Raw genomic sequence first — 57,671 nt, 5'->3', positions numbered from 1 at the left:
ATGTTTTTCATTGCCTGCGCACCTCTCTGTTTATGGGGTGTTAATAGCGCCCAATGCGTGCTGGAGATACCGTGAACCCAATGGCGGGATGCATTAATATTGACGCCCGTCTCATCAGCACACGCCACATCCGCTAAAGCAATTTGCTCAATTGCTAATGGCTTAAAAACACGATGTAATCGCTGAGCAAGCTGCTTATTAAAGTTAACCAACGTGCCCATGCTGAGGTCAGCGCATCGTGGCTGTGGTTTATCCTATGAATTTTTCGTTGAGCGCTTCAGTCGTGCTGTTGACGCCGCGCTTGTTACATTCTCAAAAAAAGACCAGCAAAAAGCGATCTCAATTGCATGCGATTGGGATTATGCCCCGAAAGATCAAAGGGCAAGACAGCAGGTATGGTTGCTGGAAAACGACTGTTGTTGCCATGGCATTGAGTTGGGGTGTTGCCCAGCCGGATGTGGCTCTTGAGTCTTTGGAGGACACGATGAACACATTAACAAGCAAGTTGGAGCAAATGGCTTATGGCCATGCGACTTCCCAGTTCATTAGTAGTGATAATGATTTTGAAGGCACCTGGTACGAACGCTATCAGTTTTTGGCTGATTGCGTTGAAAACAGCATTGACCCAGATGGGTGGTTTGCCTGGGCACCTTTTGAAACATGGGAGTGGCGCGACATCGTCACCAGTATTGATGATGAAGCTTCTTCACTGGTAGTCACAATGAAACAAGCACTGGAATATGCCAAAGGCGGTATGGTGGTTTCAGCAATTAACGGTTCTCTTGATAGCGATATGAATCAGTTGGATATGATCCAACTGCTCGAGCTAGGCGCAAAAGAGCAGCAGTAAAACCACAGGTGATTTAATTCACCAAAATACGATGATTTTAGTCCCGGAGGGTGTTGCCCTCCTGGGGCGCACCTATCCGGACGTTGGGTTCGTTCAACGAAAGGAAGGTTAATTATGGATAATCGTACCATGTATAAGGAAATCAGCAGGCTGAGTACGTCTGACCTTTTGGTTTTCAAAATGGACTACACCCGAAGTATTTTTCTTTTTAAGTCATTAAAGTTAGGTCTGGTTGGCTTATCAGGAATTTTTGTCGGGCACATTATTAAACCGCTTATTTCTGGGCAAGCTTTAGCCTGGGTTGAATATATCTCTGCAGTATTGGCACTCTATTGTGTCAGTGGACATTTAATCCTAGACGCTTGGGAATCCAGTGCTACGGCACTCAAAGAACTGATTGTTGATCTACTTGCGATCCGAATGAGTAGAGCCGGAAAGAAGTCTTGACAAAAAACTTCAACGGGATTATCTATTTAGGAGGAATTAAGTTATGTGGATTACAGTCATGAATCTTTTAATGGTGCTAGCAATTTTGCTGCTCTTTGTGTTCACCGGGTTAGCGGCTCGTGCGCATTTGCATGAACGCCATGCTTGGAAGGATATTGAGTTAAGAGCAAGTCAATCTGGCATTAAAAGATTTGACGATTAAGACAAAAGGCCTCTTCGGAGGCCTTTTTTATGACAACCTAAAAAAACCATTAGAAAAGCTTTTAGCTGATATCGGTTTTATGTATTTTGACACTTTTGACTACCTTCGATCCATTTTTGTGGCGGACAGGGCTCCACAACGATGTAAGCAGAAAATAGACTAGACAACTGATTTTCGTTCCCATATTGAAGGCCCGCTTTTTCTGATATTTCTTGGGCGAGACTATTTTCATCTGACATCCAATTTATGTATCCAATATTACCTTCGTGGTCTTTTATCAAATATTCAGGGACACAAGAAAATTGAGTAACATCGATTACAACAACGTTTCCCGAAACCCTACCAGCCAAATTGTGAGCTTTTGTGAGAGCGGTTCCCATAACAGGAATTGAAGTTATTAACCCCATGCCTAAACCCAAAGTATTGTTTTTTGCACTTTTCATTGCATCTGGGTAGCAACCACTAATATCGTTCATATCTCCAGTAGAAATAGCTGCTTTAGTAGCATAACCTTGAAGTAGCATATATCTTGATAAAGAAGTGGCAATTGCTATGCAGCGACTTGGATCTGGTTCTTTGAAATTAGAAACAAGAATAAAGCCATCACCAAATTGGTGAGCGAAAATTCTATCCCAGTAGTTCTTATTTGGATCGCCAGGATAAACCTTTTGCCCTATCTTTATGACAGCATCCATAAGCTGGTGTAAACCCCGAATCGCTTTAGTCTGGGTTGCATCGTTATACTCATAAAGATTAGAAAAACCCTCTATATCAATACTTATGCCCCAACGTTTATCCACGATACTGCTCACCTCTAGATCACACCTCATCATGTTCAACGCGATTGTTGGAGAATCTACTCGACGATTTCAAAGTGTAGAATCCTCACCTCAACTTGAGAGCTTGGTGTCAGCTCGTACATGAATTGGTTGTTTCGAGATATCCGGGTTGTCATGGGTTTGATACTCGGGTCAACCGTTCCTGACACCCGCCGTGCGAGGCGAGCAGGGAGAATTCCGGAATAAACTGACGCGAAATACTCGACCGGTTTGCCATCATGGTCGTTGAATATGACCATGAAGATGATATTCCGAACTGGCTCTCGTAGCTTGTTCCGAAGGCCAAATGTAAAGTCACCATATGAGGCCAACGAACCACTGATGTCGCCTTTCCATCTCACGGCCTCACCAACAACGCCATCAATCGCGTTGCCTGATTGGAGTGAATCGAATATTGACTTCGCCTTCTTGTCTTCCTTCAGCTTGCCTAACGGCAATATTGGCTGCTCGCGATCAAGGAGAGACTTAAAGTACTTCGCAGGGATCGCGAAGTTGAGATTCTGACCTCCTCGAAGGGTCGCCACAGCGACCCCTACGACTTCTGCGTCCACATTCAAGACTGGACCTCCGCTGCTACCGGGAGAGATGGGTGCAGTGATCTGGAGCAGACTATCGTTGTCAAGCTTTCGGATGCTGCTGATGATACCAGCAGAGAAAGTTGCTTCTAGTCCTTGGGGGTTGCCCAGACTATAGATTGTATCGCCAACCTGTGGGGTTACTGCGGACACTGAAAGGGGTGATGCTACGAGATCTTTAACAGAGAGCAATGCTAGGTCTCGAGATCTGTCGAACGCAAGAATACCGGCGATTTCCAGCTTCTTCTTATTGCCTGCTATACGGACGTAACCTGAGGATGCACCCTCGATCACGTGGTAGTTTGTGATGAGTTTGTTTGTAGAGACCACAAATCCGCTACCGAGAGCAAGGGGTTGACCGTTCGCATCTTCAGTCACAATCAACACGGTCGACGAGGAGGCTTGCTTGGCCACTTCCTGAGGAGTCGCTGCCCAAGCTCCAAAAGAACAGCCGAGGGCTAGGACTGCTGTGAGTAACGCAGGTAATCTCTTCATGTTTCATTCTCCAACATTATATTAGGTAGGAGGAAAACCCTGCTTCCTTGGCCCGTATATCTGGTCGAAAAACAGCAAGGTCAATCAACCCCATTAATAAGACGCCTCTGTTGTCACTCGGTATTAGCATCCTGCGTCTTATCCATTTAGTCGTCGTTTTACCTGATATTACCCGGTTATCTGAGCAGCTCAGCTTGCTTTAGCTCGATGCTGTAATTTTTTTATTGATATTTAAGAGTCGATTAGAAAAGGCCAAACTGCTGCTGCGACTGGTCTTCAAGCCCTACAGTTTTCAACATTACAACAGAAGGTTAGCAGTACTAAGATGCCGCAAGCATTCTATTTTCGTCAAACTATTTACGTGCCGATTAGTCACCTTAAAATCATCTCAACATTTCTTGATGAATTAAGTTGAAAAAAACACCGATCACCCAAAATTTCAAGCTTATCCAATATTAGTTATTTTTATGGCGTTAACACCACATCTGCTCTGCTGTACAGTAAATAGTGAGTTAATATTTTTATTTATAAATATATCAACAGATTAAAGCGGTGGTTGGCCATTTTTCGTGAAAATATATCTGAAACATGAATGAGAGTTACTTGGGAAAGTTGCTGTCTTTAAGTACCTGATCATATATTTATTCTGCTTAAAGGGAGTGTCTTTAAGCTACTGATAAAAGTATTGAACAGAGTTGGGTGGGGACACTTGGGTATCATTCAGAATTTAATGATGACCTGTCGGCCACATGATATGAATCCTTCAATTTATTCAGGTAACCCTAAAAATTTCGTTACCATTTTTGAAGGGAAAAATATCTTTTAAATACCGCATAGATCACTTTCTGCTCGGCATAATAACCTTCTGTTTAGACAAAGAAAACGTGGTGGTTAGAGAAAATTCAAAGCATTAGAGTTGATTCCTGAAAACAAATACCGATTTTTGTGCTCAGACATAAAAGTTCATATTTTGGTTAGAAGATGCGTTCACTATAGCCAGGATTATGCATACCATCACAGCCACAGCTTTTGGAAATTACCGGAATCAAAGCTAACCCACCGTTTTCACTGAAGCTGCCTGCTCTAAGTGTTATCACCAACTAAAAAGGATCACACTTGCAAGATCCTTTAGCCATTCTTTTACATCATTGTTTGCATATTATGACAGTTTTAAGTTCGGCCATGCTCGTTATGTGGCTGAGTTGAGCGGCATAGCACCACTAAGAATCTTATGGGGTTCATGGTACATAGGAATGCGACAACCAAACAGCACCCCCTCAGGATGAGATGGATAGTGAGCAGTACTACCAGGTTGCTTACGACGATGAAACGATTATTTGGCAAGGTGGGCCATCCCAGTGGGTTAACCTCGGAACGTTTCGTTGGTGGGGTGGCTGTTTGGTTGGTGCCATTATGTTTTTGGCCATGTGGACTGATCATTTAAGTGTCGGTTATGGACCAATGATAAGAGATGCTATTTCATGGGCTTGCTATGTGCTGATTTTCTTTTCAATCATCAGTGTCTTGCATGCGTATCTTTTTGTTCGCTACGAACGCATTGTAATTACCAAAAATAAAATCAAAGAAGCCAAAGGAATAACCAGGATTTTTCGTCGTGAATTATTTTGTGAAATTAGTGGCATAAAAGATATCAGTAGTCCACCGGCAGGACTTTTAGGCCTTGTTGGATTGTCGACTCTCGTGATTGAAACCAATGATAATGATCAGGCCGAAATTAAAATCCGAGCAATCAGAGATCGTGACGCACTGATTCAAAAGCTGCTTCCAGTCTGGCGCACTTTGAAAATGGAGCGAAAGGGTTATTTTGGCGGCTAATTAAGCACTTGAAACCCTGTGGGATCAAATCATATGCTAAGGCCTAAAAGATTATAGTTTTCAATTTATTAAAAATTTATTTCTAGGGGTGCTTCCTTGATAAGGAAGGCAAAAGGATCACGCTACCCCATGGGTTTTTGCCATCTCAGGACTGTTTAGCGCAATATAGGGAACAGCTATAAAATTTATGTTTTCTTTATTCGTGAAAATCAAACAAATGGGCTTTAGGATACTTAGTTGTTGACTTAAAGAGTTTTCGATGTGTAGAATTATTGTCAGGCACTGGGTAGCCTCCGGTTGGTGTTAGTATCTTTACCAAAGAAAGCCCGCAAAGCGTAACGTCCTATATATCTCCAATCACGCTTATTCTGTTTTTCCTTGCCCATAACGGCTTTAAGATACACCAGAGAACTTCTGGGAGTCATGTATTTAGGAAAGACAAATGTCTGTACCAAATCGCTTTATAGCTACCAAGAAGTTCCATGTTGTCCCTGTTCTGGGATTGCATCCTGACGACATAAAAAAAGCAACAAAAAAACTGTTTCGTGATAGAGAAAAGATTGGTCATGTCACTCTTCTCAACCTGATTGCTTCATCTCTCGGTTTTACTGGTGGTTTTTCTGGGTATGGGGATGACTATCAAGAAAAGTTAGAGCCTTTTATGAAGAAGCATGGGCTGCATCAGTGGGATGATCTTGTGACACCCCAGTATCGGCCAGATGCAAATGCATCCTTGGCACTCGATGTTGAAAAATTGTCTGACAGACTATTTTTTTCAAATGAAACAGCACCTTCAAAAATATTTACTGGGTACAATTTTGACTATGCCCGTCGTTATGATGATGGTGAGTGGTGCTTTAATCAATGGGTACAAGCTCAACCAGACCCCATGGGATTTTCGTATAAGCCTAATATAGAACACCTCAAATTAGCGATTGAGAGCCCTAATAAGATAATTGATATATCGAAATTCCCTAAGTTTGGAAGAGACGATAACAATATTTCTTATGCCCATCTTGTCCTAGGTGGGCATATGTTCCATTGCATTGAACCATGTTTTAATTTACGGGGCGACCTCTTGGTAAGCCCTATATCACAAGGCATCACGGCAAGTGGCAGGTATTTCACAACCAGTTCAACGCAAAAAGAAAAAGCTTTATTAGCTGAAGGTGAGGAGCTTTCCTGTGCGATTTTCAGACGAGAAATTGAAAGCCAGGATAAAGGCTGGGTTGAGGTTGTTCCGTATAATGAGAAATTAATTTTTCTTAAAGGGAGTGATGGTTGCTATGATTTTGTCATTAAAGGAATGAAAAAAAAGAATTTTAATCATCAAATTTATGCGCCGTTCTTAAAACCATCTGATATCCCTCGTCAAATGAATGCTCTTTATGATTTTCAGCGCTGGTATTACTTCGAGTATGCAGGCTGCCATGCCCTTGATGAACATAAGGCTGAGCAACACTATTATCAGAATGGTGGTGAAATTCGTAACTATCCTGGTGAGTGGGAAGTGTGGAAAACTTATTTTTCTGATATCGATTTGTATGCGTATAAAACAGTTAAGGCTTCTGACAATTTTGCCCGACCTATGGACTTTTGTCGTGTTGATGCTGCAGGTAAACAACTCAATGTTTCTCAATTAATCACCATTGATGAAATTATTAAATTTTCAAACCAAAACTCAGAGTATTTTGAGCATAGAGAGGCAATAAAAAAAGGTAAGCCGGATCGTTTGGATACAATGAACGCTGACAAAGCAGAGTTGCCTGCTGCCGTTACCTGGTTTGACGCTTGTATGTATCTTTCCTTTCTTGAAAAAAAACATGGTTTGCCATTACGTCTACTCAAGCTGGACGAGTATCGAGCGATTAGAGAAGAATGCTCTGTGAGTGGCGGTACCGAGGATTCCAGCTTATTAGAATATTGTGATAATAAGAGTAATAAATATGGTGCTAGACCTCCTCATATGGATGAGTCTGATTTTCAGGCTTTAACTTGTAAATACACTGAAGAACCAAAATTTCTTGGGCATACGTCAGGTTTAAAATTTGTTGATTCAGACAGATTCTGTGAATGGCTGAATGAGAACCCCTATGGAATGGAAGCAGTTGCGATTCGATCAAGATCGCTGTTGTCTGCAAGAGGTGCGGCCAATATTGAAAGTGATCTTTTTCCAGCATGGAGTACGGGTAAATACCATTACTGCAAGATAGGGTTCCGTGTTTGCTATGAGCTAGCTTAACAGTCAAGATTCGATGAGCACTGGGTGACGACTCAGTGCTCTGTGTCGTGGTCTAATGATACGTTCAGTCTTAAAATTTACAGATTTTCAATCAATAAAAACAAATAATTAATGGATATCCAGCTATCCACTATATATTCGTGACATTGAATTATCTTTCTTGTCCCCCATTTTATGCTGACCATATCAAAAACAAGGAAAGGAATGGTGAGCAAAGTTCGTGGATATAGCCGCTACCAAAAGCAAATTATCAAGCGCTTACAACAAACTTTGGGTGCTGATACTCCTTTCAGGCATGAACGAACCAATAACAACCATCTTAAAGTATTGATTCAAGGTGCAGACAAACCCTGCTTTACCAGTTCAACACCATCGGATAACAAATCAGCTGATAATTTCATTGCCGACGTAAAACGAATTATACGTGAGATAAATACCCTTACTTCAAATGATACCGACTGCAGCTCTGCTAATCCGGTAGAACAAGCGGGCGAGTGTAAAGCGGCGCAAGTGGATCAAATTACGCTTTCTTGTATTAAGCTGATCAGGCGAAAAATCGATCAGATTCAACTAGAAGAATCTGAGTCGATCAAAACAAAATCGTATTTATCAGAATTAAAAAAGCTTCGATTACAGGTTGCTGATGAAACAATCAAAGCCAATGCTGGTAGCAGTAAAATTTACCTTACGGGCAAACAAATTAATCATATAAAAAACAAATTACTGCAGCACCTTAATTTTATGTTGCCGACAACTGCTGATTATGCAGAGAAGTTGCAAGTTAATGAGGCAGATAGACCGCTTTTTAATAATAAAACCACAAAACAACACGCAGTGAATCATGCTATGAATAACCCAAATGTGCTTTCAGAACTCAAACCTCTAGCAGGCATCGTTAAAAAAACAGTGTCCCCCTCAAGTGCTAGGCCTCAGCCTGTAATACTGCCAATTTCGGAGTCTACTGATGCGACAGGGCCGAACGTTATTGGCAGCCCCAGCAATCACTTCAAAGCTGAAGTAAGCGATGCGGTGCTTTGCGATGATTCAGCATCAGAATGGCTAAACCAGAACGGAGCTGCACGCATAAATGCACTTAGGCAACTCAATAAGCTGCAATTGGAGCAGTTGGCACAAGACGTTCAAACTGCGATTATCGCAAACCGTGATCAAGCAATTGATGAGGTAGTGTCTTTGATTCAGTCACAAGATTTGCCGTTTGATTTAATTAAGAAAAAGCTTGAAGAGGGTTGTGCGAGAAAACCATGAACCTTATTATCGATTAGTCATCGGCTCCTGATTATGATCATGGAGTGATATTGCTCATGTTATAAATGATGTATTTCATTTAGTCTTCCATAAAGAAATGGAAATACTTGGTAAGCATGAACAGCCCTCTAGGTAAAAAATCTACAGAAAAAGAGCAGCTTATTGTTATTGGTAAGTATGATCCGCAAACCATACCTATGCCTTATCAAAAAACTAGTTTGAGAAGAGTTATTGGCATAAGCCCAAAAAAAATCAAACAAAAGCCATACATCCCAATAGCAACTGATGGGGAAAAAATCCTCACAGAAGGGTGCTTGATTGATGCTGTTAGCTTCTTCCAAACTGAAAGCAAGAAAAGATTCATGGTTCTTACCAATAAAGAAAAGTGCTTTCTTTTACAGCTTTCAATAACTTACAAGAAAAGCATAGAGGTTTTTGAAAGCAAATATCCTGGCGTATTCAAAGTAAAGTACTCCAAAAACCTGTATCGAAACTTATCGACACTAAAGAAAAATATTGCTTTTTTTCAGAGAGAAGGTGTTCATTTTGGATTGCACCGATATCTCTCTACAAAAAATCATTTCAAAATTTCCAAGAAAATAAGACTCAAGAATAGCTTGGATGATTTGTTTTTCTTTTTACCTTGCGCCCCGTATCAGGAAGTTTTTTGTATTGAAGAAAAGGACCCAGGAAGAAGCGTGATCTCACTGGATTTCAACTCGATGTACATGAGTTGCATGGATGAGCCTATGATGCATCCGGGTTTTCTTGAGTTTCGCCAGTATGATACGTCACGGGTTTCAATAGATGACCTTCCTAGAGGTATGTTCTATGTTGAGTTTCGGAAGGTAAAAAGTAATTTCTTTGCTCGTTATCATCCTTTCAAATATCAGGTAAGAGGTGAAAGCTTCCCTTTTAAGCTAGATAAAGAAAACCGTATCAGAATTCTTTTATTATCTGATGAAATCGTTTATTACTCAAAATACTTTGAAAGTACGCATATATTTTGGGGCGTTGTATCTACCAAGTTGATTCAACATCCGTTGCTCGCTGAGTCAAAAAAAATATATCAAAAAAGGACGTTATATCAGTCCCACGGAGACGATGTATCTAGCAGCTGGTGTAAGATTCAGTTGGCTGCAATGCACAGCGCTACAAAGAGCAAAAGCACTAGGCGTCTCATATTTAGTACGCCTAGCGACCTGATTGATTATGTTACAAGCAAATATTATGTCCAGTCTCAATCAGATTGGAGTTGTGTTAAATCTATCAAGCATATTGACTCTATCCCTGGCTTTAGAGTTCGAAAGCTCAAACAGGAGTGGCAGTTAGAGTGTCCTGTACTCTCAGACAACATCAACATATTCAGCTTGCATGCAGAAGTCATAGCCCGCGCCAGGTTGAAAATGTTTAAAACACTTGAGCAGATGGCAAGTTTTCCAACGGTTCGAGTTTGCTACTGCAATACCGACTCAATTCATCTTTCTGTAGAAAAAGAACGTATGGATGCGTTCTTTAGTTCTATAGCTCCCATGTTGAGTAACGAGGCGGGAAACCTCAAAGTTGAGTGCATATCTGACCAAGGATTATGGCTTGATATCGGGAGGTATTGGTTAAAGAAAAACTCAGAAGTTCTTAAATTTAAGAATATTATTTTTAATAATGGCTGGAGTAACAATCCTTACAATGATGTTAGAAAATCACTAAAAATAAATAAAATTGATGATTACCGATATATTTCAGAAAAATATATACATTTAAAAAATTCATTTTCGTATAAGAAAAAATTACGCTTCCTTACCTTTATTGACAGTTATATTTTTGAAAGGTACTCTTGCGAAGAGGTCATTGACCCGATTGTGGCAGGTAGAACCGTAGCAAATGAAATATTTAATAGTCAATTTATTAAATTACATTATTTCAAACGGTTGGCCACCAGTTAGTGTTGCAAGCAACTCTGCCTCCTTCGTCGGGTAATCATAAGCTATTGCTCTGTTGATGGTGCAGTCATTTACTTCTACCGTGTATGGCTGCACCCCCTAACCCATTCCTTTCAACCTTTTTTATTCAGGTTTTCTGTTTATGAGCTGTAGCTACGATCTCGATCAATTTACTGAAGATGAAATCGAGGCAGGTGTTCCTTATCTATTTTATGGTGGAGATGGGTGGGGCTGCGATGAAGGAGAGATCTCCCAAGAAGGCTATGACTATAAAAGCGACCATTATTTCCAACAATATAGAGATGATAGGTTGGAAGAGAAAGGCTTGGCACTCAGGAAGTATCTTAGCAAGAAGATTTCAGGAGTATCAGATTTTGATGTATTAAAAGAACAGATGGTTAAAGGACTGCTTATGCATGACTTTGACTCAATGTGCATTAACTACTCTGAATCAGAACGTTTGCCACGCTCCTATGTTCAAGTCGTCAAGTATTCAAACTCACCTTTCCCGATAGTCGGAATGGCGATTGATAGGCTAACTAAATCAGGTGCTTATCAGCATAAAGATATTGAAGAAAATGTAAGAGAGGTGCTTTCACTTTCTTGCTATGACGGTGTATACGGTCAGGTTTCAGAAATCCAGAAGTACATTCATCAGACTGTTGATCTGGCTGATGGAAAAGGTGCTCATAAGCATATCTCTCCCAAAATTATGAGAGAATTTCTGTCCGCGATACGCCTTTCTATCTGGAAATATCGCCTGACTCATATCAATGTTTTTCAGATTGGTGTAACAATCAAGAATTATAAAAATATTTACAAAGAAGAAATGTCTAAAAATGAAGAGAATAAAACCTTAATAGGTGATAAAAGATATATAAAACACTGGAAAGCTAGACATACTCTACCTATTTTTTTCTTTTCGCATTTGGACTGGGAAGAGATCAATGACTTCTTGTTAAAAGATTTTTCTTCAAAACAGTCTTTTTTTGATGGCATATCATTCAAGTCATTCGAGCTAACAGATCATGCTTCAAAAATGATGGAAGTTGTTTCCAAAATTTACGAAGATTCCGTTAGAAAACAGCTAGAGTCCGATACAAACTTTTTCTTGCAAGAGCGATTCAGAACAAATATTTTCAAAGCGATAACTAACACATAGAATGTTGATTTTGAGTCGATAAGGTGATTAATTTTCATTTACTTAAAATTATTTCTAAGCATTCGCAAAACAGTGGTAGTAACTATTAAAATATACCTGATCTGTAATTTACAAAGACAATTAATCTTTCAGAAAATATTTTAAGTCTATATCTATTATTCCAATCCTTTTTAAGGAGTTATATGATGAAGCTAGGAGATTATTCTCTAGATATTTTAGGTGGAAAACTTCAAAAAGACGGTTATATCCTGATGAAAGACAACACTCAATATAAGCTTTTAATGATCAATTTTTCGGATAAGAAATGTGATGCAAAAGTAAAAATTGATGGGAAATTAATTGGTATTTGGAGGGTCGAGCCTAAACAACATATTATTATTGATAGGCCTTCTGCTGATACTGGTTTACTTACTTATTACGAATTAGGTGGCGAACATAGCGAGAAGGCCCAGCTTTTTTTAAATGAAAGTTTGGGTTTAATATCAGTTACTTATCTCCCTGAAAAAATAAAAGACACGCCCCAGTCAACAAAAACCCCAGCATTACTCGGTCGACAGCAGGCCAGCAGCATATGTCTGGCCCAGAAAGCACCACCATATTACTGCCAGCCAAAAGCTCAAGAGGGTTGCTACCAGCAGGCCGGTGGTACAGGCCTTTCAGGTGAAAGCTCTCAATTTTTTTCTAGAGCAGAACAAATCAATTATCAGGAAGAAAGTGCACGCACTATTAATGTTCGTTTGTACAGCTCAAACTCTGATGAAGCGAGGCCACTTTATTAACTTGGCAGTTTAATTTATTAACTGACTTTTCTGCAGTATAACCCACTGCATGAAGGTAACAAGCTTCCGTAGCCAATGACCTGAAATATAAAAAATCTAGGTTTCAGTGGTTGGCTTGTAGTAATTCAGGTTTGATCTGACTGTTGCCAATTATTTCTCTGATACTGTTAGGTTAATCCTGAACAAAGTTTTTTTCTTCCCAGTTCGGTTATCGTTTTTGCATGTCTGTGGAGTGCTGGTAATATCCCTACGCTTGATTTCCTCAATTCATCAAAAAATCAACGATTTACCCTCCCCAAGTTATTCGCTGAATTGCTTGTAATAATTGTTCCGATGTTTTGTACCCTCCCAATAAGTACGTTTTGGCATTTGTATTGTCGATAATGCGGACTGCCGGTGTCGCTGAAATGCCAAGACGTTGTCCGTCTTGATAATCCTGGTTGATCTTGTCTTGATGATCATCTGAGGCAAGGCAGTTACCAATCAAAGAACCATTGAGGCCAAATGATCTGACATACTCTGGTACATCGTTAATTCCTTGGCCATTTCCTCTAGTGTCCATCATGAACTTGTCTAATGCGATCCAGGCTATGCGATTGTTATAGGATGCTTTAATGCATTCAATGGCCTGGCCTTCAACTGCGGCTACAGGGTTATGAATCCCTAAAGGAAAATGTTTGAACTCCCAGTTGATGACGCCTTGGGAATGATGGACCACTTGCTTGATGACACCATGCATTTTTCTGCAGTATGGACATTCAATATCGCCATATTCCTGCAAGGTTATTTTTGCATTTGGATTTCCGTAAATCAGGCGATTATCTGGGGTGGTTTCATTCGCTAGCTGAAACTGCTCTTCCAAGCGGGACAGTACAGCTTTAGCATTACGTTTTTTCAAAGAAGCAAGGCGATCATCTACCGCTTGGATAATATCGTGATGAGACAGGTGTGTTTTGCTTGACGATTCATGAGCTGCTTGCAGGCTAGACAGTTCTGAATAGAAGTAAATATTAAATACAATCAATCCGATAGATATGATTGAAAGCATGCTAATCAGTAGTTGATTCCCTTTCATGAAGTGTTTCATTTTGTTTGAAATGAAACACTCTAATCAAGTAAGTCATGCTATTCAGCATTAATGGGTCAAGCCACAAATACTATTTTTGTTGAGAAAACTTGCTTAACTACTAAGCAAGTTCACATGAAAAAATAAAGCTGCCATACCCCGCAGGCTGAATTGCAAGGTTCATAGATGAGCTGGCAGCGGCTGCATTATATCGATTTTAAAGGCGAATGCAGCGTTTATATTTGAACAGTAATTAGCCAATACCGACCTAAGCAAAGGTATTTTTATGCGTCCCTAAAAATTTTAAATTTAATTTAAAAAAGCGATTAAAATACTGAATTATTTTTAATTCAGTAAAAATTATATTAAGTGGTGTTTAGCGCTAAATTGTAAAATCTATTTTTGCATTTGCATTTTTGAAATTTGCAGATGCAAAAAAAAACACTTTTACTAAGGCGCTTCAAGTACTGAAGCACCTATCGCTATTTTATATCCAGCGGATCAGTCTGTTGGTTAAACCATTCCATCTTCGGGCCAGTCAAAGATGACAGGGTGGTCGGGAAGAGATGATTCAGGTATTTCATCCAGTTTTCTTTTCCAAAATTCAGCGACATGGATGTCATACACAAGAGAGTTCTTATCACCAAGAAGGCTGATCAAAGCTTCTATTGCATCTGAATGACCATTTAGAGCATCTTGCGTATACCAATGGCAGGCTTCTTTGAGGCTGTCATAATCACCTCGCGGTACAAGTGCTGCAGCCAGCTTGCTGAAGGCATCGCTATCGCTCGCTTCTGCAGCCTGGCGGTAATATTGAATGGCTTTGTTGGCATCTTGGTCAATAAGGTTGCCATGACAGTATTCACTCGCCAGTGATATTGCAGCCCACGAGTCATGGTTATCAGCCAAAATCTGGTAAATATCGATAATCAAAGATTTGAAGGGAAAGTCGTCTTGCAAAAGCTTGTTGGATAACTGCTTTTGCCCTTGCTTTGACGGGTTTACACCATAACTTGCCAGCTGTTTTACCCAAGGCCAATCTTCAGCATCAATGGCTGAGTCAATCAATGCCCCTGGTTGAAGACAATACGTATTTCCAGGCTTATCCAGCAGGTAACAGATCAGTTCTCGGTTATCACAGCCTTTCAAGGCATATGTTAACGGATGAATTTCATCCATATCCAGTTCATAATCCAGCTCGAAATCAGCCTCCAGTGCCATTAATTTTGGATACCAATCATCGAGTTTTTTATCAATTGCATAAGTAAAAATCTTATTTAAATATTTTTTATCGGTTTTCAGTAATTCAATATAATTTCGTAGCGAGTCAGATTTTTCATCAATTAACAGCTCATCAACAATAGCCTGGAAGACCCTGATGTCATTCCCGGACAGCTGATATAACGCTGCGATAAAACCTTGATCTGGAAAGTTTAAATCGAGCGTGTAACCATCAAGTACATCCGGCATAATATCAACGATTGAGATATTGCAATGCTTGATCAACTCGGGGCATAGAGAGCGGCAGTTGTTATGCCATGCATCATATAAAGCATAACATCCATTGTCATTATCGCCTTTAAAATCAACACCTGCAGCTATAGCGTGTTGGGCAAGCTCCTGGTTGTCACTTTCTAAAGCTTGTACCAATACTTCTAGCCAAATGTTATCTGGAGTCGCTGCTAGTATGATCTCCGTCAGACGGGGATTGCGATTCTTAATAGACGCGACTGCTGCATCTTCCCAATTAATGAAATAACAATTTCTTAATCCAAAATTGAAAATTTCTTCCAGATCAGCAGAAGATTTTTTCTTTTCTTCAAGAAGCTGAAGAAGCAAGCCATCACGATCATTAATATCAGCGCCCTCTGAAAGCAATAAAGCCAGCAAGGGTGCATTTTCATTTTCAAGGGCAATTTTTAGAGCAAGATTCTGTTGGTACTCGACATCAAATGTCGACTTGTCAATGAGTGCTTTAACTACGGCTATCTTGTTGTTCTGGCAAGCATAGATCAGCGCTTCATTTGTCAGTTGATCAGGCATATTAACTATGCCTTCGATATCTTCGTTTATAACCAGTTGGGAGAGGTTATTTTCCTGGCAATCAACCGTATCCATTTCAAATTTCGCCCTGTATTAAAGTTATTGGTTAAATTTCAGATTAGGTCTGAATGACTACCGATAAATCAATGCTCTAAATTGAACGCATCTTTTAGCATACAAGTTTTAGGCAGCCTCAGGTCAGTCGCTTTGAACCTAGGGTTAATCACGATTGGCACCACCCACAAGCTAAGTTTATGATCAGCATCACCCATCTCAAAACTGAGAGAAATAGGTCGGTCAAACTTTTCATGAGCTGGGTAGATCAAGTAAATTTCCCCCTGACCTTTGAGAAATTTTTGTCCATAGGCATACATTTGATAGAAATCAGCCTGTGACAAACCATACTTGTCAGAGGCATTATTCAAGCTGCTATCCAACAGTTTCCACTTGGTGTCCAAGACTATGGCCTCATCCCCATGATACTTGATCAGCAAATCAGGTTTAAGCCAGAACATATTTTGCCCACCATGCGTCACCAGTGACTTGCTTTGTGCCTGTAATTGAAGCTGATAGGGAATATCGATTAATGAACCAAGCTTCTTGGCAACATAGGCTTCAAACACTTTTTCCATAGGAAATAGCAATGATATTGCATGGGTCTCGCCATGCATTGCCACAGGTGAAAACCCCTTGAGAACCAATTCACTCCATCGCAGCGCATCTTGGTAGTAGCTCATCCCTCGATCCAGTCTGATGGCTTTTAGATCTTGTTGCACAGAGCGAGTTTCAGGCACATCAGCCAAGGCAAAGGCTAATTCCCTGCTCAGTTTTTGATTCGCAGAAAGCCTGGTAAAACCCATCACCTTATTCAAAGCACTTTTAATTAAGCGATTTTCTGGGCGGTCTTGTATGTACTCATCATATTCAACCTGAAACTTGTGTGGAGTAAACAGATTGCGCTTGATTTGCAAAGCAGTCTGCAAGCGACCTTTTTGGAACTTTAAATTATCTTGTTGGGACTGATAATCTGATCTGAGTCCGCGCTTTACTACCTGGTTAACACTTTGCAAAAATTGACTGATAAAAATTTCAAATAGCGGTCGCTTGGCTAGAGAAATATTTGCATCGGACATACGCAAAAACTTCATCTCGCTCAAGCAGCTAATCATGGTCAGAGATTGCTTTCTTGCCTTGTCCAACGCGTCATCTGAGCTGCAGTGCTTACCGGTTTTCGGCAATATTTCAATTTGTGCGCCTAGTGGGGTGCAAAGCACCCCAACATAGTTCTTCACTTTCAGTGCACGTACACCACGAAAGTAACAAAGTTGCAGTAAAGCAGGCTGATCATTTTTGCTAGGTGCATCAACGAGTAAGTTTTTTTCGAGATAGGAAAATAACTTATCTGGAATGACCGTACAGCTGGCATCATCAATCTCTTGTGTGACTAAATGCCCATATTCAAATACACAATAATGTTTCATATAATCAAGCCGCAAACTCAGAAACTGCTTTACTATCCGCGACTTCTGAAACGTGTTTGCTGTAGATGCCCTGATAGGCTGCAGGGTTAGCAAAGGTTAGAGAGTTAACCTGATATTGGTATTGCTCTTGCGCATAATTATCTTGTTCGTATGAACTGCCAAATAGTGCACGGTAATCATTGATTTTTTTGGCAGAGATAAACTGTTGAGATGGATCTCGCTTTTGATTATCACCCAATACCAGGCGAATTTTTTGCCAGTCTTCGAAGAAGTACTCCTCCAGTAAAGGAATTACTTTGTTTTGAAAAACCGAGCATAGGATTTCAAATGCGGCTTGCTCAGTACCACTTTGAAGTTTTTCTTTTACCGGCATAAAAAAAGCGTGACCCAACGTATGCTCTCGATCATATAACACTTCAATACGCTGGTTCAGGGTGGACAGCAGTTGATCCAGCTGAATATTTTTAACGACAACACCTTTCAATAGCGCAGGTTCAGGCATCATTTCCTTGAAATCAAAACGGCGGCGCAACGCAGTATCCATCATGGCCAACGACCGGTCTGCAGTATTCATAGTACCGATCAGATATAAATTATCCGGGACTGTAAATAGCTCATCTGAGTCAGAGTAGGGCAGCTGCAACGCAAGCGCTTCTAAGTTTGGCTGTGCATCAGTACCGGTGCGCTTAGACGTTTCAATCAGCGTAATCAGTTCACCAAATATTTTTGAAATATTGCCACGATTAATTTCATCGATAATCAGCACATATCTCTGGTCAGCATCTGCTCGCGCTGCATCACAGATTTGCTTGAACACACCATCTTTAACTTGATAGCTGATTTGGCCTGCATCATCGGTAGTCGCACGCAATCCTTGAACAAACTCTTCATAGCCAAAGCTCTGGTGGAAAGTCACAAAGCGAATTTGCTGCGAATCGGTTAATTCGTCATAGCGAGCCTTAAGTGCATCACGAGGCATCTGTAATGGCTGCTTTTGGTCGATTGCTGTCACCGCCGCCTGAACTGTGTGATACGTTTTTCCTGTACCAGGAGGGCCATAGAGGATTTGATTCAGGGGTACGTTTACTTGATTCATTGGCAGCGTCTCTTCACTTTCGTCCAGGTTTATCGTTGGTTTCTCACCGACCAGCTTGGTCACAGAGCACTTGGGATGTGATCGTGAAATATTGAGAAAGGCATTCCAGTCTTCTAATTCAAATTTTCCATCGACCCATTGGCCCACAACTTTTTCACTTTTCCCTTTGGGTTTTTGAAAAATTTTACCGCTATAGGGATAGTCTTCACCCAGAAAGCGATATTGGCCGTCAACGTATTCAAAAATCAGCATGGTAAATGGGGTAGTTTTGTACGCGCGGTTATAGCAATAGTCAGAAGGTTTTACACTTGCTTTATCTATCCGATGTTTTAATGCATCTTTTAGCTCTGTGGAGGAGTAAATGCGTCCTTCATTCCCTTTGCAGAAGTCGCGCATGGCTGAAAAATCTTCGCGGGCCATAATTTTTCCTATGAATAAATTTTTTGAGGTTTAATTCATTAAAAGCATTTCTTTTGCTTATTAATTTTTTTAACCACTTCCATGTGCTCTGGCCAAAAGATCCCAGTAGCTCATTGCGGGTTCAGACGGGAATAGCAGGGCTTGTTGAACCCTTTCGCTTGAATCATTTGCAAGGATTTCCCGAGCTTCATTAGTCAAGCTGTTGTTTTGGCATAGAAGTATTTTGCATTCAGTATCTTCAGATGTTGCCAAGGCGAGCTGTAATTCTGGAAGCAGCTTATCATTTGCCGCAAAGTGTTCGTATAACTCAGATCCATGTTCTTTGAAAAGTGCCACTTGATATTTTTTAAGTAAGCAGCAGTTGCTGGCAAGGCGATAAATTACCGAAAGGGATTGGCAGAGAAGCAGAGACTTTTGAGATTGCTCTGTCAGGGATATATTTCCTGCTAGAGCAGCCAGTACATCGCAATCAGGGTTATTAAGGAGTTGAACTTGTAATGCGGTATCTAGCGCTTCATTACTTGCCAACGCCTCCCTTACGATTTTTGATGGATCAACTGCAAGTTGATGTTGAAGCGGGTAATCAATGGCCGGGTTTAATGCTAATGCACAGCGAATATCCTTATGATCCTTAGCTAGGCGATTTTGTAACTCGAGGGGTAATTGTTCATTACCCGCTACGCCCCATCTGACATCGGCATCCTGATCGGTAGTCAGGCTGTGTAAATGGTGAATTGCCAACACGGGGTTCTGGGCAATGCCTGATCGAACCGCTTCTAATGGGTGGTGAATCATTGTTAAAACCACCTCATCGCAAAGAAAAGGATTCTGGGTATACAGCTCCAGCCTATGGCCTTTTAGCTCCTTTAGCAGTGTTAACTGCTGGTCGGGAGTAAACTTCGTCTTGTGAATCATGGCTGGCTTATTCTTTGCTGGTGAATAGCTGTCATTATTCAAACAAAGGCGTCATTCAGTGACGTAACATGATAAAAACTTCAACACAGATCAGGTAAGTAGCATTGCGTATCAAGAAACACCGCTAGATTCGTTCTAGTTTGGCGACTTATACTAAATCATTATTTTAATGACTTTCCTTCAATATGCCCAGCAGAGTTCAACGCCATAGCGCCATTCTTCGCTACATCCCGCAAGATCCACGGCACACAACAACCAGTGAGTTGATGCAGAAATTGGCTAATGATGGTTTCTCGATCAATATGCGTATGTTACAGCGTGATATTGAAGCGTTATGCTGCGACTATGCGATTAGCTGTGATGACAGTGTCAAGCCGCACCGATGGTTCAGGGTAAAAGGGGTCTCAGACACTGCTTTGGAAATGACACCAAGCACTGCCTTGGCAATACATATGCTCAAACAGCATGCAATGCATATGCTGCCAGCCCAGGCTCATGACAATCTGCGTGGATTCTTTGCCCAGGCTGATAAAAAACTACAGTCAGAAGCAAGTCCTTTCGCTAGTTGGGCATCTAAAGTGGCATCTTTGGAGCCGGGCTTTCAGTTACGCCCACCAAAGCTTGATCAGAATGTGATTAAACTGATTGAAAAAGGACTGATACGGCAAAAGGTTTTATCGATCGATTATTTGCCGCGCCCACCAAGACATAAAAAACAGTACCTGGTGAACCCTCTTGGGTTAGTTGCCAGAGGGCAAGTACATTATCTAGTTGCGACTCTGGCTGATAGCAAACTGTTCCGACACTTTGCATTACATCGAATTCATAGTGTTCAGATTACTGACAGCAGCGTACATTCCCCTGATAATTTTGATTTAACAGAGTATCTAGATAGCGGTGGTATGAGCTTTCCCAAAGGGAATGAACTCAAGCTGCGTCTAAAAGTAAATGCGATAGAGGGCTACCACTTGCTGGAAACGCCGGTCTCTTCTGATCAGGTCGTTGAATTTATGGATAATGAAAATTTTATTATCCAAGCGAGCGTCAACTTTACCGAAGAACTTCGATGGTGGTTGATGTCACTGGCAGATATCAGTGAGGTACTGGAGCCTGAGCATTTGCGAGAAGAAGTAGCGGCATGCCTTAAAGCAGCCGCTAGCAAATACAGTTAGCTGAGAAGTCAGGCAAGTTTAATATTAATCCAGCCGATACTGCTTTTTGGTCTCTCTTCTTCTTTAATTCGCTTTTGCGCATCTGAGACATTGTATGCCCAGACTCTGCGCATGGTGCGACGTCCATTTAAAGTAAAGGTCGCAATATATTCTTTCATTGTTTTGTCCTCGTAATTTCGACGCCAAATAGAGTCCCATGGACAAGCGACATTGAGTGACTCAACCGCGTGCGTCATTAAATGACGCAATAAGCTTTTAATCTATGGCAAGGTTTTTAAATCACATACGAGAATTATGATTTACTGGATCACGGATCAGCCTCAGGCAATGTTGGCAAATAAAGATATCCAACTCCTATCGGCTACACAGGCTATCTCATGCAAGGTTGAGGAACATGCACTGATAGTTGTGGCGATAAAGCAACCCAATGAGCAACTGGCTTCTTGGGCGCAGCGGCAGAAGCAAGGCACGTTGCTTTGGCTTACGCCTTCATGGGAAGACATGAGTAAAACTCCGGCCATGATATCTGAGCGTGTAGGCGTTAAGAACCTCGTGAATTTGTTTGATGTACTGTTTCATCAAAAAGGACTGATCACCTTGGATCGAGGTGAATTCGAACATGATCTCGAGGAGTTTCCAGTAATCAAAGTGGTAACTGACCCATTAAATACTGCAGCTGATGAAACCTGTAAAATGGCTTATCACATTCAAAAATATACTGAAATGACGATGGATGAATTTGAGACTAATGCTTTGGCTATTAAAAAGCAGCATCCATCTGCGACGATCAAGTTTTTGATCGGAAAAAATATACGAGAAGATATTTTACTGCAATTTTTTTGAAGTTTTTTGGTTGATGGTTAATCTTAAGATCTTAGTTAGCAGTGTTTTATTTGATATAAATTAACGGCTTAAGAGTGCTTGGTGTGTTATGTTTTAGCGCACATTGTCGGTGTAACAGCATGTTTTCTTTCTTCAGAATAAGAGGGCATGTCCGTAATTCCTGCCATCCTTAATTAGAAAAAATGGATTGGCTTAAGGGGGAAATTATCCTGACAGAGCGAGTTGTTTTAAATATGTGAAGAAGTAAAATGAGATTTTTCTTTAGTGAAAAAATATTATGCGGATTTTTGCGTTAGTAATTTTAATTACTGCTTGCAGCAGTGAGAGTCAAAGTAAAATTGAGATAATCTTAAAGGGTGGTGCATTTTGTGAAGTTGTGCAAGGAATAGGTATCATGTCATCACATCAATCCACACCTTTATACAATGTGGAAGTCTCGTTAAACGGAGGTGGTTTCTATATTGGCCAACAGCCATTCAGAGAAAAAATAAATAAGAATAAACTAATAGCTAAAACAGTTACCAATGGTATCGCAATAGACGTAGATATTGATTTGAAAAAGATGAATAAAAACGGCTCGTTTGATATGAATGTAACGCAATTCAATCAAACCAATATATTTGAGTGCTCATCTTTTTAAGCTCGACTTTATAGTAAACGCCTCAGTTTAAGGTAACGTTTGATTTTTTCAAGTTAATTTCTTTGATCTGTGTTCTTTTGTTATTGCTGCACTTTTCCGATGCGGTATTTTTAACCAATAACTTCGTAATATTTCGGCCCGAATTTTGATCTTTTAGATGTTATCAGCTCTGCACATTAGAATTTATTAAGGTACAGATCAGCCCTCGAGGCAGCTCCCCTGCAGTTGTTCACTTAATTTTTTAAGAGCCGATTTTTCAAGCACGTCAACAGCTGCACTAAAACGAGACCAACACCGCTATAAAAGACTTAGGCAGAATATGCACAACTTACGAGGAAAAAGTAAAGTGAATGCGCAATGATTAATATTCTGTATGGTGCATGCCTTGAATTTAAAAGCATGAAAAAAACCAACGACATAGGGTAAGTTTCCTTGAAAAGCACCATTTTTGTTGATCTGATCAGTGACAAAGAGGCGAGCTAAGGGAGATCCTAAAGACGTTAAGCTGTATGCAATTGAAAAAAGTATTATTAATGAGTGCAGAAAAAGCGCGCTACCAAGTTTGTTAGCAATAAAGTGTACCGATTTTAGAAAAATTGTGGGTTTGGTTTTAAAACCATTTTAAGCAAAAGCAAACTCAAAATGGCATTAAAGTATTTACTATAGCGAAGATGGCTTTTTAAGTAGCAGGAAGGATATGAGCAGCTATAAAGCAAGTATTAATCAGAAAATTCTCCGAGCTTTAAAAAGTCTGGATCAAGCTGTAGCAGGTATGGATGGCTTTATGGATACGAAAGAGACTCCTGCGATACTACAAATGATCGGAGGAGGGAAGCAATTATCGAAGAACATAATTGTTAATTCTGAAATCCAGTACTTACTTGAAAATGCCAGCAGAGAAGACATTGCGTTGCTGGTAAAATCCTCAGGTTATCCAGAATACCTCAATGTTGATCGTCTGTGGTATAAATATAGAGATCAGTTGATTAAGCAAGTAAAGCAAGAAGAATTTCAGTATAAAAACTTAGTTTTTTTAAATCTTAAACACGAATTTTTAGCTGCTGATGCTCAATATAGTAAATTGGATGGTCTATTGGGGCGCTCCTATGCGGAGTTAAAAGTAGATTTCTTCAAGCAAACAAATCCTATTACGAAGCTGCATTCTGAACAAATCAAGGCTATTACCGATTGCTCTCACAGTACCTTGCTAAGAGCTCGTGCAGGTTCAGGAAAAACTACGGTCATCAAGCACAAAATTGATTTTATGATTCGCCATGCTGGCCTGTTGCCGGAAGATTTTATGGTTTTAGCATTCAATAAAGCTGCAGCAAAAAAAATCAAAAATGATATGCAGCAGGAAATGGGGCATTCGACGTTTGAAAATGCACGTACATTTCACAGCTTGGCATATCGGATCGTTAAGCCGAATGGAAAAAAAATACTATTTGACTGTGATGACGGTAACAATGCTAAGCAAACTGAGTTAGTTGCATCACTTTTATCTGAAAAATTGGATGATGAACTGAAACAACAAATATATCAATTTTTTCATGCTGAGCTGGAAAGCCCAAAAGGCTTGCTAGCTCAGAAGGATTATGATGCATTAAAAATAAATACTAATCAGAGCACTCTTAAGGGCGATACGGTCAAATCGCAGGGTGAGAAGTGGATTGCAGATTTTCTGTTTGAACACGGGTTCTCTTATTCTTATGAACGATGTTGGTATCAAGGAAAGAAAGGTTACTACCCGCCATTTTCATTGATGGTTGGCAGTGACTACCATAATGTTGTTATTGAATATTGGGAGATTGACGAAAAAGCCCCTGTTCGTAATGCTCCAGAGTATGGGGGTAAAAGCTGGGAGCAATATCGCAATGAAATGCAAAGAAAGCGCCAATACTGGAAAAACTGGAACCAACAGAAGCCTCGCCGTCAGATTTTCTTTCTCGAAGTTTCAATAACGGATGCAGCTAAAGGGCGGATTAGTTTTGAGCAGATCTTAAAGAAACAGTTTGCGAGTATCTCCGTCCAAGTTAAGCGACGTTCAAATGACCAGCTGTTGAAAGAAGTTGTTAAAAATGGTTCGCCAAAGCTTGCTAAAATGTGCACTCAATTTATAAGTAGAGCCAAAAAAGCTGGTAAGGCTCCAAACGATATACAACAATCTGTTGCTCCTAAAGATAAAGAAAAGGTTTTTGTTCGTCTGGCATGCAAAATTTATCAACGCTATTGTCAAGTACTGCTAGAGCGAAACTTGATCGATTTTGATGATCTGCTGGAACTTGCAACCAAGAAAGTTAATGAAAAACAAGGTGAGATTGAACTGACAGAAGCCCACGAGCCTGACGTCTCTCTCAATCAATTGATTTGGTTAATTATTGATGAATATCAGGATTTCTCGGTGCCATTCTTTAACTTGGTGAAAGAAATCAGGCAGCATAATCCATCATTGCGATTGTTTTGTGTGGGTGATAGTTGGCAAGCAATTAATGGGTTTTCTGGTTCAAATCTAAAATACTTTAATAGTTTTGAGCAATATTTTCCGGGTGCTAATCTGCTAGATTTACAAAATAATTACCGTAGCCAGGCAAATATTGTCGAGCAAGGCAACAAGTTTATGGTACTGGAGCCTGGAGCCTCCTCAGTTGCCAAAGCAGAGCAGGTTCGCCAGCCTATTCAAAAATATTATATAAATCGAGTTTATGTGGAGCAGCGCAAAGAGTTTCTTCATGAAAAACATCCAGATTATCATTTTTTATCATCCGAAACCAAGAATGGCCAAAAGCGCTCAATTGATTCTGGATGCAACATGGCCCGGATTTTTAAGCTGTGTTATCAACTGATGAGCCAGCACAGCTTTATTGACACACAGTTTATGATCCTTGCTCGCAGTAATTATCAAGCTTATGGCTATGAAACGTTGGCAAAGTTTAAACAAAAACTTAAAAAATGTTTTGGCCATAAATTACAATACTTTAATGATTTTGATGCTCAAGTTGAGTGCACCACGGCCCATAGGTCTAAGGGTAAAGAAGCTGACGTTGTAATTTTATTGAATGTAAATAAAAAACATTTTCCAACAGTTCATCCAGACAATCAATTGTATAGTGTGCTAGGTGTACGCTGTAGTTTGACGTTCAAAGAAGAAGAACGTTTGTTTTATGTCGCGATTACTCGAGCTAAACAAAAACTATATTTATTGACAGAAGAAGGTCAAGAATCAGAGTTTTTGGATCGTATTGATGCATATTTATATCAATTTAACTAGTGAGTCGAGAGATTAAATGGCAATCCCGATACTTTATTTATAGAGATAGCACTTGCTGACAGAGTGTCAGGCCTTGGCCAGTACCAGTAACCGGAATCTCCAGGGTAGGCATTATTATTGATATTCGATGAACAACTACTCACTTTCGACTTAGGGTATAGGGAATTCCCAGTTGATTACGCCTTGAGAATGATTTATTACTTGTTTGATGACACTATGCATTTTTCTGCAGTAAGGACACTCAATATCGCCATATTCCTGCAGGGTTATTTTTGCACTTGGATTTCCGTAAATCAGATAGCTTTGAATACAAGTAAATATTTGATGCAATCAAACCGATAGATACAATTGAAAGCAGGCTTACCGATAGCCTTTCATTTCATATGAAATGAAGTGCTTCAATTAACTAAACTATGCTATTCAGCGTTAGCGGGTCCGGTTGCAGATACCATTTATGACGAAAAAACTTGCTCAGCTACCAAACAAATTCACATGAAAAATAAAGCTGCCATACCCTGCAGGCTGAATTACAAGGTTTATAGATGAGCTGGCAGCGGCAGGTAAAGCTGGGATAATGACGTGCTTTTGACGTAAAATGTCACGTATTGTCATAAATTACCCAAGAAAGAAAAATAGCAACCAATGCCCTTGGGCGTTGACATTAAAAACCATCTATTCTCGTCAGGGCACTAACTAGAAATATGATGAAAAACCTCCTTTTTGGTGATTAACAAAATATGAAGACCGAGTTTTACAAAAGCTTGAAAATTCTGGCTGAAGAGCAGGGAAGTCAATACCGTGCTGAGACAACACTAGCTGATGGATTAAAATTGCAAGTAAACTTTTGCTATTCTTGTGACGATGCTATTTCAATGTTGAAAGAAAAAATTGATCGTTCCTACAAAAAACAGATACAGGTTAATGATTTAAGAACGGAAAGACTTCGACATCAGTCTATGAAGCGGGATGTCGTTGTAAATTATCAAGCATTAGGTACTGTTGAAAAAAAATATCAGAAGAAAACTGACCAAAGTTTCGTAAGGTTAGATACTTATAGTGCAGTTAAAAAAATCTATTGCTATATCGCTGGTGTAAAGCATAAAAATAAACAATTTCAGATAGACCGCCAGAATCTTTTAAAGTTGGTTTATCCTGGATACACACTTCAATTAATTCGGGAACCAGAAAATATTCATGATCGCAATGCGATTGCAATAGTCAGTGAATTTGGCCAACTGGGTTATATTCCAGCAAAGCTGACTGGTAAATTGGCAAATAGTGAGCTGGTTAAAGCAGTAGTAAATACTTTAAAACTATCTGACAATCAAACTATTACTTGTGATATTTCTGTAGAATATGCTGAAAAAACCAGCAATTCAGAAAAGCCATTTTATCAAAATCATGGTAGATCGAGCACTGGAGCATTACCGCATTCTCCATACTATCAACCAACAGAGCCGCTTATCGACAATGAACATAGCCAGGATGAGGATACTGAGGTTGATTATGGTTATGCTGAAGAGCTAGATTGGGAGGATAGATTTTAATTTATTGAAATACCCCGCTCCGCAGGAGGCGAGCCTTAAGGCGAGAGAGCTTGCTCTAGGGGTTTTTATTAAAAAGATTGATATCTTGCATTAATTATTCTCTTGTTTGCACTTTCGTAAGAACATTTATGGTGGCTAACACCGCCATAGGCATTAATTGGTGGTGTATCCCGCCAGAATAAACTGTGATTTGGTAGAGCTGAATTATGCGGGATCACACACTAATTGACTTGAGGCTTGTTTAGCGCTGCAGCCCCCCTCAGTGCAGCCAAAACCAGCGTTTCATCACCAAGCCCCGTTTGCTTGACCAACTGCCGCAGCATAATTGTGCAAAGTCGAAATGAATCTCCAATCGTTACTGGCAACATAAAGAGATTGCCAGTACCTGCAGATGCCCGAATTAAAAGTCGATTTTCCTGGCGCTCAATATCGATGCCTTTTCCCGGGCGCTTGAAATGTGCGTTTGGCAGATAGCCCATCAACACGGCACAAGCGATAGGCAATTCACTATCTGAAAGCTGGATAACGATTTTTTGCCTCCATTCGACCTTTTCACCATAGCGTGGGGCTACTTCAAGATTGATGGTGGGTAAATCAATTTTTGGTAGGCGCGTCGCTTCTGCACACAAAGCGGCTTTTGAACCAAAACATTTAATTTTGGCTTGCTGTGCCGGATTATTGTCCATTTAAATCACCGAGATAACGATGCAAGTGCAGCGCTTTAATATAGGGCTCCGGATCAATTTTGGAATCAAGACGGGTAATTCTTCTTGGAGGCGCTTTTTTATCCGCCTCACCAGGATCATCACGCCAAACCCATCGTTCAGGAAGGATCGGGTCCTGGCACAATACAATCCCTGAAATAGTGATGGCCTTGCGTTTTACCTCATCTGACTGCCGATATAAAAGATTGGCCCGCAACTGATTTGGCAGCTTTTTTTTGAACACCAGCGACTGCTCGGGTGATAGCGCTTGTAGTCGGGATAAGGCAATCTCCCTGGCGTTACTATTGCTGAGATTTTCTGCTTGTTCGATTGCGTCCTCTCTGGAAATTTTATCGATCGCAGAATGCGTTCTGGCCCAAGTCCAGCTGATTGACATTAACTGCTCAGGTAAAATTCGAATGTTGGCATAGCAGCGCAGCAGATCTAGCCGGTTAATTTTTGCCCGCTTCAGCGCCAATTGAAGCGAGTCAATGCGACGGCGCTGTGCTTCATCCTGCTGCTGTAGTACGCGATCAATCAGTTTGTCTAGGCGTGACTTGTTTCCAGTGACCGCTTCTCTGACGGCTTTGATGGCTTGGCGGAAATCATCTTTAGCTTGGTTTAGGTTTTCTGCTTGCCTGATGGTGGCAGGGGAGGCGCACACTACGCCCGCTTTAGGTAATACTTCCCCCGGTTCTAAAAGCCACATTTGGGTCATTGATTGAATAGCAAGATCTCGGCCGTGGACACCCGCGTTAGAATGCCCCGGTAACAGCAGCGGCAAATCCTGGTCAGCCCGAACGGCATCGGCAAAGCGCGTATTCGCTACCCGCAAAGCTTCATAGTGTTGAAGTAGCCCCTGAACCAACAATACTTGCATCGAACACCCCAAAAAGCGCATAAACTCACTTAACATATTATACCATCCCCGCAAATAACAAACACATTAAAAACAATCCATTCCGATTTCTTGATCCCGTAACTGCTTTTCTCTTGATTAACCTTCGCTATCCTTCTTTATCCTAGGCATGCGCCGCCCTTCGGGCTTTGCCTGCAAAAGTTAATCAGGGTGGGGTTAAGGTCTGACGGGGTCTTGTTTCGGGGATGGTATAATATCTGCTGAATTGTTTTCATTTTTCGTACTGAAGGGTGGGTGCAAAATTGGAAAATGCAGCTGCGTTTTAATTTCTAACTTAGGGGCTCTAATGCAGCCCCTCGTTGAACTCAATCCTTTTGCTGAGATTTCATATTCAGGCCATCTAAAGAACGCATGAATACAGAAAGCAAAGGATAATTACAAAAAAAGATGATCTCTATATTCTTCTTTCTTCTGTAGGTAGACATCCTTATCTCCTCATGTCTCTAGTACGGTTTTCCCTCAACCATTGGTAAAATAACAGGCCAATAGCACATTATTGCAAACAATTTCATTAGGATCAGAATGGTTATCCCTAATGAAAAACCATTTGAATTAGGGTTGTCTACTTTGCCTATAATTAATCGCGGTATCTGTATTGCCAAAACACTGACCCCCAAAATAATATATGGACCAGCCTGGTTCAAAGTAGTATCAGATATCCAAAATGCTATTGTTATCAAAACAATTAGAAACAAAATAGTGCCGTTTATTGCTCCATCTATTTTGATAGCATAGCGCTGGTATTCTGTTACTATTTTCTTTGAAAGTGCTTCGTTAATACTAATGAAATAACCAGATAAAGATGTGTAGATAAATATTACCACTACCAACATCAAGTTTTGAAGCGTGAACATTGCTGATGCTCTCCCTTGCGTCAATATTTAAAAACAATGTCAGTAAGAATAATTGCATCCAATTATTCAATTATTCTATCAATTTCAGCAAACCCTTTAGATTTCAACTGAACAAAAAAAGGATCTTCTGATGGAGAATAGTAATCTGAATCAGCATCAAAGCCTGAATGCCCACCATAACAGCTCTCAGCATGCGCCAATGTTTTTGCAACAACATCATCTTCGCTCAGAAGGGTACCGGTGAGCGAATCTGTTGCTGAAAAGTATTCTCTTGTTGCCTTTGTCGTTATCGCAAGCTGCTCCATTGATAGATCAAACATAAAAGCATCGTCCGTTCTGAAGCGATCATCGACAATTCTAGTAATATCAAGGCTAGCGCACCGAAGATCTGCTATACCTTGGCAAATAGATTTTAACGTTCGATCTAGATCGTCATGGTCAACTTTAATGCTCCCATCAGAACCAAACGAAACACTGGTATTTCCAATCTTATGATCAATATTGCACAACTTACGGTTAAGTTTTTGCTCCAACTTTAATCGATGCAGCTGAACCAGATATTTAATGACAATTGTTCGACACTTAACCCTACTATTTAAAGCCTCGGAATAGTCCAATGATGAACTACCAGTATCATCATCGTCACTAGATGCAATGATTGCTGTAGCGGCAGCTGCAAGTCCTACTGCACCGATCCATAAAAGAGGAAGTGGAGGCATAGTTTTCTCCCAAAAGTGGCTGGATTTGTCCAGCCACATTAGTTACAAGCAAGTAAAATTTAGGCTGCATGCAGCTTGTTAGCCAAAGTTTGAGAGCCTTTCTCTAGTGCTTGAATACACTCGCTTAACTCGACAGGATCAAAATCAAACCTAGCTTCTGCTTTCATTTTTTCCCGGTGTTCGTCAGTTTGCTTCAACAATGCCTTGAAGCCTTTGTTCATACTTTTTTCGGTGCTGTTCCAGTATTTATTAACGACTGCTTCAATTTCAGGCCAAATATCTTGCTTCTCGATTGCCTTGCTGACTTTTTTGGCTAATGATTCCTCCCATGAACCACCTACTAGCCTGTAAACGATGTAACCAATACCTGCAGCAAGTGCAAGACCAATAGTAATTGGCCCTCCTATCGCAGCTACAAACGACGTGAGGGTCGTCACACTTCCTGTGATTCCCAGGGAAGTAAGTACACCTGCAGCTTTTCCAACCAAGATATAGGCACCTAAATTACTGGAAATTGTTGACACATATAGTGCCATAGCTCCTAGGCTCCCCAAACCCGATAGCCCTCCAATAAATGCTGCATGTGCATTAAAGCTGGCATCAACATCAACGCCACCAACCTTTTCAGAACTACCTTCTTGCTTTGAAAAGTCATGGCCGGGAACAATTTTTTGCCACTGTTCTATCAGCAACTCCAACTTGCTTGAGATAGACTCGCCACTCTCAGTGAGACGTGCTTGAAGCTCAGATGAGATCCATTGGCCAACATAATCACCAATATCTTCCTGAGCATCCTTTTTGTTCTCATAGAGGCTTTTAATTTTGCTTGTTAGGCAGTCGGTTGACTTGATGTGATCAAACCGCATTCGCATATGCTCCACATCAGACTTCAGCCTCTGAGCACAGGATGCTATGAGTTTTTTAAATTCCTTTTCTAAGCTATCAGCTTGGTCACGAAATCGGGCATCCTTTTCTTCAACCTCCTGGATTCGCTCCTGCGTAGCTTTTTTATTGTATTCAAGTTGACCAATTACAGAATTAAGTCGCTCCATTAGACCTTCAAGACGTTTTTCTATTTCCTGTTCTAACAATGAAAGCTGATTAGTTTCAAGCTGTTCGGCCATTTTTTTTATAGCACCAATCACAGCTGATCGGTATACATCATTCTCACGCCAAAATGGTCTTATTCGAGATCTGAATTCATCTGACTCGGGAAGCCTAGATGTGAACCCTTTCTTTTCCCACTGGCCAAAAGATTGCTCACTAAATTGCTTAAACGTTCTGGTTGTTGCAACATCGGCGATTACTGAAATCTGTTCAGGTAACATCTCAGAGTGACAATGAGATTGAACGATCAAAAAATGGTCAAGAATCCCCATGCCCTTTTTATCGTGCTCGCGCAGGGGTGGTGAGTTTTTAAATGCTTCAAATGCCAAAGCTAATTGCCCTTGGCCAAAGAAGCCGTTAGCTTGAGACAAAAAGACCAAGCCTTCAGCAATTTCAGTACCTGCAACGGCTAGCTCATCATCATTCCCAAGCGCTCCTTCAGTATCACCTGGAGTATCTAACAAGCAAATATGTCTTAAAATTTCAGCATCGTGGAATACGATAGCTATATAAGCTTCTGTGTGTTCATCTTGATAATTATGAGTTCCAAGCTGTGTTAACAGATCTTTGCCGCCTTGGTCGACCAAGAAATTTTCCACGGCATCGGGCAAATGAAGCATATTCGGCATAAAGCCTTTCTTCATAATCATCACATCAGAATTGATGCCTTTTGGACGATCTTCGATATGCACCAATAAGTTAATAACACTTGTAGCAGGTTGAAACCGCGTTGGCAGGGTATCGGTTCCAAGAATGGTGTTAATCAACGTTGATTTTCCAGAATCAAATTTACCAAAACATCCGATAACAGGTTTTCTGTCTAATCCTTTAATTGAAGCTGCTACTGAAGAAAAGACACTTTCCAAATCAAATGCTTTTAAGTATGGATATGATGAGACAACAATTAGAGACTTCACTTGCTCTAGTGCCTCTAGTGCCATGGAAATAGCTGCTTGTTTTTTTTCTGTTATTACATTATCCATCGTGTTTCCTTTGATTTCAGATATCGAAAAGCTGTCGATAATAGAGTGATATTCTTGCTGACTTACTCCAATAGCATTCAAGTAAGCAGCAGTTTTCAGAGTATCTACAGAAAAAGGCCTCTTCTCTAACCGCGATATAGCTGCCTGGCTTAATATGGGTTTATTTGTGCCAAATAAATCTGAACGACTCACCACTTCATGCTGAGATAGTCCTGAACGATCTCTGCTTTCTCGCAAGAAAGCGGCAACCTTCATTTCCACTTTATTTTCGAGCATCGCAATCACCTCAAAATGGGATAACGCAACACTAGCTGACAAAATATCGCGTTGCAAGAAAATTATTCATATTTGAATAGCTGAGTTGATTTGAAATAGAAGTACCACAAATCAGATTATGGGGTGACTGGCCCTCCCCAAAAAAACAACACCGCATGACATTCGAATCCGTGGGGGGAGCAACAGCAAACCCAAAAAGCCCTCTCAGTCATTCGTTCTTCGATAATCCAAGAGATGGCCCCATTTACAGGCAGATTGCACACGCTCGGCTACAGCCGATAAAATGGTCACCATCATTTTACCCATAGTGTCTTCGGTGCTGATGCCATCTTCAATAAAGCGGATTGCTCACCCCTGTTGGTGGGGTTTGAAATCCAAAAAATACATACTTAAGTGTTGCTGGTGGCACACATCTGAATGTATGTTTGGTTGACGATATCCCCGGCTTGCGAGTGGTTCCTATACCCATTGCCTGCACAGGAAAAGAGGGGCTGATATCAAGCATGCCAGATGCGCTCTTAGTTGGTTTTCATATGGATTGCTATAGTGACCACCGAGCGTCACAGAATGTACGTTCAGATCAGGAAGCTAAAAAATATTAATGCAGAGTAGATCAGTGATTAATTCTGTTGGTTTGCTGTTGCGTTTTTTTATGCGCAGTTGGGCTAAGTTTCTTGGGTTAATATAATGTCGGAATGAATTTTTTATTCATACCATTTAGGAATGCGGCCGTTGCAGCCTTAGTAGTCCAATATCTCACTTCTCTAGCTTTAATTTTAATGTTTTCAAAAATTCATCGGGGAAGTTGGTTCTAGCCATGGAAAATTCCTAGGTTGTTCTAATTCGTGGGTTTCAATATGAGTAATGTTCTCTCGCAAAAAGGCAAAGGTCTCTTTGTGGGAAATCGGATTGCTTTGCTATTCATTAAATTGTGTAGTGGTTGAAAATGCCGAGGAAATAAAGCGGTGTATGTTTTGCTAGCACAGGTCGAGCTACCACAGCCGAAGGTTGCCCTGCGTATAGGCGTGGTAGCTCCTACATTTATTATTGTTTAGGCAGGGGATAGTCTTTGAACGTAGCTACCCAGTCGGTCTAGGTCACCCAGAATCTGCTGTATCAGTTGCTCTTGTTCTTGAGGTTTGACATCGACGATACGGTTCGTCATCTTCTTCCATTTCCAGTTAACATTGAGTTTGGTGTTATATGCTGCAGCAAGTTTGTCAGCTATTGCTTCATTCATTAAACCTTCTTTCTGCATATGAACAGTCAGGTTGTAGCCAGACTCAAGCTCGGTTTCGGACTCAGTATTCATGTCTGTTACGCTCAGATAGAAAGGCCAGTAGTTGTTTTTATCTTTCCTATATGGTTGCCAAGCGGTATGGAAAATTTTAATAGCAGCATCTTTTCCTGAAGAAAACTCAAATTCAAAGATATCAGGGTGTCGTGTATCCAATGTTTCCTTCACCCACTCCAGCTTTGCATAGTCCTCCAGATTGGCAAGCAAAGTGAAATTCTTCTGTAGAAAATGTCGGATGTTCAGTACCGCAGGGGAAAGGGGTGTTTCCAGCTCGGACATCAAATTTATGACATCAATGTCGGAAGCTATAGCGAGGTTTAAATCAGAGTCGCCAGCAGGCAGGGTTAGAGTGATATCCTTAAAATTGCCCACGAGCTCACTATGAGTGCTTGCCATAGACGCTAATTGTTTACACGTTCTCTTGAGGCTTTTATCTAAAACATAGTTTCCACTGAGATGGATAAGTAGGTCCTTAAAAATAAGGTTGATAGCTGGGCTTACCCTTTCAGAATCAACAATATTTTTAAGGGCGGAAATTAACCAATCGTGGCTGGTACACGCCCATTTATTTTGTTCATCTGGATGAATTTTGTTTTTATCATAAGGACCATATCCATCCATTAGAATACGAATGAGATGGTATTCCTCGATTTGCTCCGTTAGTGTCTCAGCCCACTGGGAATATGCCTTCAATTGATTGTTATGTTCACTGCTGCCGTATTTGTGCTCAATAATGACAACTAGTTTGTTATCGATATCAGTAAGCAAGAAGTCCAGTCTTTTCTTGTCGTGAATCAAATATTCTGTTTGTACGTTCAAGTTGTCGAATTTTAATGAGCAGATATCCAGGCTATTTAATGGCATGGGTGCGCCCCCATTCACTATGGCATCCCTGAGCATTTCTTTGATGAAATAATCACCCAGCCCGTGACCTTCCCGTGGATCAAGCAACCAAGCAATTACTGTAGAGAGTTTGTTTTCTCCAAGACCAAGCACATCAAAAATATGACGACTCTGGTTGTAAAGAGAAACTAAAGGAAAACGTTCGTCTGATACAAATTTATTGATTAGTTCGGATGCTTTTTGAATATCCATATTTCCATGGTGCTTTGAGGAGTGGTGAAGATTGAAATCTACCACATAAATACCCCGCAACTTTCAAAGTCAGTAAGCCTAGCGTGCTGCTTGGCAAATCTCTGTAGAGATGCAAACCGACGTTTAAGGTATCGCTATGTCCAACACTTGCCTGCTGGTTAAGCGCCATTTTTTTGGTATGCTCTTGCTCGTTGGCTGACTACTTATGCTACGATAGCATTAAATTAAGGCTCTTGATGCTTTCAAGGGAGCTTTTCCCTAACGTGCTTGTCTTATGATTCATTCCCGTTTCATATTTTGCTGCAATGAACTTTACCGCATTATTAGACAATCAAAAATGCTTTGAAATGATTAGAGAATTTCGCTGGCCAGATGGTGTTCGCTGTCCGCATTGTCATGGCGATAGGATTACTCGTCAAGGCAAAGATGACACACAGCCCGAGCGTCAGCGTTATCGATGCAAAGATTGCCAGAAAAAATTTGATGACCTAACACATTCTGTTTTTGCTGGTCGTCACCAGTTTTTAAAAGTCTGGATTCACTGCCTGTATTTAATGTCTCTCAATTTATCAAATCGACAGATAGCACAAGAGCTTGGTCTGAATAAAGACGATGTTTACAACATGACCAAAGCATTGCGTGAAGACATTCAATCCCGAGGTGCAGCCGTCGTGCTTTCTGGTGAAGTAGAGTGCGACGAAGTCTATGTAGTCGCAGGCCATAAAGGATTACCTGAACAGGTAAAAAAAAGGCCGAAAACCCAGAAGAAACAGACTTCGCGGCGCTAGAGGTCGAGGAACACTACAAAAGGAAAAACCTCCTATTTTAGGCATGATTCAACGGGGTGGTGAGGTCGTTATCCGCATGATGGAAAATGTCCAGCAAGCGACAATTAAACCTGCGCTGTTGCAGCATATTAAAGCAGGGACACAGGTTTTTACCGATGAATATAATATTTACGATAGGCTGAAAGAATGGGGTTATGGCCATAAAACGGTCTGTCATAGTGCTGGAGAATATGCGAGAGATGAAGATGGTGATGGCTTCCATGAAGTGCATGTGAACACGATGGAAGGCTTTTGGTCATTACTGAGATCCTGGCTTAGACCTCACAGGGGTATTTCACAGGACTATTTGCCGCTTTATCTATCTTTTTTTGAGGCGCTACACAATATAAAACGCCGAGGTTTATCATCAATGAAAGGCTTGCTGGGTATACTACTTAACTAGCACCCTGCTACCCAGCAAGAGCCTTTTTTCTGATAGCTCGGTAGTGCAGCTCAAGGGACTTGAAGCCCTGTACCTGGAAATTGCTGAAATAACAAAATACAAACTTATTTCCATATCTACTATTTTTTCAAAATTCAGTATCGCAACTGCAAATTTAAAATTTGCAACAACCATCCACCAGTGGCCACAAATAGGCCCACCTTCGGTGATCTTTTTTTTATTGGAATCCTTTTCGAAAATTAAATAATCACAACGCCTCAAAAATTTTTTACTTAAAAGCCATCTAACATGGTGAGGGCATCCAAGACTGGCTTGATGGTGTAACATATTGCATCACTGGAAAATTTTATTTCCTGAGTTTGATTGCCGGTCAATATCTGCAACACCAAACAACACAGTGGAAAGCAAAGAATGACAAAATACGCAATCGGTGGTGGAATTTTTGAACGCTCTGATTCTTTGATTGAAGCGGTATTATCTCAAGCACATCAATCCCGGGAGCGCCCTCGCTGTCTTTGTAAAACACCAGGCCTTCCAATGTATATCGCACGAACCAGCGATAATCATTTTCTGTTAAAGCGAATGTCCAATAGTGGGCAATCCCATCATCCAGACTGTGAGTCCTACGAAATACCTCCAGAACTCTCAGGACGAGGTGCTGTAGCACAAACAGCCATTACTGAAAGCCACGAGTCAGGATTCACTAACCTGAAGCTGGACTTTGCTTTGTCAAAACTTTCACTCAACCGGACAATCGTTAAAGGCGAGTCGCAAGAGGCCACATCAGTTAGGTCTGATCCTGCAAAGCTTTCCATCAGATCACTGTTACATTGCCTCTACGAAGATGCAGGTCTGAACAAGTGGTCACCCAAAATGGAAGACAAGCGCTCTTGGTATATCATCAGAAAATATCTACTCCAAGCTGCACAAAGCAAACTCGTCAGAAATCATCCACTAGCAGAAACCTTACTAATACCTGAACAGTTTTCTCTGAATTATAAAGATGACATTGTTGCTCGACGCAGGCAGTTTCTTTCTAGACTAAAAAAACAAGGCAATAAGCAGCCCATGGGCATACTTATTGGTGAAGTAAAAGCGATTGAAAAAGCCCGCTTTGGCTTCAAAATGATTGTAAAACATATGCCAGACACCCCTGTCTACTTGGGGGAAGATACCTATAAACGAATTGCCAAGATATTTTCGAAAGAGCTCGCCTTCTTCCATGAAAATGAATCTATTCATTTACTGGCAATTTGCACCTTTTGTTTAAGTGCTTCAGGTAGCCCCCAAGTAGACACCATCTCATTCATGACGGTTGACCAGAGCTGGCTTGCTTTTGAGAGCATCGAAGAGTTAGAACTAATCGAACGTTTACGCCATGAAAAACGGCATTTTATCAAAGGTCTAAGATACAATCTTAATGAAAAGGATATCATTGCTTCTCTGCTGCTGACGGATACCAAACAGCAACCCACAGCAGTATATCTTGTACCAGCAGGAGCGAGTGAGAGCTATTATGATGAGTTAAACACTATTGTTGAAAGTAGTGATTTATATAGCAAGGTTTTAGACGTCAACCAGAAAGAAAGCCACGATATTATTTAGCTTTTTTGCCCAATTAATGATGGGCAAGAAGCAACCTACAATCGGCTGCAAAAATGAAAAACGCACTTGCATTTCTAAAAAAATGGCATAAAATCAAATTTCAATTAAGCATCTGCAAAAACCGAAAACGCAAATGACTTCCAAAACTGAATACCTCAAGATCCGAGATTTGAAGCGCCTCTTTGATGCGGGTGCATTGCTGAGCTGCAATGTCCACCTAGGCATTATGAATAAAGCCTATAACGTCCATTTTGAATCGACCGCCGGTAATATTAATTACTGGATTGCTGCACACAGAGATCCTAGTGAAATGCGTCAGTTCAAAACGCTAGATGCGGCTGGCAATGCAATTAAAGAGATTGGATTTCGGAAGTTTTCTACCAATTTGTTTTAACACGCTTTAAAACATTGCACTACATATCGCCTAGTAAGAGTAAAGTCAGCCGACTCTGGTTGGGTTTCTTGCGCTTTGAAACGACGAAATCTTCCAATCCAGTAGAGGTAAAAGTGGCTAATTTAATTTGATTCTGCAGACAGAAATCCTTTTGTGCTAATCCGCTTTTCTTCCACTATTCGATGCGTTCTTGCCTGAGTTGTTGTTTAGCCATGCGTGAATCTCCTGAAAATTGATATCACAAATTGGAACAAGAAATCATAGAAGAATAGGTGGGACCAATGAAGCGTTTACGCTTTAGTGGGTTATTCGCGCAATTATTTTATCTGGGAAGATGCTTTCTTATGCCTTAAAGCGACTTAAATAATCTACCAACCCTTGAAAATATACAGCCTTATCAACCTCTTATTCTTTCGAAGTGACAATGACAGTATCGCCATGAAAAGAATCCAATATTGAATTTCCTATATGTCTAGCTCTTAATTTTAACTTATTTATCTTTGGAGAAATTTTTAAATTCATGTGTAATATTGGATTTGCGCCAAGATTTATCTCTTTGAGAGAATGACAATGCCCCAAATTGATGTCAGCGTTCTCTATTTGATTTCGATACAATGATAACCTTTTAAGATATCTAGAAAATTTAATATTTGAAATGTCTTCGATAGTATTTTTATATGCAAGTAAAGTAGTTAGATTTTCTAATGTTTCAACCTCATTTGGAATACTATCAAGGTTGCATGCCGATATATTAAGTTTTTTTAATGACAAGGCCGAAGATAGTTCGGTCAAATCAATATCTGGATTACCTCGTATATCTAATTCCTCCAGTTGATGTAGTATCGTTAAGTTAGGAATAAACGATAAGTCGTTAAAACTCGCTCGTATTTTTTTTAAGGATTTAAGCTCTAATAAAGCTGCCCATACATTTTTCTGTTGTCCAATTGATAAGCCAATTCCCAGCCCCCTTTGGTAAGCTTGGTTATCTGTAAGATCAATTGAAATTATTTTTTCTTCTTCAACACCTATGTATATATTGAACTTTAGTAAGTTGCAGAGGTGCTCATAAGCCTTCTTGTTATCATGATTTAGCGATTCTGATGCGTTAGTCAGTGTGGCGGCTCTATTTTCTCCACACGGAACCTGTTCAAAATTAAAGTTATTCCAATGCATTACTGGAAGTGAGTTACTAGACCTCACCAATTCACCATCTAGCCAACACACCCGGATAGTCCCCTTAAGCTCTGCAGATTTTTGAATCATTCTAATTGCCTCATAGGACGCAGGGCTCTCGGAAGGCGCAGGGCGGAGAGAAGGAAAATCACCAATAATGATTAATGATGAGGGTATGTTTTTTTTCTCTATATTTTGTAGGTACTGATCAAGACTGGTTGACAGCCTTTCATCGGAACAGATTGAGAAAACTAAGCAATTTTGCAGCGTCACATTCAGTTGTTGGGCTATTTTTTTGCATGTATTCCCTCCAAAAACTTTAATCATAACAAAACTCTTCTTTAATCATTTTTAGGATTTTTACGAAAGATTTGAATAATATTTCAGATGGAGTCTGCTTTTCAAAACTGTCTAAAATAATAGTGATATCTTTGAGTGTCTTGGGTGATAGTTCACATAAAGCCAACGCACCTTCGGAAGGCGAGCGAACATAAACACCCTCATTTAATTTTAGTAAACCACCAATACGGAGTATTGATTTTGAAAGGTGTGGAAGTCGTTTATTTTGAATTAACAAATCTGATGTTTTTAGAACAGATTCGAATTTAGCTTCCGCTTCATCTAAAGAGAACTGAATAAGCTCGCGAGAGCTGTTTTTAAAGTAAGAAATTGGCTGAGATAAGTCTTCACCTGCTAATAGCTGGCCAGTTTGCGATACAAGCAAGGTGTTAAATATAGATTCCGGTGTTTCTAAAGAGTAATCAATAATTTTTATGTCTAGGTAAGGAATTAATGGATAAATTTTATGGCATTTTTTTGCAATTTTTCGCGCAATGAGGCGGGCTTGTTCTTTGTTTGCATGCACAAATAGCAGAATGTCGATATCAAGTGGCTTGGATGTTGAGATCTCAGTATGTATTAGCGACGATCCTCTTACATATAGGGAAAGTTTACTTGGGCAATTCTCCCAAAGTTCATTGATGAAAGGTCTAATGGCTCTCTCGATAACATCAAAGTAAGTTTTCATTCTTAACCGATGAAATCAGCAAGTCACAAATTGTTTGGACTTCACTTTTGTTTAGGTTTCTAAACATTAACCCATTGTCATCTACAGAAAAAGGCTGGTCTGCGCGTAGTTCAGGGTGACTTTCAACAATACCATCGACAAGATCGGCGATAGTCTGGAAGCATCTTGGAGTATGAATACCTATTGCAACATGAATTGAGATATTTTCAGTTTGAACGGAATGAGTCCTACCAGGAGGTAGGTACAGCATGTCGCCTGCATTAAGGGTTAATTCAAGCATGGATAGATTTTCAGCTTCTTCTGAAAAAGTAATCGCTTTATGTGGAAATGTTTGCGACTGGTTGGCGCCTAGACTCCATTTTTTCTGGCCATAAAGCTGCACTGCAAAAATATGATGAGGGTCAAAGTGTATTGGAATTCCACCACTGGGGCCAAAAGAGAAATAGCCATTCAAAGTTATTCTCGACGAAAAAAGCTTTGTAAGCTTTGCCTCCCATGATCGAAATTCTGGCAGAAGAGATGCGAGATTTTCAACTTTAACAGTGTTGGGCTTACGAGAAAAATAGAGAACTTTATTAGCATCAATTTCTTCATCTAAGCCATACTGGCTAGATTTTGTGTATAAAAGAGGGCTTAATGCACCTCCTTCACATAAAACTCGAACTTGTGGATAGCGCAACCTTGGTTGCTCTAATATTCGCTCCAGAAGATTTTGAGGGTTTTCAATATTTAAAGCTGTCGCTGACCGTCCATAATGAAGGAAATTCTTTCCCCAGTAGTCTTGAAAAAAACTATGCACACTTTCTTTGGTTAAAAAATCATCAAAGTTCATAATTTATTATACCTTTAGGCACAGCTGAACATCTCGGATCACCTAATGACGAAAATTTTGTTCGCATTGCAGCACCAGGGCACCCTCCATGACATAGCTTCCAAGCGGGGCAATTATGACATGCAGCCCCTTGTTGCGGTTCGATTGCTAAACTACCAAGAGTGTCTAATACACTGGCGGCAGAACTAGATTTGAAATCCCCAGTAATCACTTCTTCCATACATGCACAGGGATAAACGGTTCCGTTAGGATTGATGTATAGTTTTGACCTGCCTGTTCCGCAGTTTTGTGCAAACAAATTTATATTTTTTTCATCTGCATTGGCCGCAGCATATATAGCATTTTCGGAGAACATTGTTGCTATTCTTAAGCGATCTAAATTTATAGTTTCATCTTTGATTTTATAAACAAATTCGTTCCATTCTGGAGTAGTAAGATCATCAGTATCATCTGCTCTGCCTGATCCTACGACACGTTTAATATTCCAATACGAAAAACTAATTTTCGACAAAGCGTGATCAAGAGCTAGAACAGAATGAAAATTATGTTTTGTGACTGTTGTCGCCACTATTACTCTGATACCTAGTTCAAATAATTTATCAATGTTGGCTAATGTTCTCTTATAGGTACCTTTACCCCTAATATTATTATGGGTATCTTCGTCACCATCTATTGAAATTTGAATCGATACATTCTGGAAATTAGCAATATCTTTTAACTGATTAAACCTCAGCCCATTTGTATTTATTACAACATTTTTAAATTTTCCAGCACTTTTTTTAACAATATCATAGAAATCAGGGTGTAAAGTGGGCTCTCCACCACTTATTAACATACTCGCGTCTTTTCTAATTTCGGAAAGCTCGTCAATGATACGAAAGGCGAGGTCTTTGTCTATTAGCTCGGTAAAGTAAGGGTTGGAAGAGCGAATGCAGTGACTGCAAGAAAGGTTACATTTCCTAGTTAGCAATAAATAAATTTGATCGAGCTGAAATCTGTCATGACTATACTGCATTTTATGCCTTGTTTGACTTTTTGAACTCTGATGAATGATAAATAGGTAACCATTGCATCGTGTGATTTTTATTTAGGCATGCTGAAACGCATAGAATATTTTAATATTTAGCAACAAGCAGCTATCAAAATTTTCATCATCTATTGTGAACGTACAATACCAGCGATAACAGAAGGGCTGATGTTAAATTATTGATTTGGCATCAATTGAATCCAATTGCCAGATACATAGATCTGGCAATTGGATTCATATTTTCAAATTATGGGAGGTGGAGTACTAATCCCATTCTCGCCAGCTACCAAAACTATCTTCTATATTAAGCTCTGTTTTGGTTACTTTAGAGGTAGAAGCGCTTGGAGTGTTTTTTTCTCTTTCAAGTGCCGCACTAAAGTTCGGTTGAAATTCGAATTTTGATGGCTGAATTGCCGATGAAGATTTAATAGCTGAAGGGGTGCTCATACTTCATTCCTTTTGAATTGATAGTTCGAATATTATCTTTCGCTGAAATAGTCGTCAAGCTTTGGATTTATTAATTTTTGAACCAAAAATTACTCGCATGCCGTATCTTTAATGCAAGTAGCCGCCCTTTAGGTAGTCTTCCCGAAATACACCCCTCTCTCTCTGAAATATTTGATTACCTCCTACCATTATTAGCCGGTGAATGAAATATTACTTACTATCTTTTTCCAACAGTTTTAAAAGAAGATCGCACTCTTTGCAAAGGCCTGTAACATACCTTTCCATCATCTCAAGCGTGCCGCTTAAAGGCCTCAGATCATCAAACCTCTGATTAACTTTGAAAAAAAACCTCCTTCAGCCAATACCACTAGTTGCTTCATCAGGCTGAAGAAACGCTTCAACACTTTAGAAAAAACAGCAGGGGGAATGTACCGTCAATAGATTTAAATATATTTTCGCTCATTAAAGTACCCAACTCCGTTCAGCCAGAACATTTATCGAACTAATTTTGCAAGCAGATTGCTTTACCAACTCAATAGGAACTCGACTGTACTTTAAAGCAATACTGACTCTTTATCGCATTTGAAAGTTAAGGTATGATAACTATAAATTAACTTAAATTAACAAGCCTAAAACAAAATTAGCCATAAGCTATTGTTTTTGATGATTTAAAAAGTTGGCACGGATATAGCTTTACCAATAGCAGTTAAACACATGCTGCGAGAATGAGGTAAAGCTGAACCATGAACTCAACCAATCAAAGTTATTTAGCCGCACCTTCATTACATGCGCAGATTAGAATGAATCAGCGGGGAATTAGCCAGGAAAAAATCGATTTAACTCTAGCATTTGGCCGTCGAATTCGAGGCAACGGCATTATATGCTACGTCGTTGGCAAAAAGGAGGTTGCTAACCAAAAAAACACTTCTATAGATCTTCGTGGTGCTGAAGGCGTGCATGTTCTTGTAGCCCAGCACAATGAAAGCCAGATCATTACCACTTATAGAAATAAAAACCTTTCAAACCTGCGTCCAATAATAAAGCGTAGAAACTAGATTTTGAGGATATAACAGTGAAAAAATTCGCAGCTAAAACCGCTCGCCCAATCCCGGTAATTATTTTGGCAGACACTAGCGGCAGCATGAGTGTTAATGGAAAAATTGATGCATTGAACTTTGCACTGAAAGACTTGATTGGCACTTTTCAGGAAGAAAGCCGACTCAATGCAGAAATACATCTTTCGGTAATTACGTTTGGCGGTAGTGCCCAAGAACATCTGCCAATGATACCTGCGCATAAAATTGAAGGTATGGAGCCATTAATTGCTACGGGTGGAACACCAATGGGTGGGGCACTAGAGCTGGCACAACAGATTATTGAAGACAAAGAAAAGGTACCATCCCGCGCATATCGTCCGGTAATTGTAATGGTTTCAGATGGGCATCCAACAGATGGCTACCATCAGTCTTTTACTAATTTCTGTAATTCGGAGCGTGCAAGTAAAGCTACCCGAATGGCTATGGCGATTGGCAGTGATGCTGATGAATCATTAATGTCAGATTTTGTGAATGACTTGGAAGCACCTCTTTTCAAAGCAAAAGATGCCAGAGACATCATCAAGTTTTTCCGAGCAGTCAGCATGAGCATCACTTCCCGTTCTCGCAGCGCTACACCAAACCAATCAGCTGTGCTGGAATTCGATGATTCAGTAAATGAACTGGATTTGGAATTTTAACTGTGGCTTTTCAAGTTCATTCAGCTTCGGTTGTCGGGCCTGGACACTTGCAATCCGGTCTCCCCAACCAGGATACAGTTCAGGTAAGAAATGGCCGCAAGCAATGGGTTGCAGTTGTCAGTGATGGCATGGGGTCAAAACCCCATGCTGCACTGGGATCAAAAATGGCTTGTCGGGCAGCTCATCAGGTTATTAAAGAATCAGATTTTACGATTTCTGATCGTGAGCTAGTGCAAAACCTATATCGTCGCTGGTTGTTATTGCTTGGAGAAATTAATCCAAGAGATGCCGTAGCAACGATCTTAATTGCCTGGGGTTGTGCAGATGGAAAATGCCGCCTGTTGCAGCTTGGCGATGGCGTTGCACTATTCACTCATGGTGGGACAACACGAATACTCGATAGCCGAAATCAGCAAGCATTTTTAAATGAGACCACTGGCTTAGGCATTTCAAAAAAAATGAGTGATTGGAGCTGTGCTCATACCGATCTTTTTAAATTGGGTGATCACGTCATTCTGATGACAGATGGAATTAGTGATGATATCGAGGATTTTGACCAATTTGCTCCTGACTTAATATCCAGCCTGACCAGTAAAGGATCTCGATATTCAAAGTGTTGGTTAAAGAAGCAGTTAACCGAGTGGCCGACTCCTTTTCACACGGATGATAAAACGATCGCGGTCGTTTCAAGAAGGTAATATGAACGCAAAGACTGATCAGAAAAAACGCAAAAAAACAGGGAACAGGGACGCTATTGATAATTTGGGGCAACGCTATAGATTGACTGGCGCTTTAGGTGAAGGTGGACAAGGAAAAGTTTGCCTGACCAACTTTCCCAATGTCTTGGTCAAAGTCAGAACCAGCAAAAACTTAGAGCAAAACAAAGAATGGCTGCGCCATGTTAAATGGTTGATGAGGCAAGATCTTGAACAGTTACAAATTGCCCGCCCGGTATCCATTATTAAAAAACCTAAATCAGTCTTTGGCTATGTTCTACAGCTAATGGATGGTCTTGAGCCTATAAAAGAGATGATTGAGAAGACTCATATCTCTCTCTGCGAAGATGGTTCTATGGAAGGTTTCTCTGCAACAGGGGGCCTGAAACGAAGAGTTTATTTGCTTAAAGAATTAGCAAAAAACCTGAACAAACTTCATAGCCGTGGCATGGCTTATGGGGATCTTTCTTTAGAAAATATTTTTATTTCTCAATCAGCTGATGATCACCAAGTTTGGCTAATTGACTGTGACAACATCTGTTTCAGCGAACGAGAGGGGCATGGCCACATACATACTCCAGGTTATGCTGCTCCAGAGGTAGTTCGGCAAGAATCTGGAGTCAACATAGCAACCGATTGCTGGAGCTTTGCTGTCATTGCAATGCAGCTGTTGACTGATAATCACCCATTTACTTCAAGCTTCTTCTGCGATGATGCTGAAGATACAGAACGGGTATTAGAGCAAGCCCACTCAGGTGAATTACCTTGGATATATGACGAAAGTGATGATAGCAACTGCTGGGACGAATCAGGCATCCCTCTTGAGTTGGTCACTAACAACAAAACATTCACGCTATTTGAGCGTTGCTTTTCCACGGGGAAAAATCAGCCCTATCAAAGGCCATCAATGGCGGAATGGCAAGATATTCTGGATCAGTCTTATTCACGGCTGGTTATCTGTGAAAACAGTCAGGATTGTGGCAGTCACTACTTTTACAACGATAAGCATGTTTGCGACTTTTGTGATAGCGAGCAGGTACTGAACCATTCACTAAAACTGGACTACTTCTTCTATAACGATGAGTTCGATAAAAATGAAGACCCTGAAACTTCACCATGGATTAATACGGACTATTCCCAGTTAGTTAACCTTGATCAAACGATAGACCTACACCTTAATCCCGCAGGCAGTGAGCACTATCACGAGTCACCCCGCTTATGCTCTATTGAATTAACTGCCAAAGCGTTACGAATACTGCCTCAGAATAAGTCAAAAGTATTGATGATTCGCAGCAGCGATCAAAAAACTCTCGAGATAAAGCGTCAGGCTAGCCTCAAGCAGGAAGTAAAAAAAGGCGAACAGTTTGAGCTGCATATATGGTATTGCGATTCAACGAATCGCCCTGCTCATATTGTCTGGAAATTTACCTGGTAGGGAATAACAATGAAATTAGGCGAGTTTCAGGTCAAACAGCCTCAGATACTTCATCTTGAAGCCAGTAGCAATAACAAGTTAGATAGAAAAAAATGGCAGATCAGTGAAGAGGTCCAGCTGTTGGAAGATGCTGGAAGCGTATATCTTTCACAGGGCGATCAGCTGCTAGAAGTTATCACTGATGATATGGCAAATCTTCAACGGAAGGCTGGTCAGCAGTCAATTCTATGGTATCTGGCAAAGACCAAAAAAAACTATCTGTTTATAAGAGGTACTTTGATTGTTGATGCTCCGGTGCAAATGGATTTTGATATCGGTATCGATAGTCGAGTAACCAAACAATTGTTAGATGCTCAGGAAATTGGCTCTGATTCTATTGCTAAAGCCACTCAATGGTTCAATGAAGAGTTTTTGTTACAGGGAACTGAGCACGCCAGATTATTCACCTGTTTTTATGCACAAAATCGCACCAGGTCTTTGCAAATCCAGGGGCGAAACTATAAAGCCACCCTGGAAGGCCTAGATGGTTTCTGGTTGATTTCAAAGCTTAACCGCTCAGTTGCTGGAAATGTTTCCTTAAAGCTACTGCAGGGCCGAATTAATTTTGTAGATAACTCGGTTGCAGCGCAGTTAAAAAATCCAACTCATAAAAAGCAGCTCAATGAACTAGTAAATAGCCACGGCAGCTATATGCAGCTATGGCGTCAATACAACGATGCCGAATGGTCATTGGAAGTATCTCATGCCCGAGAGTTAGGTAGCATTAAATACGAAGAAAAAGGAATCCACGAGGGGAAATTACTGCATTGGGATTTTATTGTTCGACCAGAGCAAGCCGAACAATTTATCGAAAAATTACAAAATATCGCTAAAGAGGATAACGCTCCCCTAAAGAAAATCACTCTTGAAGTTACTCCTTGCTTACCTGATTGGCTCGACAATGAAGTCATTATTCAGGAAAGCGGGCTGGGGGAAGATAAAAAAGATAAAAAACCATGGCTATGCAACTTTGTTGCATATGAGGATGGAATTCTTACCCTAAAAGTAGACGCCAAGCGTGATAGAGAACCTCACAATGCAGGTTTTATAAGCCTTTCAATGCATGGTTATCGGAAAGTTCGTCAGCGGCGGGAAGATGCTATCAATCTGATTAACAGTCGTGGTAATCCGATGCCCCAATTACACTTCCTGCTGGAAGGCGTTCCCGTTCCATATGAAGAACAACGTAAACAAAGATCCTTGTCCCCTGAGGCAAAAAAAAGGTTTAAAGGGCCTGCCACTAAAAAACAAAAAGAAGCTCTTTATGTTGCGCTAAACACTCCTGATGTTGCTCTAATCATTGGGCCCCCTGGCACTGGCAAAACCCAAGTCATTACTGCGTTACAGGTACGCCTAGCCGAAGTCATGAAAGATGTCCCCGTTCAGCATATGACCTTGCTGACCAGCTTTCAGCACGATGCCGTGGACAATATGCAAGAAAGATCAAATGTATTTGGTTTGCCTGCAATCAAAAAAGGCGGCAAAAGGGATCGAGATAATGATGCCAATGATCCCTTAGTTACCTGGTGCCAAGACAAGGCCGTTTTGCTGGAAAGCAAGCTCGAAAAACTTATTAATAATGAACCTGCTTTTTTGTCAGTAAAATCGCTTGAAAAGTGCCTGGTACGGCTACGAGTTACCCGAACGGATAGTGATGAAAAACACGGTTTGGTTAACGATATTAATATTTCGTTAGATAAACTGGCAGAGCATCAAATTCGGTTATCTCCAGAAGTTCAAGAGCGGTGGAATGAAGCAGCGAAAGATCTTTTATCATCAAAGGCTTTTGTAAAACTTACTAATTCAAATAGTGCATTACTTCGTAATGTTCGTGCACTAAGGGTGACAGAAGTTTCTTTCATGGATGATGGTAAGCAACAGAGTTGGCGACTATTGGATAGTCTGAAGATGCACCAGCACGTGATACCAAGCGAGCACTTGGCGGTACTCACTGAAACTGCAAGTCTACAACATGCTACAGATAATAAACTGAAACAGTTAAAACATGTAAAAAATAGGCTTCTTGAACAACTATTACCGGATTATCGTCCGAAAAATATTCAACAGGTTCTGGATGAAGCACTGTGCAAGTTACTAGATGATATCAATGAAGATATTCGTGACAACGTATCCAAACACCATTCTTTAGGTTATCTACAAGTGTTGGCTGAATATTTATCAGCTCTCCGCTATTCGCCAAGGCGGATGGAAAGTGCTGTAGAAACTTATGCAGCAGTTTTGGCCGCTACCTGCCAACAATCAGCAAGTCGCCAAATGGCAAATGTTAAGGATGTCGAGCATACCAGTCAGATTCAATTCAACTCGGTAATTGTCGATGAAGCTGCAAGAGCAAACCCGTTGGACTTGATGGTTCCAATAGCAATGGGCGATAAACGAATAGTACTAGTCGGCGACCATCGACAGCTTCCTCATCTCATCCAATCAAAAGTTGAAGATGAACTGGATGATGAATTTGAGTTATCGCAAGTTCAACAAGAAATGCTTGATCAGAGTATGTTCGAGCGATTAATGAAGACTTTCCTCAAACTTGAAAAAGAGCACAATCAGCCACAACGGGTAGTAATGTTGGATACCCAGTTCCGAATGCATCCTGTGTTAGGGGACTTTGTCAGCCGAAACTTTTATGAACGCCATGGTCTTGATGCTGTTAAATCTATTCTATCCGAAGATTTATTTAGTCACTCAGTTGCCAAGTTCGATGGGAAGCTGTGTGGCTGGATAAACGTCAATGCCAGTCGCGGTAGAGCGTACAAAAAACATGGCAGTTTGCAGCGCGATGCGGAAGCTGAAGAAATTGCCCGTTATGCCAAAGAAATCCTGGAAGGCTCGCCCGAGTTGAGCGTAGGTGTGATTACTTTTTATAGCGCTCAAGTAAACAAAATACTGGTTGAGATGGAGAAAATTTCTCTAACTGAAAAACGTGATGATCAATACAGAATCAAACAGGAGTGGCTGACACTTACAGATGATTCTGGAGCCCATCACGAACGTTTCAGAGTTGGAACAGTAGATGCATTTCAAGGTAAAGAATTTGATGTTGTGCTGCTATCCATTGTCAGAGGAGCGCCCCCACAACAGCTTAATATGCAAGATGAAAAAGCATTAAACCAAGCTTACGGTTTCCTCCGCTTAGATAATCGACTTAATGTTGCAATGAGTCGTCAAAAAAATCTGCTAATCGCATTTGGGGATATCGATCTGGCAACTCACCCAGCTACAGAAGAAGTTGTACCTGCATTATTTGCATTCCACCAGTTATGTGAGAGCGAACATGGATCTGTTTTCAAATAGAATTTTGAATTTTCACAAGGGTTTTTTACCTAATAATGGAGCTTATTTACTCCCGATTTGGATATGGGATGTCGCAGCTCCGGATCAAACCAAAAAACTTAATGTGTTGGAAAAAACCATTCTGCAGCTTATTTATGCAAATAAAACTGACCTAGATGACATTGCAGATTTTATGGGGCTTGAGGCTGAGCTCATTCGCTATATCTACGCCGGTCAATTAATGCCTAATGGGATGATAGATAGTAAAGGTAAAATTACTGACAAAGGTAAGGCTGCCATCTCATCTGAGGATACTGGCTATAAAAGTTTAACTACCGCTTATATCTTTCAAAACGCAATAGATGGAAGTCTGCTGCCAAATATCAGTTATGACGTACCTGAATTAGATGTACAACCTGAGCAATATGGTGATCTGCTCAAATTCAGAGTGCGCCGTGATAAAGACTTTCAAACAAAAGCATTTACTTTAAAAGCTGAGATGGAGCTACCTAAAGAACCAAGCTTCCAACAATTGGTAGATCTGATCACAAAACATAACGACTTGATTCATAACTTGCAAGTACGTGGTGAGTTCGAAAGTAATACGCGAGGGTTTGCTGACGATGATATTGAGGTGCTAAATGAAGAGCCTCGCCGGGCATACCTACTTAACTGGGTGGTAGAAGATCAAGACCAAGTTTGGAGCACAACAGACCCTTTTGCATTAGTCAAAACATCTGAGCACTGTAGAGAAATTGTTTTTTCCCAATTTAAAAAGAATGCCGGTTTTGCTAGGCATTCTCAGCCAATTATTGGGGTTATCAAAGAACAAGAAACCTACCAACAAATGCAAGAAAGGCTAGTCGCTTCAGTTGACTTTACCCAATTTGTTGAATATTCCAATGCTCCAAAAATCCCGAATCTTGAGCCAATTCTTGGGGCTTTTCTAAGAAGAAAGCAGTCGCTTGAAGAGCATGAAAATAAAAGCACAATTCGCTATGAAAATTGCGATGATCTGATTTTGCAGTGCCAAAAGCTTTTTGAATGCTGTTTCAAATGGCAACTGGTTGAATGGCCAGTCGCAAACCACAATTTCATCGGTAAAGGCTGGGAATACAAAGATATCCATGAGGCATTGAGTAATATTTTTGGCTCCGGGTTAAGCTCACAAGCCCTTGATAATCTGTCAAAGGTCAAATCGGGCGCTATCTTTCATGCCGCTACAAGTAAAGAAAAAAATGTCTCTGTAAGACCGCTTATTGCAGCTGCATTGTTTTCTTTACCAGCCAATCCAGAACACCCGCTATGCCAATTGAACCCAGATGATTTACGCATCGATCAAATCCTTGCGGTCGCAGAGGCAAGAAACAAAGTTGCCCATGCTTCTGACAAGCAAACAACCAAAAACACCGCCTTAATGTATGCCGATTTTACTTCAGAATGGCTTAAAAAACTTTTAAATTTAATGGACTAAACCATGGCTAGAAAAAAAAGATCTAATAACGACAATCGCAACCAAGCTAAAACTGCAAAAGATAATAATTTTCAGAAAGCTGGTTTTTTTAAGACAAAAACACAGCAAATAAATAATGCGCTCGCTGAAGTTTTACCATCTAAAGCAGCTCCCGATATGGATACATCTGCCATTCTGGATAGCGAGAAGCATAGCAAGACGGCTGAAGAGTCCTTAGCTGAAGTGATGCAGCTTATTGAGACGTTGAAGCACGAAACCAACAATTATCAAAACAAAAGCGCTGAAAGTGAATCCTTAGTCACTGAATTTAAAGAAAAAGAGCAGCAGCTTAATGAACAAATAGCCTCTGTTAAACGACGTGAAGCCACAGTATCTGACCAAGAGATAATCCAGCAAAAGAAATTTGCCCAGCAAAAGGAAGTTTTGGCGCTACAGACAGCTAAACAAGCGGAGCTGAAGGCAAAACTGGATCAGTTACAAGCTGACGCTACCAGTAGCTTTGCCAACGAGCGACTTGAAGCGCTTGAGCTAAAGCAAAAGCAAATCTCTGAGTTGGATTTACAGCATCAAAACAAGCTGGAACAGCGTCAAAATGCTTTGGCAAAGCGCGAAGCTGGCTTGCTAGAGCAAGAAGCAGATTATTTACAGCGTAAAGAAAATGCTGATGCAGGCTTTTTCAAAGAAAGACAGGAATTACTGCAATACATTGCTCAAGAAAAACAGAAGCTGCAAGATCAAAAGGAAACCTTAGAACAGTACATTCGAGATCAAGAGGCACGGCATAGCCAGAAACTAGCCAGCTCATTACAAGCTCATAAAGAGCAGGTATCCGCCGAAATTGAAGTAAATCAACAGCAATTCCAAAATAAACGACTCGAAATTGAGCGACAAATAGATTCGTTGAGACTGCAAAAAAGTGAGCTTTCGGGCTCACAGCAACTGCTGGAGCAGCGCCAAAATAATGTTAAAAGCCTCGAACAGCAACAAGTTGAACGTATCCGATCTGACTTTGCTTCTGAAATTGCTCAATTAAGCGCCCAACTGGAGCAAGAGCAAAAAAACCGCGAAAAAGACCGGAATAAAATCGTTGAATTGCAGCAGCAACTAGTCAACTTTAAAGATCTTCAGCGTTCTCTTGAAAATGAAAACATTGAAGATATTCAATCTGAAATAGATGAATTAAGAAAAACCAATAAAGAGCTTAAAACCAAACTGTATTCTTCTGATGAAAATCTGGAGGAAAAATGTGAATTTCTTGAAGAAAAAATTGATGAACAGCGAGACGAAATTGCTGACTTAACTAGTAAATATCTAGAACTGAAGCAAAAGCAGAAAAAGCAGCAACTTAGTGCGTTGGAAAAGCACCAGTTGCAGAAAGAAAAATATTTATTGGAAAAGCACAATGCAGTACTAGACAGTAGTATTAAAGGGCTTTCCCAACAACTAGACGAACTTGTAGAAAAACAGCAGGGCAGCCAAGCATTTCCTCAGCTAAAAAATATGGATCACAAGCACCGTAATCCGTCAGCTAACCTCCAACCCGTACCACCTTTGCGTGAGTTCATCCAAATTCTCCGCCAAGGAATGGCCAGTGAACTTTGGAAAGACCATACACCGCTTTACTATCAAGAGCACGATGTCAGAGTTTTCCTCGCAGGCTTGGCCATGAGTCGCTTGCATATTCTGCAGGGTATGTCCGGCACAGGTAAAACCAGCCTGGCTAAAGCATTTACTCGTGTTGTTGGCGGTAGCTGTACCGATATTTCTGTACAAGCTGGCTGGCGCGACAAGGATGACCTGCTGGGGCATTACAATGCTTTTGAGCGTAAGTTCTACGAAAGTGAAGCCTTGCAAGCACTATATAAAGCTCAGCTCCCGACCTATTCAAATCGAGTGAATGTTATTTTGCTGGATGAGATGAACCTGTCTCGTCCGGAACAGTATTTCGCAGACTTTAATGGTGCACTGGAAAAAGACATCCATGACCCTGACCGTAACGTCGTACTGCTAACAGAATCTCACGCCAATGCACCAAAGCACTTACTTGAAAATAGAAAAATAAAAGTCCCTGGAAATGTTTGGTTTATTGGTACAGCAAACCACGACGAAACCACCAATGAGTTTGCAGATAAAACATACGATCGTGCTCATGTAATGGAGCTCTCTCGTAATGCAGGGCGCTTCGTAACACCGCTATATGACAACAAAGTCACCTATGACTTTAATTCTTTGATAGATGCCTTTGATAATGCACAAAAATACCATGAGAAAAACATTTCCGAAATGCTCGATACGCTAACCGAGAGCCCGATGAAAACTACTCTTGAAGAGATCTTCTCGACTAGTTGGGGTAACCGGTTAGATCGTCATGCAAAAAGTTTTGTTTCTGTCTTCAAAGAATCCGGAGGCAGCTATGAGCAAGGCCTAGATCACCTGCTGGCAACCAAACTCTTCAGAAATGGCAAAGCAATGGGCCGATTCGATATTTCAATGGATGATTTGAAAGGACTACGGCAAGACGTAGTCGAGACATGGGAATTGCTAGGCTTAGAACAGGATCCGAAACAAATTCTCAGCTGTATCGATAAAGATATCCAAAGAATGGAGCGCGGTGCATGATCAAGCTGATGGATCGCATCACACATCAGCAGATCAACTTGGAAAACCTGCCGGAACAAATTGTTCCTGGCAGGTACCAGGTTTTGTCAGATGTAGAAATAAATGCTCATTCAACTTTGTCGGCAGGAACTGTGTTAGCAGGTGATGGCTCAACCAAGCTACACGTGAATAGCCAGTCTTTTACTTGTAATGAAAAAATCGAAGACAAAGAACATGACGCACAAAATAAATTCTGTTGTCAGGCGCTGGAGCAAATCATCGAATCATGCTCTGGTGTTACAGAGCTCTCTGTATCTCCTTTAATCCCTAGCCAACTTTTTACCGATGAAAGTCAGCTTAACCAATTAGAGGAAGAACTGGAGCTTGTACTGCAACAGGGTCATATTAATGAGATCAGTGTCAGACCCCGTTTTGATATGCGTTACGATGAACTGGTTCAGCCCATTGGCCGTGCTAAAAAACTCGCCAATAGTGCCCACCGACACCTGGCGGCGCACTCAGAATGCTGGCAAAGCAGAACTTTAACTGGCATTCGTCCAAAAAAAGTATTGGGAATGGTCAGCGATGATGAATTTAATTTATATGAAAATCGGGTTTATGCCCGTCTATTAGACCGCTTGGAAAGGTTTTTAAGCAAACGCCTGCATGAATTGATTGCGTTGGAAAATAATCTATGTGAAGCATTGGAATTTGGTGACTCATCTGAGTTGGCATTTCTTTTACGCAAAGAGTTATGTTTTTTATGGGGTAAAACCTTCTCGAAAGAAGCTGCTCATGATGCACTGGAAAAGCTCCAGGCAACCCAAAAAAGTATCGAACAACAAATTAAACGCATTCGAGGATTTATCCAGGGGCCTTTATACAAAAAAATACCTCGTAACCAACAAGTAAACGGCCAGCTTCAAGCGACAAATATTTTATCACACGATCAGCATTACCGTTATTTGCGCACCTTGTGGAATAGCCTGCAAAAAGAAAGCAAATTGGACCAGTTGACTCCTCAAGAAAAGTTCGAGCACAATCTTAATCTTCAAACTTTTTATATTGATTATCACAAGCTGATTCTCAGCAGGGCGCTTTCACAGCTAGGTTTTCAATCTGTTAGCTCGGGTGATGACCAGGAATATATCCAGCCCTCAACTGGACGACGGCTCCAGCTAAAAAAGACAGAGACAGACTCTTGGCAACTGACAGACGCTTTGTCGAAAAACAAGGTCAGGTTTGTACCCATAGCGACATGGCACAGCAGCAGTCTTCTCTCAAGCAAGCAAAAAGACACTCTGGTTATTCCATGTTGCTTTTACAGTGAAGCTTCCCACGAACCTAGCGAGTGGTTAATCAAAGACAAACAGCCTGCAATGCAGGTTTCTCCTTTGAATTTCTATGTGGAAGAACAGCTGATTACCCTGATTAATCAGTGGTTGATGGCGCAATCTATCAAGCTCTACCGAACGCCGATCACTCGTGTTCCTACTCCTGTGATGCAACTGGCCAACGGATACGATTGGTTGGTGAAAAATGATGATCACAAGCTTCAGGTGATTCAGTCTGCTTCAACGGAAGATGTACAAGCGATTCAGCATGCATTGAAAAAAGCTAACGCCAAGCAATCACTAACTGATCTGAATTCTGCGCTCGATGCATTAAAAACTCTGGAAACCTGTCCATTTTGCCAAAAAACTGCCGAGTTTCATCCGCGCCAACATGGGGCTTTCATAGCTCAATGTAAACAGACACAGTGCCGAGCAGAATGGAAGCTGGATATACAGCAAGGGCAGCCACATTTTTTATTGACAGCCAATCAGACGCCGAATGAATATAAATTATCCGGCCGCTGGTATGGTTCCTTTGCACTAGGTGAGATATAGCAACAGATGAAAAAACTCCTGGTAAGCTGGATTGGCAACCATGATCTGAAAGCCATAGATCAATCAACTACTGGCCCAGTGCTTGCTGCATTGGAGCATGCTAAAAGCATCGGTAGGCCATTTGACAATGTATATCTGCTTTGTAATTACCCCAAAAAAGATGCAGAAAAATACGTATCTTGGTTAAATAAAAAAGTACCTCAAGCAAAAATTGAAGCCGAGCATATATCGCTGTCCTCGCCTACGGCATATGAAGAGATTTACCCAGCAGCTCTTAAACAGTTAAAGTTGCTATCCAAGCGCTTTCCAGACCATCGGTACTCGGTTCATCTCAGCCCAGGCACACCTGCAATGACTGCGGTATGGGTTCTGCTGGTAAAAACCCAATTTCCTGCAGCCTGCATTGAATCATGGCTCAGCAAGGATAATATTCAGCATGTTCGCCAAGTTGAGCTGCCGTTTAAAATCGATGCACAATTTCAAAAAAGTCAGAAAAAAATTCGTGATCAATCGCTTTCTAAAATAGATGCCGACCTCGGTAGTTTTGCTTCAATTATTGGCAATAGTGAAGTCATGAAACAGCAAGTCGAGAAAGCCAATAGAGTTGCTGTAAGGGATGTTCCAGTTTTAATTCTTGGTGAAACGGGTACAGGAAAAGAGGTTTTTGCCAGGGCAATTCACAACAATAGTAATCGAAAAAACAAGCAGTTTGTTCCGGTAAACTGTGGTGCTATGCCACATGACCTTGCTGAATCATTATTGTTTGGTCATAAAAAAGGAGCGTTTTCTGGGGCTCATGCAGACCACGATGGCTTTTTTGCTCAAGCCGATGGTGGAACCTTATTCTTGGATGAAGTAGGGGAGTTACCTCAACTTTTACAAACAAAATTATTAAGAGCATTACAAGAAAAAAAGTTTACCCCTCTTGGTGATAGCAAAGAAAGAAGTAGTGATTTTAGATTAATTTCAGCTACTCATCGTAAACTGGCTCAATTAATCAATAGTGGTGAGTTCAGAGAAGATCTTTTTTATCGTTTAGCTATAGGGATTTTGCAACTTCCCCCACTTAGTGCCCGTGGCGATGATATTAAACTGCTCGCGGATTTAACCCTGAGTTCGGTTAATAAGGAGCTAGCTGACCAAGACAGTTTTCAGCGGCGTTTTTTTACTGATGAAGCATATCAATTCATAGAAGCTCAGCCATGGCCTGGAAATATTCGCGAATTAAATGCATGTATTTTTCGAGCTACGCTTTGGTCAGAACAAGCAGCTCTATCCGCTGAGGACTTAAAAGTCTCGATGATCAACCGAGAAACAAAACCAGACATGATGCCTGAAATACTATCCGAGCCAATGGACTTGCGCTCAGTAATGGGAGAGGTGGCCAAGCATCACTTACAATTAGCATTGCAAACCACTAACGGAAACAAGTTAGCGGCAGCTAAACTGCTTGGCTTAAACAGCTCTCAAGTTCTTGATAAATGGTTTGAAAAATATTTTTAGGCCGAAATTACATTTTATCTATAAACACCTTCTTTATTTCCCTTTAAATTTCGGCGGGCTAAACGCTATAGCCTGCGGTACGCTGAAAAACGATGAATATCAAGTGGTTGTGTCAAAATACAAAAAATTCAACAGCAACTGAAGAACCTTGGAAGGGTCACCTAAGCTTGGCTTAACC

At 40.6% G+C, this 57,671-nt stretch carries 47 protein-coding genes and 1 pseudogene (1 of these 48 only partly in view); 27 read left to right on the top strand and 21 right to left on the bottom strand.

The annotated features are described in order from the left end of the window. Positions 1 to 221, bottom strand: partial view of an IS66 family transposase gene (locus DC094_RS19710; RefSeq protein ID WP_116688846.1) — the 5' portion only. 499 nt of this gene lie to the left of the window's left edge; only the first 221 of its 720 coding nucleotides appear in the window; it begins with the start codon at positions 219 to 221; the stop codon falls past the left edge of the window. Between the two features lie 35 nt (positions 222 to 256). Between DC094_RS19710 and DC094_RS22470 the strand changes: the two genes are divergently transcribed. The 3 genes from DC094_RS22470 (at position 257) to DC094_RS22220 (ending at position 1,499) form a co-directional block, all read left to right on the top strand. Continuing rightward, complete coding sequence (locus DC094_RS22470) at positions 257 to 850, top strand: hypothetical protein (RefSeq protein WP_206605713.1); 594 nt, start codon at positions 257 to 259, stop codon at positions 848 to 850. A 114-nt stretch (positions 851 to 964) separates the two neighbouring features. After that, positions 965 to 1,297, top strand: a complete 333-nt coding sequence (locus tag DC094_RS19700) for a hypothetical protein (protein WP_116688845.1) — start codon at positions 965 to 967, stop codon at positions 1,295 to 1,297. Positions 1,298 to 1,340: 43 nt separating this feature from the next. After that, positions 1,341 to 1,499, top strand: coding sequence for a hypothetical protein (locus tag DC094_RS22220; protein ID WP_158527407.1), 159 nt, complete (start codon positions 1,341 to 1,343; stop codon positions 1,497 to 1,499). A gap of 77 nt (positions 1,500 to 1,576) precedes the next feature. On the opposite strand, the gene DC094_RS19695 is transcribed toward DC094_RS22220, so the two are convergent. Together DC094_RS19695 and DC094_RS19690 are read right to left on the bottom strand one after the other, a co-directional pair. Further along, positions 1,577 to 2,299: a hypothetical protein gene (locus DC094_RS19695; protein WP_116688844.1), complete on the bottom strand. Its 723-nt coding sequence runs from the start codon at positions 2,297 to 2,299 to the stop codon at positions 1,577 to 1,579. A gap of 56 nt (positions 2,300 to 2,355) precedes the next feature. Beyond that, entirely contained in the window at positions 2,356 to 3,408 is a 1,053-nt protein-coding gene (locus DC094_RS19690) for a S1C family serine protease (RefSeq protein ID WP_116688843.1), read from the bottom strand. Positions 3,409 to 4,695: 1,287 nt separating this feature from the next. Here DC094_RS19690 and DC094_RS19685 point away from each other — a divergent pair. The 6 genes from DC094_RS19685 (at position 4,696) to DC094_RS19660 (ending at position 12,633) form a co-directional block, all read left to right on the top strand. Beyond that, positions 4,696 to 5,244, top strand: coding sequence for a YdbT family protein (locus tag DC094_RS19685; RefSeq protein ID WP_116688842.1), 549 nt, complete (start codon positions 4,696 to 4,698; stop codon positions 5,242 to 5,244). Positions 5,245 to 5,686: 442 nt separating this feature from the next. Continuing rightward, a complete protein-coding gene (locus DC094_RS19680; protein ID WP_116688841.1) occupies positions 5,687 to 7,486 on the top strand; it encodes a hypothetical protein in 1,800 nt (599 codons plus the stop codon). Between the two features lie 207 nt (positions 7,487 to 7,693). Then, the gene (locus DC094_RS19675) at positions 7,694 to 8,752 is read left to right on the top strand and encodes a hypothetical protein (RefSeq protein WP_133245640.1); all 1,059 of its coding nucleotides are present in this window, start codon (positions 7,694 to 7,696) and stop codon (positions 8,750 to 8,752) included. A gap of 116 nt (positions 8,753 to 8,868) precedes the next feature. Continuing rightward, positions 8,869 to 10,695, top strand: a complete 1,827-nt coding sequence (locus tag DC094_RS19670; RefSeq protein ID WP_116688839.1) for a hypothetical protein — start codon at positions 8,869 to 8,871, stop codon at positions 10,693 to 10,695. A gap of 139 nt (positions 10,696 to 10,834) precedes the next feature. Then, the gene (locus DC094_RS19665; protein WP_116688838.1) at positions 10,835 to 11,854 is read left to right on the top strand and encodes a hypothetical protein; all 1,020 of its coding nucleotides are present in this window, start codon (positions 10,835 to 10,837) and stop codon (positions 11,852 to 11,854) included. Positions 11,855 to 12,039: 185 nt separating this feature from the next. Next, positions 12,040 to 12,633, top strand: coding sequence for a hypothetical protein (locus DC094_RS19660; protein ID WP_116688837.1), 594 nt, complete (start codon positions 12,040 to 12,042; stop codon positions 12,631 to 12,633). Positions 12,634 to 12,919: 286 nt separating this feature from the next. Here the strand turns inward: DC094_RS19660 and DC094_RS19655 are convergent, their stop codons facing one another. From DC094_RS19655 to DC094_RS19635, 5 genes are all read right to left on the bottom strand, one after another. After that, complete coding sequence (locus tag DC094_RS19655; protein ID WP_116688836.1) at positions 12,920 to 13,708, bottom strand: DsbA family protein; 789 nt, start codon at positions 13,706 to 13,708, stop codon at positions 12,920 to 12,922. Between the two features lie 504 nt (positions 13,709 to 14,212). Further along, complete coding sequence (locus DC094_RS19650; RefSeq protein WP_116688835.1) at positions 14,213 to 15,817, bottom strand: ankyrin repeat domain-containing protein; 1,605 nt, start codon at positions 15,815 to 15,817, stop codon at positions 14,213 to 14,215. Positions 15,818 to 15,885: 68 nt separating this feature from the next. After that, complete coding sequence (locus DC094_RS19645) at positions 15,886 to 17,223, bottom strand: McrC family protein (RefSeq protein ID WP_116688834.1); 1,338 nt, start codon at positions 17,221 to 17,223, stop codon at positions 15,886 to 15,888. Between the two features lie 4 nt (positions 17,224 to 17,227). After that, complete coding sequence (locus tag DC094_RS19640; protein ID WP_116688833.1) at positions 17,228 to 18,739, bottom strand: McrB family protein; 1,512 nt, start codon at positions 18,737 to 18,739, stop codon at positions 17,228 to 17,230. Positions 18,740 to 18,808: 69 nt separating this feature from the next. Further along, positions 18,809 to 19,654 carry a hypothetical protein gene (locus tag DC094_RS19635; RefSeq protein ID WP_133245638.1) on the bottom strand — a complete coding sequence of 282 codons (846 nt, stop codon included), beginning with the start codon at positions 19,652 to 19,654 and terminating at the stop codon, positions 18,809 to 18,811. Between the two features lie 185 nt (positions 19,655 to 19,839). Between DC094_RS19635 and DC094_RS19630 the strand changes: the two genes are divergently transcribed. Beyond that, entirely contained in the window at positions 19,840 to 20,826 is a 987-nt protein-coding gene (locus tag DC094_RS19630) for a helix-turn-helix transcriptional regulator (protein ID WP_116688831.1), read from the top strand. A gap of 8 nt (positions 20,827 to 20,834) precedes the next feature. Here DC094_RS19630 and DC094_RS22215 read toward each other — a convergent pair whose 3' ends face one another. After that, positions 20,835 to 20,984, bottom strand: a complete 150-nt coding sequence (locus DC094_RS22215; protein ID WP_158527406.1) for a hypothetical protein — start codon at positions 20,982 to 20,984, stop codon at positions 20,835 to 20,837. Positions 20,985 to 21,120: 136 nt separating this feature from the next. Between DC094_RS22215 and DC094_RS19625 the strand changes: the two genes are divergently transcribed. The 3 genes from DC094_RS19625 (at position 21,121) to DC094_RS19615 (ending at position 25,577) form a co-directional block, all read left to right on the top strand. Continuing rightward, the gene (locus DC094_RS19625; protein ID WP_116688830.1) at positions 21,121 to 21,669 is read left to right on the top strand and encodes a hypothetical protein; all 549 of its coding nucleotides are present in this window, start codon (positions 21,121 to 21,123) and stop codon (positions 21,667 to 21,669) included. A gap of 277 nt (positions 21,670 to 21,946) precedes the next feature. Further along, positions 21,947 to 22,309: a hypothetical protein gene (locus DC094_RS19620; protein WP_116688829.1), complete on the top strand. Its 363-nt coding sequence runs from the start codon at positions 21,947 to 21,949 to the stop codon at positions 22,307 to 22,309. A 697-nt stretch (positions 22,310 to 23,006) separates the two neighbouring features. Then, positions 23,007 to 25,577 carry an ATP-dependent helicase gene (locus tag DC094_RS19615; protein ID WP_116688828.1) on the top strand — a complete coding sequence of 857 codons (2,571 nt, stop codon included), beginning with the start codon at positions 23,007 to 23,009 and terminating at the stop codon, positions 25,575 to 25,577. 150 nt (positions 25,578 to 25,727) lie between these two features. Here the strand turns inward: DC094_RS19615 and DC094_RS22965 are convergent, their stop codons facing one another. After that, entirely contained in the window at positions 25,728 to 25,907 is a 180-nt protein-coding gene (locus tag DC094_RS22965) for a thioredoxin domain-containing protein (protein ID WP_116688827.1), read from the bottom strand. A 407-nt stretch (positions 25,908 to 26,314) separates the two neighbouring features. On the opposite strand from DC094_RS22965, the gene DC094_RS19605 reads away from it, so the two are divergent. Beyond that, positions 26,315 to 27,124: an HIRAN domain-containing protein gene (locus DC094_RS19605; RefSeq protein ID WP_116688826.1), complete on the top strand. Its 810-nt coding sequence runs from the start codon at positions 26,315 to 26,317 to the stop codon at positions 27,122 to 27,124. Positions 27,125 to 27,345: 221 nt separating this feature from the next. Here DC094_RS19605 and DC094_RS19600 read toward each other — a convergent pair whose 3' ends face one another. From DC094_RS19600 to DC094_RS19570, 6 genes are all read right to left on the bottom strand, one after another. After that, positions 27,346 to 27,810, bottom strand: coding sequence for a hypothetical protein (locus DC094_RS19600; RefSeq protein ID WP_116688825.1), 465 nt, complete (start codon positions 27,808 to 27,810; stop codon positions 27,346 to 27,348). Beyond that, complete coding sequence (locus tag DC094_RS19595; protein ID WP_133245637.1) at positions 27,800 to 28,744, bottom strand: hypothetical protein; 945 nt, start codon at positions 28,742 to 28,744, stop codon at positions 27,800 to 27,802. The genes DC094_RS19600 and DC094_RS19595 overlap by 11 nt, the downstream gene beginning before the upstream one ends. A 446-nt stretch (positions 28,745 to 29,190) precedes the next feature. Then, on the bottom strand, positions 29,191 to 29,601 hold the full coding sequence (locus tag DC094_RS19590) for a hypothetical protein (protein WP_116688823.1): 411 nt from the start codon (positions 29,599 to 29,601) through the stop codon (positions 29,191 to 29,193). Between the two features lie 62 nt (positions 29,602 to 29,663). Beyond that, positions 29,664 to 30,320 carry a hypothetical protein gene (locus DC094_RS19585; protein WP_133245636.1) on the bottom strand — a complete coding sequence of 219 codons (657 nt, stop codon included), beginning with the start codon at positions 30,318 to 30,320 and terminating at the stop codon, positions 29,664 to 29,666. 59 nt (positions 30,321 to 30,379) lie between these two features. Next, positions 30,380 to 32,743 (bottom strand): dynamin family protein, encoded by a 2,364-nt coding sequence (locus tag DC094_RS19580; RefSeq protein ID WP_133245635.1) that lies wholly within the window; start codon positions 32,741 to 32,743, stop codon positions 30,380 to 30,382. Between the two features lie 994 nt (positions 32,744 to 33,737). Beyond that, a complete protein-coding gene (locus DC094_RS19570; protein WP_116688820.1) occupies positions 33,738 to 35,078 on the bottom strand; it encodes a PDDEXK-like family protein in 1,341 nt (446 codons plus the stop codon). A gap of 305 nt (positions 35,079 to 35,383) precedes the next feature. Here DC094_RS19570 and DC094_RS22465 point away from each other — a divergent pair, with 305 nt between their 5' ends. The 4 genes and pseudogenes from DC094_RS22465 to DC094_RS19550 all read left to right on the top strand — a co-directional run bounded on the left by DC094_RS22465 (position 35,384) and on the right by DC094_RS19550 (position 38,307). Continuing rightward, on the top strand, positions 35,384 to 35,866 hold the full coding sequence (locus tag DC094_RS22465) for a transposase (RefSeq protein WP_255420951.1): 483 nt from the start codon (positions 35,384 to 35,386) through the stop codon (positions 35,864 to 35,866). A gap of 22 nt (positions 35,867 to 35,888) precedes the next feature. After that, positions 35,889 to 36,308: pseudogene (locus DC094_RS22460) on the top strand (IS1595 family transposase); the annotation flags it as partial. A 411-nt stretch (positions 36,309 to 36,719) separates the two neighbouring features. Then, positions 36,720 to 37,913, top strand: coding sequence for a DUF1173 family protein (locus tag DC094_RS19555; protein ID WP_116688818.1), 1,194 nt, complete (start codon positions 36,720 to 36,722; stop codon positions 37,911 to 37,913). A gap of 133 nt (positions 37,914 to 38,046) precedes the next feature. Next, on the top strand, positions 38,047 to 38,307 hold the full coding sequence (locus tag DC094_RS19550) for a hypothetical protein (protein ID WP_116688817.1): 261 nt from the start codon (positions 38,047 to 38,049) through the stop codon (positions 38,305 to 38,307). Between the two features lie 405 nt (positions 38,308 to 38,712). Here the strand turns inward: DC094_RS19550 and DC094_RS19545 are convergent, their stop codons facing one another. The 5 genes from DC094_RS19545 to DC094_RS19525 all read right to left on the bottom strand — a co-directional run bounded on the left by DC094_RS19545 (position 38,713) and on the right by DC094_RS19525 (position 42,813). After that, complete coding sequence (locus DC094_RS19545; RefSeq protein WP_116688816.1) at positions 38,713 to 39,807, bottom strand: leucine-rich repeat domain-containing protein; 1,095 nt, start codon at positions 39,805 to 39,807, stop codon at positions 38,713 to 38,715. Then, positions 39,800 to 40,507 carry a hypothetical protein gene (locus DC094_RS19540; protein WP_133245634.1) on the bottom strand — a complete coding sequence of 236 codons (708 nt, stop codon included), beginning with the start codon at positions 40,505 to 40,507 and terminating at the stop codon, positions 39,800 to 39,802. The genes DC094_RS19545 and DC094_RS19540 overlap by 8 nt, the downstream gene beginning before the upstream one ends. After that, positions 40,491 to 41,339: a JmjC domain-containing protein gene (locus DC094_RS19535; protein WP_116688814.1), complete on the bottom strand. Its 849-nt coding sequence runs from the start codon at positions 41,337 to 41,339 to the stop codon at positions 40,491 to 40,493. The genes DC094_RS19540 and DC094_RS19535 overlap by 17 nt, the downstream gene beginning before the upstream one ends. After that, positions 41,329 to 42,354, bottom strand: coding sequence for a radical SAM/SPASM domain-containing protein (locus DC094_RS19530; protein ID WP_116688813.1), 1,026 nt, complete (start codon positions 42,352 to 42,354; stop codon positions 41,329 to 41,331). Before DC094_RS19530 ends, DC094_RS19535 begins: the two co-directional genes overlap by 11 nt. Before the next feature lie 276 nt (positions 42,355 to 42,630). Then, complete coding sequence (locus tag DC094_RS19525; RefSeq protein ID WP_116688812.1) at positions 42,631 to 42,813, bottom strand: hypothetical protein; 183 nt, start codon at positions 42,811 to 42,813, stop codon at positions 42,631 to 42,633. Between the two features lie 743 nt (positions 42,814 to 43,556). Between DC094_RS19525 and DC094_RS19520 the strand changes: the two genes are divergently transcribed. The 9 genes from DC094_RS19520 to DC094_RS19480 are packed head-to-tail and all read left to right on the top strand — an operon-like array spanning position 43,557 to position 57,493. Further along, positions 43,557 to 43,868, top strand: coding sequence for a DUF4258 domain-containing protein (locus DC094_RS19520; RefSeq protein ID WP_116688811.1), 312 nt, complete (start codon positions 43,557 to 43,559; stop codon positions 43,866 to 43,868). 17 nt (positions 43,869 to 43,885) lie between these two features. After that, complete coding sequence (locus DC094_RS19515; RefSeq protein WP_116688810.1) at positions 43,886 to 44,548, top strand: vWA domain-containing protein; 663 nt, start codon at positions 43,886 to 43,888, stop codon at positions 44,546 to 44,548. A gap of 2 nt (positions 44,549 to 44,550) precedes the next feature. Then, a complete protein-coding gene (locus DC094_RS19510; protein WP_158527405.1) occupies positions 44,551 to 45,246 on the top strand; it encodes a PP2C family serine/threonine-protein phosphatase in 696 nt (231 codons plus the stop codon). 1 nt (position 45,247) lies between these two features. Further along, positions 45,248 to 46,699: a protein kinase domain-containing protein gene (locus DC094_RS19505; protein ID WP_158527404.1), complete on the top strand. Its 1,452-nt coding sequence runs from the start codon at positions 45,248 to 45,250 to the stop codon at positions 46,697 to 46,699. A 9-nt stretch (positions 46,700 to 46,708) separates the two neighbouring features. Further along, complete coding sequence (locus tag DC094_RS19500) at positions 46,709 to 50,050, top strand: DEAD/DEAH box helicase (RefSeq protein ID WP_116688807.1); 3,342 nt, start codon at positions 46,709 to 46,711, stop codon at positions 50,048 to 50,050. Next, positions 50,031 to 51,503, top strand: a complete 1,473-nt coding sequence (locus DC094_RS19495; protein WP_116688806.1) for a hypothetical protein — start codon at positions 50,031 to 50,033, stop codon at positions 51,501 to 51,503. Before DC094_RS19500 ends, DC094_RS19495 begins: the two co-directional genes overlap by 20 nt. A gap of 3 nt (positions 51,504 to 51,506) precedes the next feature. Then, positions 51,507 to 54,122 carry an AAA family ATPase gene (locus DC094_RS19490; protein WP_116688805.1) on the top strand — a complete coding sequence of 872 codons (2,616 nt, stop codon included), beginning with the start codon at positions 51,507 to 51,509 and terminating at the stop codon, positions 54,120 to 54,122. Beyond that, positions 54,119 to 55,990 carry a hypothetical protein gene (locus DC094_RS19485; protein ID WP_116688804.1) on the top strand — a complete coding sequence of 624 codons (1,872 nt, stop codon included), beginning with the start codon at positions 54,119 to 54,121 and terminating at the stop codon, positions 55,988 to 55,990. The genes DC094_RS19490 and DC094_RS19485 overlap by 4 nt, the downstream gene beginning before the upstream one ends. A gap of 6 nt (positions 55,991 to 55,996) precedes the next feature. Then, positions 55,997 to 57,493 carry a sigma-54 interaction domain-containing protein gene (locus DC094_RS19480; protein ID WP_116688852.1) on the top strand — a complete coding sequence of 499 codons (1,497 nt, stop codon included), beginning with the start codon at positions 55,997 to 55,999 and terminating at the stop codon, positions 57,491 to 57,493. The last annotated feature ends 178 nt before the right edge of the window (positions 57,494 to 57,671 follow it).

This window comes from Pelagibaculum spongiae (genome assembly GCF_003097315.1).
Lineage (GTDB): Bacteria > Pseudomonadota > Gammaproteobacteria > Enterobacterales > Pelagibaculaceae > Pelagibaculum > Pelagibaculum spongiae.
The sequence above is the reverse complement of the archived record's forward strand: the minus strand, read 5'-3'. Positions and strand labels throughout refer to the sequence as shown.

Bases quoted from the DNA above. Each gene is read 5' to 3' on its own strand.
- DC094_RS22470 (WP_206605713.1), top strand. From the start codon at position 257: ATGAATTTTTCGTTGAGCGCTTCAGTCGTGCTGTTGACGCCGCGCTTG.
- DC094_RS19700 (WP_116688845.1), top strand. From the start codon at position 965: ATGGATAATCGTACCATGTATAAGGAAATCAGCAGGCTGAGTACGTCT.
- DC094_RS22220 (WP_158527407.1), top strand. From the start codon at position 1,341: ATGTGGATTACAGTCATGAATCTTTTAATGGTGCTAGCAATTTTGCTG.
- DC094_RS19690 (WP_116688843.1), bottom strand. From the start codon at position 3,408: ATGAAGAGATTACCTGCGTTACTCACAGCAGTCCTAGCCCTCGGCTGT.
- DC094_RS19685 (WP_116688842.1), top strand. From the start codon at position 4,696: ATGGATAGTGAGCAGTACTACCAGGTTGCTTACGACGATGAAACGATT.
- DC094_RS19680 (WP_116688841.1), top strand. From the start codon at position 5,687: ATGTCTGTACCAAATCGCTTTATAGCTACCAAGAAGTTCCATGTTGTC.
- DC094_RS19670 (WP_116688839.1), top strand. From the start codon at position 8,869: ATGAACAGCCCTCTAGGTAAAAAATCTACAGAAAAAGAGCAGCTTATT.
- DC094_RS19665 (WP_116688838.1), top strand. From the start codon at position 10,835: ATGAGCTGTAGCTACGATCTCGATCAATTTACTGAAGATGAAATCGAG.
- DC094_RS19660 (WP_116688837.1), top strand. From the start codon at position 12,040: ATGAAGCTAGGAGATTATTCTCTAGATATTTTAGGTGGAAAACTTCAA.
- DC094_RS19655 (WP_116688836.1), bottom strand. From the start codon at position 13,708: ATGAAAGGGAATCAACTACTGATTAGCATGCTTTCAATCATATCTATC.
- DC094_RS19650 (WP_116688835.1), bottom strand. From the start codon at position 15,817: ATGGATACGGTTGATTGCCAGGAAAATAACCTCTCCCAACTGGTTATA.
- DC094_RS19645 (WP_116688834.1), bottom strand. From the start codon at position 17,223: ATGAAACATTATTGTGTATTTGAATATGGGCATTTAGTCACACAAGAG.
- DC094_RS19640 (WP_116688833.1), bottom strand. From the start codon at position 18,739: ATGGCCCGCGAAGATTTTTCAGCCATGCGCGACTTCTGCAAAGGGAAT.
- DC094_RS19635 (WP_133245638.1), bottom strand. From the start codon at position 19,654: ATGATTCACAAGACGAAGTTTACTCCCGACCAGCAGTTAACACTGCTA.
- DC094_RS19630 (WP_116688831.1), top strand. From the start codon at position 19,840: ATGCCCAGCAGAGTTCAACGCCATAGCGCCATTCTTCGCTACATCCCG.
- DC094_RS22215 (WP_158527406.1), bottom strand. From the start codon at position 20,984: ATGAAAGAATATATTGCGACCTTTACTTTAAATGGACGTCGCACCATG.
- DC094_RS19625 (WP_116688830.1), top strand. From the start codon at position 21,121: ATGATTTACTGGATCACGGATCAGCCTCAGGCAATGTTGGCAAATAAA.
- DC094_RS19620 (WP_116688829.1), top strand. From the start codon at position 21,947: ATGCGGATTTTTGCGTTAGTAATTTTAATTACTGCTTGCAGCAGTGAG.
- DC094_RS19615 (WP_116688828.1), top strand. From the start codon at position 23,007: ATGAGCAGCTATAAAGCAAGTATTAATCAGAAAATTCTCCGAGCTTTA.
- DC094_RS19605 (WP_116688826.1), top strand. From the start codon at position 26,315: ATGAAGACCGAGTTTTACAAAAGCTTGAAAATTCTGGCTGAAGAGCAG.
- DC094_RS19600 (WP_116688825.1), bottom strand. From the start codon at position 27,810: ATGGACAATAATCCGGCACAGCAAGCCAAAATTAAATGTTTTGGTTCA.
- DC094_RS19595 (WP_133245637.1), bottom strand. From the start codon at position 28,744: ATGTTAAGTGAGTTTATGCGCTTTTTGGGGTGTTCGATGCAAGTATTG.
- DC094_RS19590 (WP_116688823.1), bottom strand. From the start codon at position 29,601: ATGTTCACGCTTCAAAACTTGATGTTGGTAGTGGTAATATTTATCTAC.
- DC094_RS19585 (WP_133245636.1), bottom strand. From the start codon at position 30,320: ATGCCTCCACTTCCTCTTTTATGGATCGGTGCAGTAGGACTTGCAGCT.
- DC094_RS19570 (WP_116688820.1), bottom strand. From the start codon at position 35,078: ATGGATATTCAAAAAGCATCCGAACTAATCAATAAATTTGTATCAGAC.
- DC094_RS22465 (WP_255420951.1), top strand. From the start codon at position 35,384: ATGAACTTTACCGCATTATTAGACAATCAAAAATGCTTTGAAATGATT.
- DC094_RS19555 (WP_116688818.1), top strand. From the start codon at position 36,720: ATGACAAAATACGCAATCGGTGGTGGAATTTTTGAACGCTCTGATTCT.
- DC094_RS19550 (WP_116688817.1), top strand. From the start codon at position 38,047: ATGACTTCCAAAACTGAATACCTCAAGATCCGAGATTTGAAGCGCCTC.
- DC094_RS19545 (WP_116688816.1), bottom strand. From the start codon at position 39,807: ATGATTAAAGTTTTTGGAGGGAATACATGCAAAAAAATAGCCCAACAA.
- DC094_RS19540 (WP_133245634.1), bottom strand. From the start codon at position 40,507: ATGAAAACTTACTTTGATGTTATCGAGAGAGCCATTAGACCTTTCATC.
- DC094_RS19535 (WP_116688814.1), bottom strand. From the start codon at position 41,339: ATGAACTTTGATGATTTTTTAACCAAAGAAAGTGTGCATAGTTTTTTT.
- DC094_RS19530 (WP_116688813.1), bottom strand. From the start codon at position 42,354: ATGCAGTATAGTCATGACAGATTTCAGCTCGATCAAATTTATTTATTG.
- DC094_RS19525 (WP_116688812.1), bottom strand. From the start codon at position 42,813: ATGAGCACCCCTTCAGCTATTAAATCTTCATCGGCAATTCAGCCATCA.
- DC094_RS19520 (WP_116688811.1), top strand. From the start codon at position 43,557: ATGAACTCAACCAATCAAAGTTATTTAGCCGCACCTTCATTACATGCG.
- DC094_RS19505 (WP_158527404.1), top strand. From the start codon at position 45,248: ATGAACGCAAAGACTGATCAGAAAAAACGCAAAAAAACAGGGAACAGG.
- DC094_RS19500 (WP_116688807.1), top strand. From the start codon at position 46,709: ATGAAATTAGGCGAGTTTCAGGTCAAACAGCCTCAGATACTTCATCTT.
- DC094_RS19495 (WP_116688806.1), top strand. From the start codon at position 50,031: ATGGATCTGTTTTCAAATAGAATTTTGAATTTTCACAAGGGTTTTTTA.
- DC094_RS19490 (WP_116688805.1), top strand. From the start codon at position 51,507: ATGGCTAGAAAAAAAAGATCTAATAACGACAATCGCAACCAAGCTAAA.
- DC094_RS19485 (WP_116688804.1), top strand. From the start codon at position 54,119: ATGATCAAGCTGATGGATCGCATCACACATCAGCAGATCAACTTGGAA.
- DC094_RS19480 (WP_116688852.1), top strand. From the start codon at position 55,997: ATGAAAAAACTCCTGGTAAGCTGGATTGGCAACCATGATCTGAAAGCC.